We start from the raw sequence: 56498 nt of genomic DNA, 5'->3' as shown, positions 1-56498 counted from the left end.
GCCCGCGAGAAAAGAATAACCCCTGCAACCAGCAAGACCACCGTGACCACAAGGTTGGCGGCCCAGATGGACAAGCCGACACCGGGCGTGCCGAACATGACCTGGCGTATCGATTCAACCGGTGCAGTCATCGGGTTGAGATGAAAGAACCACTGGTATTTCTGGGGTATCTGGGTGAAGGGATAGACCACAGGCGTGGCATACATCCACAGCTGGATCACAAACCCGGTTACATAAGCCAAATCACGAAACCGGACGGTCATGGCAGACACAATGAGGCCCACGCCCATACCCAGCGCCGCTACATACAAGACAAGCAGCGGAACGGCTGCAAAGACTTGCCAGTGCAGTGAAACATTGGCGCCAGACAGCACGAAGCCAACCGTTACCACGGTCAATAACGCAAACTGGATTGCAAAAGTGACCAACCCACTCATCGCGACCGACAGCGGAACCACCAGGCGGGGGAAATAGACCTTGCCGAACAGGGACGCATTTTTCGAGAACACTTCGGCGTTGTTGGAAAGGCAGGTGGAGAAATAGGTCCACATCACAATACCGGACATGTAGAACAGGAATGGCGGAAGGCCATTGGTCGAGATGTTGGCGATTTTGCCGAACACGATGAAATAGGTCAGTGCGGTCACGACAGGCTGGATCAGGTACCAGAGCGGACCCAGTATGGTCTGCTTGTAAAACGTGATGAAGTCGCGCTTGAAAAACAGCCAAGCCAGGTCGCGATAGGCCCACACGCTGCGCAGGTCAACCGCTACCACTTTGCCGCGGGGACGGATGACGATGTCCCAACCGTCCTGGTCAACTTTAGACAGGTCAGGTGCCGGCGTCTGGAGATTCTGGGTCATGAGGGAATGGCCAGGTTGGGCGGCGCGCTGGCGAAGATTTCGCAGACCCGACGAATATCGGCAGCGGTGTGCCCGTTCGAAATCGGCAAGCTCAGTTCCGTCGCATGCTGCTCTTCGGAAACCGGGTAATGGCCCGACAAAATGCCGCGCATGGCCTGCTGGTGGTGCGGCGGAATTGGGTAATGCACTTCGGTTTTCACCCCCGCGTCGAGCAGGTACTGGCGCAGCGCGTCGCGCTGAGGGTGGCGAATGGCATAGATATGGAAAACATCAAACTCGTCGGCGTGCTGCGCGGGCTTCTGGACCCAGGCCGGGAGGTTGGCGGCATACACCCCAGCGAGTGCGCGTTTGTGCGCTGTCATGGCGTCAAGGTGCGGCAGCTTGACGCGCAGCAGAGCCGCCTGCAGCTCATCCAGCCGCGAGTTGATGCCCGCGTAACGATTGACGTATTTTTGTTTGGAACCATAGTTCCGAAGATGCCTGAGCCTGTCTGCCAGCGCATCGTCGTCGGTGGTTACAGCACCGGCGTCGCCCACGGCCCCAAGGTTCTTCGTCGGGTAGAAGCTGAAGCAGCCGGCGTCCCCGAAGGTTCCGGTCATCCTGCCCTGAAACTTCGCGCCATGCGACTGCGCGCAGTCTTCCACCAGCTTGAGACTATTCGCTTTGGCAAAGGCGGTGATCGCGTCCATGCGGCAGCTTTTGCCAAACATGTGCGTTACGCAGATTGCGCGCGTCGTGGCCGTCATCGCACCAGCAAGCCGTGCTGGGTCGATATTGAAGGTGGCCAGCTCAGGCTCGACCAGCACCGGCTTGTGGCCAGCACGCAAAATTGCCAGTATGGTCGCGATGTAGGTGTTGGACGCAACGAGGATGTCGCTGCCTTTGGGCAGGTCAAGCGCCTCTATTGACAGGATCAGCGCATCAAGGCCATTGGCCACACCGATGCAGTGTTTAGCGCCCACATACTGCGCAAATTCGCCTTCGAAGGCGCTGACTTCCTGGCCCAACACATACCAGCCCGAGCGGATCACACGGGTGGCTGCCGCTTCCAGGTCGGCCATGAACTGCTCATTGGAACGGGCCAGGCTCTCGTACTCGATCATGCGTAAGCCTCGTTGATGTAATCGTTTTTGTCGTAAAGATGCGATGCCAAAACCAGCAGTACGGCATTGCCGCCGAAAGTCATGCGGTGCCAGTCTTCGGGTTCAACCAGCAGGCATTGGCCCGGATGGCTCAGCACCACGTCGCGCACCTGCCTGCCGTCGTTCATGTAAACCGTCACCTCGCCGCTCACGGCGACCAGCGCCTGCCGCGTTTCGTGATGGCGGTGGCCACCGCGCGTCTGGCCCGCTGCGTTGTAAATCCAGTAGACGCGCCTGATATCGAAAGGCAGGATTTTCTCCAGGACGGTCAAGCCGCCGCGCTCGTCTTCGAAGCCCGGCAGCCGGAGTACGGTGAAGTCGCTCATGCCCGACCTATCCCGGTGTAGTCAAAGCCCGCATCACGCATGGCGCTCGGCTCATAGAGGTTGCGGCCGTCGAAGATCACGGCTTCTTTCAGCGCGTGCTTCATCGCGGCAAAGTCGGGGCTGCGGTAGGCCTTCCATTCTGTCGCGATGATGAGCGCGTCAGCGCCCTGCAGCGCGTCCATTGGCTGCTCGTGCCAGCTGATGCTGTCGAGCAACCCCGGCGCGGAAGCCAGGTCCAGTGCCAGGCTACGCCTGGCCTCGGCCATCGCCACGGGATCGGTCACCCGTACGCGTGCACCGCGCTGCAGCAACTCGCCGATGATGACGCGGCTGGGCGCCGCGCGCATGTCGTCAGTATTCGGCTTGAAGGCCAGGCCCCAAAGCGCGAAGGTCCGGCCCGAGAGCTGCTCGCCATAGCGCGCCACGAGCTTGTCGATCAGCACACGTTTTTGCGTGTTGTTCACGGCCTCGACTGCTTCCAGCACACGCATACGCTGGCCGTTCTGGGCAGCGGTGTTGACGAGGGCCTGCACGTCCTTTGGAAAGCAACTGCCGCCATAACCGGTACCGGCATACAAAAAGCTATAGCCGATGCGGGGGTCAGAGCCTATGCCCTGGCGCACGAGTTCGATATCCGCTCCGACCTTGTCGGCAAGGTTGGCAAGATCGTTCATGAAGCTGATGCGCGTGGCCAGCATGGCGTTGGCGGCGTATTTGGTGAGCTCAGCGCTGCGCACGTCCATCACGTGGGTGCGCTCGTGGTTGCGGTTGAAGGGGGCATAAAGCTGGCGCATGACTGCCAGCGCCTTTTGTCCCGCCGCATCCGGCGCCACGCCCAACACCACGCGGTCGGGGCGCATGAAGTCCTCGACGGCGGCACCTTCCTTGAGGAATTCGGGATTGCTCACCACCGAAAACTCGGTGCCTGATGTGCCTCGCGCCGCCAGTTCGCCGGTGATGGCTTCGGCCACCCGGTCCCCCGTGCCGACGGGCACGGTGGACTTGTCGACAACGACCTTGAAGCCGGTCATGTAGCGGCCAATGTTGTGTGCCGCGGCCAATACGTATTGCAGGTCGGCGCTGCCATCTTCGTCAGGCGGGGTGCCGACCGCGATGAACTGCACGGCGCCGTGCGCCACGCTGGCGGCCACATCAGTGGAAAAGGTCAGTCGCCCGGCATTGACGTTGCGCTCGATGATCTCCTGGAGGCCGGCCTCATGGATGGGAACGCCGCCGCCGTTGAGAATGTCGATCTTGCCTTGATCAACATCGAGACAGAAGACATGGTTGCCGAGTTCAGCCAGGCATGCGCCGGTGACGAGCCCCACATAACCGGTTCCGATGATGGTGATTTTCATACGCGAGCCTCTTCCTCTTCGCTGCGCTGGAAGTCAGCGTAGGCCAGTGCCAGCCCCTGTTCCAGGGTGACCGCAGCCTGCCAGCCCAAGCCGTTGATGCGGCTGGAATCCATCCATTTGCGTGGGGCGCCGTCGGGCTTGCTCGGGTCGAAAGAGATATCACCGACATAGCCGACGACCTTGGCGATGGCATATGCGAGTTCGGCAATCGTCACGTCGCTGCCAGCGCCGACGTTGATGTGCGCCTGCATGGGCTCAGTCTGTTGGGCATACACAGTGGGATCAAGGTCCATCACGTGCACGCTGGCAGCGGCCATGTCGTCGACATACAGAAATTCTCGTTTAGGCGTGCCAGTGCCCCATATGGCGACTCCGGGAGCAGCCTTGAGCCTGGCTTCATGGAAACGCCGGATCAGCGCAGGTATCACATGACTGTTTTCCGGATGATAGTTGTCGCCTGGACCGTATAGATTGGTCGGCATGACGCTGCGATAGTCACGTCCGTACTGGCGGCAATAACTTTCGCACAGCTTGATGCCGGCGATCTTCGCGATCGCATAAGGCTCGTTGGTTGGTTCTAGTTTGCCGGTCAGCAGGGCCCCTTCGGCCATCGGCTGCGGCGCGAGCCTGGGGTAGATGCAGCTCGAACCAAGGAAGAGCAGCTTCTGCACGCCTTGAGCGTGGGCGGCCTGGATCACGTTCGACTGAATCATGAGGTTGTCGTAGATGAATTCGGCCGGGTAGGTGTTGTTGGCATGAATGCCCCCCACCTTGGCGGCCGCGAGGTAAACCTGGTCGGGTTTTTCGGCGGCAAAAAAATCAGTCACGGCGCGTTGATCAACCAGGTCCAGCTCAGCGTGCCGGCGCGTAAGGATGCGCGAGGCATCATGACCACGCGCGAGCAGCGCACGCACTATTGCCCCACCGACCATGCCACGGTGACCTGCGACGTAAATTTTTGCCTGTTCAGTCATCTCGTATCAATTTTCCTTGCTGACTGGCACGGCGTAACCATGATGCTTGAGCAAGGCATGCTGACGTGCGTTCTCAAGGTCATGTGCAACCATCTCCCGCACCATCTCGTCTAGCGTGATTTCGGGTATCCAGCCAAGATCATTCTTCGCCTTGGTCGGGTCACCGAGCAGGGTCTCGACTTCTGCCGGCCGGAAATAATGCGGGTCGACCCGGACGATGACATCGCCAACCTTGATGGCCGGGGCCTTGTCACCATCTACAGCGCGCACGACGGCGCACTCTTCAATGCCCTTGCCCTCAAAGCTCAGTGTGATGCCGAGTTGGGCTGCTGATTTTTCAATGAACTGGCGCACGGTGTATTGCACCCCAGTGGCAATGACGTAATCCTTGGGCTGGTCTTGCTGAAGCATCATCCATTGCATGCGCACGTAATCCTTGGCATGCCCCCAGTCGCGCAGCGCGTCCATGTTGCCCATGAAGATGCAGCACTCAAGCCCCAAAGCGATATTGGCCAGGCCGCGTGTTATTTTGCGGGTCACAAAAGTTTCGCCACGGCGCGGGCTCTCGTGGTTGAACAAGATGCCGTTGCAGGCATACAGGCCATAGGCCTCGCGGTAGTTGACGGTGATCCAGTAGGCGTAAAGCTTGGCGACCCCATAGGGGCTGCGCGGGTAGAAGGGCGTGGTTTCTTTTTGCGGTGTTTCCTGCACCAGGCCATAGAGCTCTGAAGTCGATGCCTGGTAGAAGCGCGTCTTCTTTTCGAGACCAAGGATGCGAATCGCCTCAAGCAAGCGCAGCGGACCGATCGCATCGACGTCGGCCGTGTATTCGGGCGACTCGAAACTCACGGCCACATGGCTTTGTGCGCCGAGGTTGTAGACCTCGTCGGGCTGGACCTGCTGCAGGATGCGCGTCAGGTTGCTGCTGTCGGTGAGGTCGCCGTAGTGCAGCACGAAGTTGCGATGATCGATGTGCGGGTCCTGGTAGAGGTGATCGACGCGCTCCGTGTTGAACGAACTCGCACGGCGCTTGATGCCGTGCACGATATAGCCCTTTTGGAGCAGGAATTCGGCGAGGTAGGACCCGTCCTGACCGGTGATGCCGGTGATCAATGCGACTTTTTGGTTCATACTATTTTTTCGATTCTTCCGTAGGTATCTTCGAAGCGCACGATGTCGTCTTCGCCGAGGTAGGAGCCGCTTTGCACTTCGATGAGTTCGAGCGGCGTCTTGCCGGGATTGGTCAGTCGGTGTTTCTGCCCGACCGGAATATAGGTGCTCTGGTTTTCGGTCAGCAGCAACAGCTTGTCGCCGTTGACGACCTCGGCGGTGCCGCTGACGACGATCCAATGCTCGGCGCGATGGTGATGCATCTGCAGCGAAAGCGAGGCACCGGGCCGCACCGTGATGCGTTTGACCTGGTGCCGGTCGCCCGCATCAACACAGTCGTACCAGCCCCAGGGCCGTGCAACGCGGCGATGCTGTACAGCCTGCGCCGAATCGAGCGACTCGAGCCTGGCGACGACTTCCTTGACGGCTTCGGCGTCGGTGCTGCGCGCGACCAGCAACGCATCGGGCGTATCGATGATCAGCAGGTCTTCGGTACCGAGCGCCATGACCGGACGGCCGCCACTGGCATGAATATAGGTGTCGCGCGACCGCAGATGGTGCGCATGTCGGACGTCGCCACCGGCGCGGTTGCCGCTGGCCTCTAGCGGCGCCAGGCCGGCGACGGCATTCCAGCTGCCGACGTCACTCCACGCGCCGCCGAACGGGTACACCACCACGTTATCGGCGCGCTCCATCACCGCATAGTCGATCGACTGGCTGCGGCAGGCCTTGAAAGTCGCGGCGGCGGGTCGCAGGAACAGGCCGTCTTGCTGCGGCGCGGCCATTGCCTTGCGGCAGGTGTCGAGGATGTCAGGCGCATGGGCCTGCAGCGCGTCGATCAGCGCCTGCGCGCGCATCAGGAAAATGCCGGCGTTCCAGAGATACTGGCCGCTGCCGAGGAACTCGACGGCGCGCTCGAGCGGCGGCTTTTCGACAAAACGCGCAACGGCAAAACCGCCCGCGGCGGCCGGCGCACCCTTCTGGATATAGCCATAGGCGGTGCTTGGCAGGTTGGGCTGCACGCCGAAGGTCACGAGCTTGCCAGCCAGCGCGGCCGGCACTGCGCCGCGTACCATCGCGCAGAACGCTTCGATGTCGGGAATGTGATGATCTGCCGGACAAAACAGCAGCAGCGCATCGGCCGGAGCCGCCAGCGCGGCCAGGGCCATTGCAGCCGCGGTGTTTTTCGGTTCGGGCTCAAGGATCTGGCCAACCTGCAGATCTGCATGCTGCGCAACGTCGGCCACGAGGAAGCGATGTTCGTCGGAAGCGACGCAGGTGATCGCGTGCGGCAGCCCGCCGGTCAGCGGCGCCAGCCGCTCCAGGGTCAGCTGCAGCAGCGATTTGTCGCCAAACAAAGGGATGAATTGCTTCGGAAAGGCTTTTCGCGAGAGCGGCCAGAGGCGCGTCCCGCTACCCCCGCAAAGCACCACCGGGCGGATCTTAAGGGCGGCGTCGTTGGAATTGTTCATATTTCTTCGGCCTCTTGCCGCAAGGCAGCGATTTCCGCCTGCAGCACCTCGAATTCGACGAGCTTGCGCTGCAGAAAAGCCTTGGTCAACCGGCTCTTTTCCTCGAGGCCGGCCGGCGTCAGCACATAAGCGTAGGCCAGCTTGTTGTCACTGCGCTTGAAGTTGCTGGCCTTGACCAGCCCCTTGTCTACCAGCGCGCGCAGACAGTAGTTGACCTTGCCGAGGCTCACGCCGAAACGCTCGGCCAGGCTGCGCTGGCTCGCGGCCGGCTCGTCGGTGAGCTGGCACAACAGGTAGTACGGCAATTCCTGAGGCGTCATGGCGGTGCGGTCGGTCGGGGAAGGTACCCGTTCAATTGTTGAACGGGCAATTGTAAGCGATGCCCCAGACCGTCCCGGTGCGTCGTCTCAGAAGGTTTCGACCATCTGCAAAGGCAGCCCGGCGCGGTCTTTCGTTGACAGCACCGGCTGACCCGAGAGCGGCCAGCGGATCGCCAGCACCGGGTCGTCCCAGCGCAAACAGCGCTCCTGCAATGGTGCATAGTAATCTGTGGTCTTGTAAAGCACCTCGGCGCTGTCGCTGGTCACGAGGAAGCCGTGGGCAAAACCGGGCGGCAGCCACTTCTGCCGGCGGTTCTGCGCCGAGAGTTCGTCGCCGACCCATTGGCCGAAGGTCGGCGAGGCGCGGCGCAGATCGACCGCGACGTCGAAGATCGCGCCTCGCGTCACACGCACGAGTTTGCCCTGTGGCTGCCCGATCTGGTAATGCAGGCCGCGTAGCACGCCATGCTGCGAGCAGCTGTGGTTGTCCTGAACAAACCGCAGATTGAGCCCGGTCGCACGGTTGAATTCGCGTTCGTTGAAACTTTCGAAAAACCGCCCGCGTGTGTCCTCGAATACCTCCGGTTCGAACAGCAGCACCTCGGGAATCGCGCAGCGCAGCATCTTCATGGTTGCTTCAAGTCGGTTGCTGCTCGGTCAGCACGCGCAGCAGGTACTGGCCGTAACCGCTTTTAACGAGTGGTCGGGCCAGCGCTTCGAGCGCGCCGGCACTAATGAAGCCCTTACGCCAGGCGATCTCTTCAGGGCAGGCAATCTTCAGCCCCTGGCGCCGCTCCAGCGTCGCGATGAACTGCCCCGCCTCCAGCAAACTGTCGTGGGTACCGGTATCCAGCCAGGCATAGCCGCGGAACATGACCTTGACGTCCAGCGCCTGACGCTCAAGGTAGTTGCGGATCACGTCCGTGATCTCAAGCTCGCCGCGCGGGCCGGGTTTAACCTGTTTCGCGATCTCGACAACGTTGTTGTCGAAGAAATACAGACCCGTGACGGCGTAGCTGCTCTTCGGTTTGAGCGGCTTCTCTTCAATGCTGTCGGCCTTGCCGGTCGCGTCGAACGACACCACACCGTAGCGCTCGGGGTCGTGCACGTGGTAGGCGAACACGGTGGCGCCGGCCGCCTTGGCATCTGCGTCGGCCATGAGCTGCGCAAAATCGTGGCCGTAGAAGATGTTGTCGCCGAGCACCAGTGCACAAGGCGCGTCGCCAAGGAATTTTTCACCGATCAGAAAGGCCTGCGCCAGGCCGTCGGGACTTGGCTGAACCGCATATTCCAGGTTCATTCCCCACTGTGATCCGTCGCCCAGCAGCTGCTGAAAACGCGGCGTGTCTTGCGGCGTGCTGATGATCAGAACGTCGCGCATCCCTGCCAGCATCAGCGTGCTCAAAGGGTAATAAATCATCGGTTTGTCGTAGACCGGCAGCAACTGTTTGCTCATGGCCAAGGTCGCCGGATGCAAGCGGGTGCCGGAGCCGCCCGCGAGGATGATGCCTTTGCGCTGTGTCATGTGGTCCCTGTTCTGGTGAAATTGGCGGCGCGACATGGCGCCGTGGCGGCAAACGAGATGATTATCGCGTTGCCGGAGCAGCCCGCAGCAGGCGCTCGACAGTCGCAGCGACGCCAGTCTGCCATGACGGTAGGTTCAGGCCGAATGCAGCGACGGCTTTGGCGCAGTCCAGGCGGCTGTTGAGCGGCCGAACGGCGACCGATGACAGCGCATCAGTGGCCACTGGGACGACCTCATTCGCTACCAAATCAGTAGCATTACATTCTTTTCTGGCGTGCTCCAGCAGAAAGAGTGCATAGTCCAATCGACTGGTGTCCCCGCTCGCCGTGAGATGGTAAAGACCGGCCAGGCTTGGCTGGCCGGTCACCTGGCGCAGCGCCAGTGCGGTTACATCGGCAAGCAACGCGGCTTCGGTCGGCGCTCCGAACTGGTCATTGGCAACCACGATCCGTGGGTGCTGCCGCGCAGCGTGCAGTATTGCGCGGACAAAGTTCCCGCCGTCGCCGTGCAACCAGGCGGTGCGAAAAATCAGATGGTGTGCGCAAGCAGTCTGGATCGCGCGCTCGCCGTCAAGCTTGGTCTGACCATAAACATTCAAGGGGCCGGTCAGGTCGGATTCTGTCCAGGCCCGGCTACCGCGGCCATCAAACACATAGTCGGTTGAATAGTGAACGAGCCAGGCTCCAAGGGCTTGAGCCTCACGCGCCAAAAACCCCGGCGCCAGTGCATTGACGGCGTGCGCCGCCTCGGGCTCTGATTCGGCACGGTCGACCGCTGTGTAGGCAGCGGCATTGACAATAACGGCCGGGCGCAGCGCACGCACAGCGGCCGTGAGTGCCACCGTATTGACCAGATCGACCTCGCTGCGCGGTGGAGCCACCACACAGCCCAGCGGTGCGAGGCTGCGTTGCAATTCCCGGCCAAGCTGCCCGTTCGCTCCGAGCAGCAATATCTTCAAACGACGCTCTCTGCCGTCTGCCCATATTGCCGATCTGTCCACTCGCGGTAGGCACCACTTTGCACGCGACTCACCCAGTCGGGGTTGTCCAGATACCACTGCACTGTCTTGCGGATGCCGGTTTCGAAAGTCTCGGCGGGCTTCCAGCCGAGTTCACGCTCAAGCTTGTGCGCATCGATGGCGTAGCGCCTGTCGTGGCCCGGCCTGTCTTTGACGAAGGTGATCTGCGACGTATAGCTGCCACCCGCCTGGCGTGGACGCAATTCGTCGAGCAGCGCGCAGATGGTTTGGACAATCTCGATGTTTGGTTTCTCGTTCCAGCCACCCACGTTGTACACCTCGCCCGGGCCACCACCCTCCAGCACGCGGCGGATCGCACTACAGTGGTCTTTGACATAAAGCCAGTCGCGTATTTGCTGGCCGTCACCGTAGACCGGCAGTGCTTTTCCAGCCAGCGCATTGACGATCATCAGCGGGATCAATTTTTCCGGAAAGTGATACGGCCCATAGTTATTGGAACAATTTGTGGTCAGCACCGGCACGCCATACGTGTGGTGATAAGCGCGCACCAAGTGGTCGCTCGCAGCCTTGCTGGCCGAGTAGGGACTGTTGGGCTCGTAAGCGTTCGACTCTGTAAAGGCGGGCGTTTCACGGGACAGCGACCCATAGACTTCGTCCGTCGAAACGTGCAGGAAACGAAAACCTTGCTTCGGGCCAGATGCCAGGCCATTCCAGTACGCGCGCACCGCTTCGAGCAGCCTGAAAGTGCCGACGATATTGGTCTGGATGAACGCCTCCGGACCCAGGATGGATCTATCTACATGGGATTCGGCCGCGAAATTGATCACTGCGCGCGGTTGGTACCGGGCCAACAGTTCGGCCACCAGCCCACCGTCGGCGATGTCACCCTGAACAAAAACATGCCGGCTATCGGTTTTTAGCGCGGCCAGGTTTTCCATGTTCCCGGCATAAGTCAACTTGTCCAGATTCACGACGGGCTCGTCCTGACCCGCGAGCCAGTCAAGCACAAAATTAGCTCCGATAAAGCCTGCACCGCCAGTCACCAGAATCATGCAATCTCCTTGTTCAACGCCGAAAGGCTGCATCCGCTGAATGCACCCGCCTGTTTACAAAATTATCCCACGCGGCCAGACAAAAAGCCGCAGCGGCTAGGCCGCTGCGGCTTTGTAAAACCAGCTCCCCGGCCAGGCCGCAAGGTCAGAAATGAATCCCCCGCATCATCTGCTGCATCGCCACTGCCTCAGCCGACAGCTGCGGCTTGGCGGCCTTGTCGCCCGGTTTGGCGCCCTTGGCGGCGGATGAATCGGGGAACATGCGGAAGCTGGTGTTCATGGCGATCTGCGCCACGCGGGGCACCAGGGCGTGCAGAACCTGCCCGGTGATGCCCAGCCGGGTGGCGATGCGCACCGGTTTGAAGATACAGGCCTGAGCGATCATGTCGGCCGCCTCTTCAGGAGAGAGGGTCGGAATGTTGTTGTACAGGTTGGTCGGCGCGATCATGGGGGTGCGCACCAGCGGCATGTTGATGGTGGTAAAGCCAATGCCCACGTCGGCAAATTCGCTCGAAGCGCAGCGCGTCCAGGCATCCAGCGCGGCTTTAGACGCCACATAGGCCGAAAAGCGCGGCGCATTGGTCAGCACGCCGATGGAGCTGATGTTGACCACATGGCCCTTGCGCTTGGCGGCCATGCCGGGCAAGAGGCCCATGGTCACACGCAGGCAGCCGAAGTAGTTGAGCTGCATGGTGCGTTCATAGTCATGAAAGCGGTCATAGCTGGACTCGATGGCGCGGCGGATGGAGCGGCCGGCATTGTTGATCAAAAAGTCCACGCCGCCGTGATTTGCGATCACCACCTGCAGAAAACGGTCGCAATCGGCCATGTCGGCAATGTCGGCGGGGTAGGCCACGAAGCTGTAACCCTTGGCCTTGGCCTCCTTGCAGGCCTCGTCCAGCTTGTCCTGGTCGCGCCCGCAGATGATGGTGAGGGCGCCGGCCTCGGCAAACTTGTGCGCGGCGGCCAGGCCAATACCCGATGAGCCGCCGGTCACCAGCACGACCTTGCCCGCCACCGTGCCGCGCAGGGAGCGGTCGATATGCAGGTCGGGGTCCAGGTGGCGCTCCCAATAATCCCAAAGACGCCAGGCGTAGTCCTTGAGGTTGGGCACTTCAATGCCCGACCCTTTCAGCATGGCTGTCATCTCGCGGTTGTCAAAGCGCGTGGGGTAGTTGACGAAGGTCAGCATGTCTTCCGGCAGCCCCAGGTCGGCCAGCACCGCGTTGCGCACGCGGCGCACCGGCGCCAGCGCCATCAGGCTCTTCTTGATGCCTCGCGGAATGAAACCCAGCAATGCGGCATTCACGAACAGGTTCATCTTGGGCGCATGGGCAGCACGGCTGAAGATGTCCAGCACATCGCCCACGCGGTAACCCACCGGGTCAACCAGGTGAAAGCATTTTTTGGTGATGCCGTCCTTGTGGCTGATATGGTCGAGCGCGTCGACAACGAAGTCGACCGGCACGATGTTGACGCGCCCACCTTCCAGGCCCACCGCCGGCATCCAGGGCGGCAGCAGCTGACGCATGCGCTGGATCAGCTTGAAGAAATAGTAAGGGCCGTCGATCTTGTCCATCTCGCCGGTGGTGCTGTCGCCCACCACCATCGCCGGGCGAAACACCGTCCACGGCACCTTGCATTCCTTGCGCACGATTTTTTCACTCTCGTGCTTGGTCATGAAATACGGGTGTTCGTAGTTTTCGGCCTCCTCGAACATGTCTTCGCGGAACACGCCTTCATACAGCCCGGCGGAGGCGATGGAGCTCACGTGATGAAAGTGCCCGGCATCAATCGCCTTGGCAAATTCCACGGTATTGCGCGTGCCGTCGATATTGACCGCGACCTGGCTTTCCTCGTCGGCACTCAGGTCATACACGGCGGCCAGATGGTAAAAATGCCCAACCTGCCCTTTGAGCTTCTTGATGTCTTCGGCACTGACGCCGAGTTTTTTGCTAGTCAGGTCGCCGTGCACGGCCACCGCGCGTGCGGCGGGCACACCCCAGTAATCCCGCAGCGCGGCCACTTTGCCGGCGCTCTCCTTGCGGATCAGGAAATGAACGGTCGTTCCTTTTCGTTCCAGTAGTTTCTTGACCAGGCGCTTGCCAATGAAGCCTGTGGCCCCGGTAACGAAATAATGCATGTGTGTTTCCTCCGCTGAACTGCCAATCAAAAAGTGATTCTTGCTTAAAGGGCATCACTCTCTATTCAGCAGAAACCCGCGCTCAGCCTGCCCGCGCGCCTTTTTCCATAGAGCTACGTCCCTAACGTTCTAGAACGCAGCACCTAAACGCCGCCGCGGGGAGGGCTTATATTTTCCCCGTGCGTGCGGCATACTGCCCGCGCGAAGTCCCACAACCAACAAACAGTCTGGAGTACACCATGGTCAAGAAACTGCAAAAAATGAGCGCTGACAAGAAATCCGGCCCGCAACTGTCCGGTGCCGTCAAGGAATCGGCCCAGCAAATCTGGCTGGCCGGGCTCGGCGCTTTCTCCAAGGCACAGGAAGAAGGCGGCAAGGTATTTGAGACCCTGGTCAAGGAAGGCCTGTCCATCCAGCGCAAAACCCAGGCCGTGGCCGAAGGCAAAATCTCTGAAGCCACCAACAAAATGGCCAGCATGGCCACCGACATTCAGTCCAAGGCCGGCCACCAGTGGGACAAGCTGGAGAACATTTTTGAAGACCGCGTGGCCAAGGCCTTGAACAAACTTGGCGTGCCTTCCGCGAAAGACGTGGACGCGCTGATCGCCCGCATCGACGAGCTCAACCGCAATGTGCAAAAGATGAGCGGCGGCAAGGCACCTGCGGCCAAAACCGCTGCAGCAAAGCCCGCTGCCAAGAAGGCAGCCCGCCCTGCGGCCAAGCGCCCTGCGGCGCGCAAGTCGGCCTGAACACGGCGCACACACGAAAAGGGACGTATGGTCCCTTTTTTTACGCCCGAGCAACATGGCTGGCGCTTCGCGTTTGCTGCAAAGCAGCAAACCACCCTCCAGAAGCGCTAGCCCACTTTTCAGATCCATGAATCCTGCCAAGTCTTCCCACCGCCCGCGTAGCCCGCGCGCTACCCGCACAGCCCGCACAGCCAACATCACCCCCCGGCGTTCCGCCAAGCCGCGCATTGCGCTGGCACTGGCCGGCGGCGGACCGCTGGGGGCTATCTACGAAATCGGGGCCTTGTGCGCGCTGGACGAGTCCTTGCTCGGCATTTCATTCACCTGGCTGGACCACTACGTCGGCGTCTCCGCGGGCGGCTTTATCGCGGCGGGCCTGGCCAACGGCATGACGCCGCGCGAGCTTTGCGCAGCCTTCATTGAAAACGGCGACCAAGCGTCGGAGGTGTTTGACCCGGCCTGGCTGATGGTGCCAGCCTACGGAGAATTTTTGCGGCGCGGCATCATGCTGCCCGGCCTGGCAATGTCTGCCGCGTGGCAGGCCACGTTCGGGCGCAAGTCTTTCGTGCAGGCTCTGGAGGCCCTGGGCCCGGCGCTGCCCACGGGCCTTTTCTCCAACGACGAGATCGATACCCGGCTGTCCCGGCTTTTTTCTGCACCCGGGCGCACCAACGACTTTCGCCAGCTGCGCGCGCGCCTCACGCTGGTGGCCACCCACCTGGACAGCGGCGACGCCGCACCCTTCGGCAGTCCAGGCTGGGACCACATTCCGATTTCAAAGGCCGTGCAAGCCAGCTCGGCCTTGCCCGGCCTCTTCCCCCCGGTGGAGATCGACCAGCAGTACTACGTCGACGGCGCCCTGAAGAAAACGCTGCACGCGGGCGTGGCGATGGAAGAAGGCATCGACCTGATGTTTTGCCTGAACCCGCTGGTGCCCTTCAACTCCACGCGCGCGCCCGCGCTGTCGATGGACCAGCGCGTGATGCGGCGCGGCCTGCCGCGCGAGAAACAGGCCATTCCGCGCCTGGTGAACGGCGGCCTTCCCACCGTGATGAGCCAGACCTTCCGCTCGATGATTCACTCGCGGCTGGAGCTTGGCATGAAGCATTACGAGCACGCTTACCCCGACACCGACATCGTGCTGCTGGAGCCGGACCATCGGGACACCGAAATGTTTCTGGCCAACACTTTCAGTTACAGCCAGCGCCGCGAGTTGGCCGAGCACGCTTACCAGAACACGCGGCAAATGCTGCGCTCACGCAAGACCACGCTGTCGGCCAAACTGGCGCCCCATGGCGTGTCGCTGAACCTGGAGGCGCTGGAAGACCCCAAGCGCCACCTGGTCGCTGCGAAGCCCGCCGCCACACGCGTGGGCCGTGCCATTGCCGTGCTGGAAGACGTGATGGAAGACCTGAGCCATGCACTGCAGCCGCATCCCGCGCAACGGCGGGTCGCGGCGTAAGCCAAAGGTTCGCCGCCAACGCTCATTCGGATGGGCGACGAATTTTGATGGACTTCCCTAGTGTCGCGCGGGCAAGCGCTGGGTTAGAGTAACGACCACAACGAGGAAGACAAGCTTATGGCGAAAAAAGCGCCGCGCCGCACAGCCGAGCGAATTCTGGAGGTCACCCTGGACCTGTTCAACCGCTTTGGCGAGCCCAATGTGTCGACCACGCTGATCTCGGCCGAACTCAGCATCAGCCCCGGAAACCTCTACTACCACTACCCCGCCAAAGACGAGCTGATCAACTCGCTGTTTGATCGCTACGAAAAATCCCTGAGCGAGCTGCTCAACGCCAGTGACGGCGTACGCGACGTGGAAGACGCCTGGTTTTTCATGCACACGCTGTTCGAGCTGATCTGGCAATACCGTTTTTTGTACCGCGACCTGAACGACCTGCTGAGCAAAAACCGCCGGCTCGAAACCCATTTCCAGTGGGTGCTCAAAAACAAGGCCCGCGCCGTGAAAGCGCTGCTGGACGGCATGAGCCGCGCGGGCGCCATGACCATCGATTCGCGCGAAGTCGAAGCCACTGCCACCAGCATGGTGGTGGTGCTCACCTACTGGCTGAGCTTCGAGTACGTGCGCGACCCGCGCAATGCGCTGGAGCCGGCCAACGCACAGGCCGCCTTGCTGCGCGGCGCGCACCACGTCCTCAACTTGCTGATTCCTTATCTCGAACAAAGCCAGCGCGCGCATTTGCAGGCGCTGGTCGGCGCCTACAGCAACCCCGCCTGAGTTCCTGTCAAACGCCCCGGCCCATCACCACAACAATCACCAACAAATTTACAAGGAGACAACACACATGGCCAAATGGACTGCCTTTCCCCACGCCGGCGACTACGCATTTGATGCTGCCAGCCTGAAAAAGAGCTGGGCCCGGCTTCACACCGGCGACTGCGAACCCCTGCCCAAGGATGCGGCTGTGCTGCAGGCCTGGGTGCTGTTTCACAACGGTGACTTCCAGCAAGCCGCAGACGCGGGCACCAAGGCCGGCGGCGACGGCATTACCGTGGCCAACAAGGCCACCAGCATGTACGCCACCTACCTGGAAACCCGCGAAAAAACCAAGCTGGACATGTTCATGGAGGTGGCCGCGCGCGCCGAGGCCCAGCAAAAAGCCGACCCCAAAAACGCCAACGCCTGGTACTGGCAGGCCTATGCGCTGGGCCGCTACAGCCAGGGCATCAGCGTGGCCAAGGCGCTGGCGCAGGGCTTGGGCACCAAGGTCAAGACCGCCCTTGAGCAAGCCATCAAGCTGTCGCCCAAACATGCGGATGCGCACATTGCGCTGGCGGCCTTCCATGCCGAGGTGATCGACAAGGTCGGCTCGCTGATCGGCGGCATGACCTACGGCGCCAAAAAAGACATCGGCTTGGCCCTCTACAAGGATGCACTGAAGCTGCACCCCGGCTCTGCCATCGGCATGATTGAGTACGCCAACGGCCTGGTCATGCTGGAGGGCGACAAGCGGATGAAAGAGGCCACCAAACTGTACGAACAGGCGGCCGCCAGCAAACCGATGGATGCCACCGAACGGCTGGATGTGGAAATGGCCAAAGCGGAGCTTGAGGACTGAACCGGCACCCTTCACGCCCCCACCCGGCAGGGCCCGCGCGTCGCAAGGCGCACGGGCCCTGTCTCTTTGGTGCTATGTTTTTTATAGCTACTCGCGCACGCCAGCATTTGGCTGGAGGCCGAATTGATACAAAAAACAGGCCAAAAATGGCATTGAACAGGCGCTTTGAAGCTCGGTTTGGCGATTTCCGGTCTCGCGGGGCCGGTCTTTCAGCTGTTTTGAGCTATTTTTTTGTGCCAAAAATGGCTGAAAGGCACGTAGGTCGGGCGCCAGCAGCTATCAAAACAATAGCTAAAACAATGGCGCCAACGCTGCCACCCCTGCGTTATGCACCGGGCAGGCCATCAGGATCAACCCTTGACACTCGCCGCGTCCGCCCAAGGCTTGCCCCGGTACCACGCAAGCTGGGCCAGCCGCAGCATGGGCTTGTCACCCGAGGTATCGCCATAGGCGTACAGGGTGACGCCGTCCAGCGAGGTCGGCCCAAAGCGCTCCCGTGCCCAGGCCTGAAGCCGCAGCACCTTCTGCTCGCCGTGGCAGTTGGGCGTGCGCATGCGGCCGGTAAGGTGTCCGTCCTGCACTTCCATTTCGGTGCAAATCAGCGCGTCAAACCCCAGCTGCTGCGCCACCACCGGCAGGTAGATGTCGGGCGACGCGCTGACCATGACGCAGCAATGCCCGGCGCTCCGGTGCCAGGCCAGGCGCGCCATGGCGTCTTCGCGCAGCTGGCCGGGGAAATCACGGGCCAGCCAGCGGGCCGTCCAGTCCTGCATCTCGGCCAGGCTGCGGCCGGCTAGCGTGGCCTGCATCAGCTTGCCTTTGGCGACGTGGTTGGGCACCAGGCGAAGCGCGTAACCGGCCAGCCACGGTGAACAGCGCAGCAAGGCCCACAGGAATCGCGGCCAGCCCAGGCCACGTGCCAGGAACACCGTGAAAGTGTCGCGCCGGGTCAGCGTGCCGTCGAAGTCAAAGGCCGCGACGACGGGACCGGCCTCGGGGGCGCTCACCTCGCGCATCGCACCTGCCCGCAGTAGCGCACGCAGAAGGGGCAACCGGTCATGGGGAGCCACGAAGGGATGTTGAAGTAGCGTTTGAAAATCGTGCCCAGCACGCCTTCACGGTAGGCCTGGTATTTGAACCCCGCACCTTCGACCGCGTAAAAAGGCACGCCGTCTTGTTCGAAGCTGAGCACACGCACCGACTCAAAGTACGGCTGGAACTCCTCCAGCCGCGGTTTGTCGGCAACGATGACCCGCACCGTCTTGCCCTGGTAGAGCGAAAAGTCGACCAGCATGTCGTCCTGGCGCGCATGGAACTTGCCGACGCCGAACACCGGCATGTATTCGCGGCGCTCAAAACCGAAAATGGACGCGGGCGTGTAGGCCTCACCCATCAGCACCACACCGGGCGCGGTCACCTGCTGCAGCATCTCGGCGGTCTTGTAGCTGCGGATGATTTGCGGATACAGCTTGGTGGCGCGCCAGGTGTCCAGCGACGTCATGTACAGCCCGGCCACCACCAGCACGTGCAGGCCGGCAAACAAGGCCAGCCCCTTGGCGCAGGCCTTGAGCCTGTCAGCCGGCAAGGCAAACGCCAGGAAGGCAAAGCCAAAGGGATAAAACGACAGCACCCAGTGCAGGCCAATCACTTTCTTGGCCGACAGCAGCGCAAAAAACAGCAGCGGCACCACCACCAGGCAGGCCAGCAGGCGCTGGCTGCGTGCTGCAGCCACCAATGCCTTGCGGTAGCGCACAGCCATCCACACCGCCACAGGCGTGATCAGGTAGACCATCATGCCGATGTAGGTCAGCGGCTTGCGCCATTCGAACACCGCATCTTCATTGCGGTTGTAGACGTTGAACATGATGTTCGACCAGCCGTGCGACATGTTGTAGGCGATGTTGATGGCCGGGCCGGGCAAGGCGCACAGCACCAGCAGCGCAAAACCCGCGAGCCGTTCACGCCGGTACAGCACGAAATAGACGAGATAACTGAAGCCGAGCACCACCGAGAAATACTTCGAGAGAAAAGCGCAGCCCAGGAAAAGCCCCGACAGGGCGTAGAGGCCGTAAGCGGCACGGTCCAGCTGCACCCGGCGCTCGGCGCGCATCAGCGCTGCCACTGACAACACCGACCAGAAAATCAGCGGCGTGTCGGTGGTGATCAGAACATTGAGCCAGTTCAGCGGCGCCAGCCAGAAAAACAGCACGGCCCAGGCGGCGCGCACCTTGTCGGCCGGTTTGAGCGCCCACCACAGCGCCCCGCCCAGCGCCAGCGGCAGCAGCACAATGGGCAGGCGTATGGACCAGAGGCTGTCGCCCAGCGTGGCGCGCATCAGCGCGATCAGCCAGCCCACCATGGGCGGGTGGTCGGAGTAACCCCAGGCGGGGTACACGCCCCACCAGTAAAAGAAGGCCTCGTCGCCGGTGACCGGAAAGGTCACGGCGATCCAGAACCGCAGCAGCAGCGAGAGCAGGCCGGCGGCCAGCAGCCAGCGGCTCAACGTGACAGGGAAAGCGGCGGCATCGTGGTTCTGGGACATGAAAGCTCTGGGGAAACGGTCATCTGCATGCCAACGCAGGGGAGCTGCAATGCAGGGCAGGAATGGCGGCAGGGAAAGTGAGTGCGGGCTAGCGCAGACTGATTTCCTTGCGGATGGCCGCACTATAAAGCAAGGCCAGCACCCCAATGGCCACGGCCAGCCACAGGGTCAGCAGCCGCACCAGCACGGTGACGGCCAGCGCCGCCGCCGGTGTGGCGCCCTGCGCGACCAGCAGGCCGGTCAACACGGCTTCTGTGCCGCCCAGGCCGGCCGGCAACGCAGACAGGGCCCCGGCCACCATCGCGACCGCGTAAAAGCCGGTGGCCGTCAGCAGTTCAAGATGAACATTCATGGCACGGCAGACCAGCCAGACCGCCAGCCCCTGCGCCGCCCAGGCCACCAGCGTGAGGCCGAACCACAGCCAGGGACGCACCGCCAGGCAATGCCAGGCCTCACGCAGCCAGGCAAAACGCGCCAAAATTTTCGCGCGGTAGACGAAGAGCAGCCCACCCGCAACACTTAGCAGCACAGCACCGGCCGCCAGCAGGCCCACCAGCAAGGCGGGCGCCGACTGCACCGCGCCGTGCCGCAATAGCCATCCCAGGGCCGGCAGGCACAGCAGCAACAAGCACAGCAGGTCGGCCAGCCGTTCAGCGCCGAAGATGGCCAGACTTTGCACCGGGCCCAGCGGCCGACGCGCCAGCATCAGGCCGCGCGCCGCCTCGCCGACATTGCCGGGCGTGGGGGTAAAAGCGTAGCCCGCCAAGTAGAGCCTAAGCCCCTGAAGCCATCCGAAATGGCGGTTGTAGTGCGCCATCCAGAGGCGCCAGCGCAGCCCGCGCAGCAGGTAGTTCAAAAGGCACAGGCCGGCGGCCTGGACGCCTGTCCACGACCACAGCAAGGCCAACGAAGTTTTAGGACTGTCGCCCCAGACCAGCAGCGCGGCGGCATACACCGTGGCCACCACACCGAGCACCAGTAAAAGCCGCTTGAACGGCAAGGCGCCCTGCGCGGGTGGCGGTGCGCCCTCGGGAATCACAGGCGGCGGCTCAGGAAAATGGCCAGCCAGAGCACCCCGGCCGCCAGGATCCACGGGTCGCGCAGCATGTCGCGCGCCACGTCTTCACCACGGCCGCGATGCACCTGGTAGGTGTAGCGCAGCATGCCGAAGATCACCACTGGCACGGTATAGAGCAGGCGCTCGCCGTGCTGCAGTTGCGCTTCGGGGCTGGTGGCAAAAAGGCTGTAGGTGGTCAACGTGGCGGTCATGGTGACGGCCATGAAGGTGTCGAGCAAGGCCGCAGGGTAGTGCGCCAGCACGGCACGCTGGCTCGCTTCTTCATGAAAACTCTCGGCCTTGCGTTTTGAAAAACCCAGAAACAGGGCCACAAAAATTCCGGTCAGCAGCAGCCAGCGCGAAGGCGGGATGCCCACCGCCACCGTACCGGCCAGCAGGCGCAGCATGAAGCCCGAGGCAATGATGGACACGTCGACCACCGGCACCTGCTTGAGCCGCCACGAATAGGCCAGGTTGAGCACGGTGTACAGGCCCAGCAGCACCAGCAGCGTGCGGTTGCCCGCCGCCAGCAGCAAACCGGCCACCAGCAACAGGGCCGCCAGCACCAGTGCCACGGGGACGGCGACCGCACCGCTGGCCAGCGGGCGGTGACGCTTGGCCGGATGCAGGGCGTCGCTGGCGCGGTCATGCCAGTCGTTGATGATGTAGACCATGCTGGAGAGGCAGCAAAACGCGGCAAAGGCGTAAAAAACGCGCCAGTCCAACGCGGTGTCCTGCCAGTTCTGGCTGAACACGAGGCCGGCAAACACAAAGGCGTTTTTGAGCCACTGGTGCGGCCGCATGAGCCTTATCAAGGCAAATGGGGATGAGGACAAGGAAGACATCAGGGCATCAGGGTGGGCAAAAACGCCCCAAAGAAAAGCGACGTGGAAGCATAACTGACAGGGCCGGGCCCGCGTCGCCAGGAATACCGCCAAAATGAGGCCATGGCTTTTGCATCCTCCACTTCCCCCGCCCCCACTTTGACTTCGTATCCACCGGTTTCGGCGCACGCCCTTCAGCTGATCCAGGCCCTGGTGCGCATGAACACGGTCAGCCACAACTCAAACCTGGCGCTGATTCATTTCGTGCGCGACGAGCTCCAGAAGCTGGGCGTGGCCAGCCGCATCACCACCAATGCCGACAAGACCAAGGCCAACCTCTTTGCCACGCTGGGCGAAGGCAAGCCGGCCGGCCTCATTCTTTCGGGCCACACCGACACGGTGCCCTGGGACGGCCAGGACTGGACACGGGACCCGCTGTCGGCCACCGTCAGCGATGGCAGGCTGTATGGCCGCGGCAGCTGCGACATGAAAGGTTTTATCGGCCTGGCGCTGGCCCACGCCGGGGATTTTTTGAACAGCCAGGCGCCTTTTGCGGTGCACCTGGCGCTGAGCTACGACGAGGAAGTCGGCTGCCTGGGCGTGCGGGAGCTGATCGCCGACATGAAAGACGCGGGCATCGCACCGCTGGCCTGCATCATTGGCGAACCGACCAGCATGGTGCCGGCCACCGCGCACAAGGGCGTGTACCGCTACAAATGCTGTGTGCGCGGCAAGGAAGCGCACTCCTCGCTCACACCGCAATCGGTCAATGCCATCGAGATGGCGGCGCGTGTTGTTGGCAAGCTGCGCGACATGGGCGAAGGCTTCGAGGCGAACGAGCCGCGTTATGAAGGCTTCGACGTGCCTTTCAGCACCACCAGCGTGGGCCAGTTCCACGGCGGCATTGCCGACAACGTGGTGCCGCGCGACGCCGAGTTCCGCTACGAGTTCCGCAACCTGCCCACGGCAGATGCGATTTCCATGCAAAAAGAGCTTGTGGCCTATGCGGAACGTGCGCAACCAGCTATGAAAAAGATAGCGCCTGACGCCGGCTTCAGCTTTGAGACGATTTGTGAAGTACCGGCCTTTCTCGGCTCCGCGGGCGACGCGGTGACCCAACTGGCCCAGCGCCTGGCCGGTACGAAAGAGACCACGCTGGTCGCCTTCGGCACCGAAGCTGGCCTGTTCAAAAACGCCGGTATTCCCACGGTGGTGTGCGGGCCCGGCAGCATCACCCAGGCGCACCAGCCCGATGAGTTTGTGAGCCTGGAGCAGCTGGCGCGCTGCCAGGCGTTCATGAAAGGCCTGGCAAACACCAGCGAGCTTCGCTAGGGAGCGGACTTCACGCGAGGCCACCGCGGAACCGGCCTTGGCCTGTCCTGAGCCTGTCGAAGGGCCGGGCCGCCAGTGGCGCCCCCTTGAGGGGGAGGCGGCCGCAGGCCGCTTCGGGGGGGAGTCAAGTCCTGATGCGCCCGTCGCCGGTCAGCATGGACAGCTCCACGAAGTGGGACGCCACATGGTCGGTGGGCGAGAACGAGATGGAAAAACCGCCGAACGACTGAGTGCCGATGGCCTCCAGGCCGGAAATCAGCGAGTCGCGGCTCATTTTGGCGCCGCCGCGCTTGAGACCGTCAACCAGCACACGGGCTGCCACATAGCCTTCCATGCTGGAGAAATTGACCTTGGCATCCTTGCCGGCCGCCTTCACGGCGTCGACGAACTCGCGCACAATCGGCCGCGCCGCGTTGTAGGGCGAAGGCATGACTTGCGACACCACCACGCCGGCCCCCTCTTTGCCGAGCTCGTCGGCCAGCGCCTGCGTGCCGACAAACGACACGTTGTAGAACGTACCGCCGTAACCGGCCTTGCGGGCTTCACGAATGAACGCGGCACAGGCTTTGTACGCGCCAATCTGCACCACTGCGTCGGGGCCTGCGGCCACCAGCGTGGTGACGGCCTTGGCCACATCCACCGTATTGCGTTCAACCGTTGCCTGTGCCACGGGCTTCAGGTTTTGCGCGGACAGGGCCAGCATGACGCCGTCCAGACCGGCTTTGCCGTAGGCATCGTTCTGGTAGAACACGGCGATTTTTTTCAGGCCCAGGGCAGTCAGCTGCTTGACGATCAGGCCGGTTTCGTCGTTGTACGAAGCACGCACGTGAAAAGCATATTTGTTGAAAGGTTCGCGCAGGGCCATGGCACCGGTGAACGGCGCAATGAACGGAACCTTTTCCTTGATGGCCATCGGCAGGGCGACGACGCTGGTGGGGGTGCCGATGTAGCCAAACAGCGCAAACACGTCGTCGGCGATCAGCTTGCGGGTGTTTTCGGCGCAGCGGGTGGGCTCATAGCCGTCGTCCAGGTTGCGGATTTCAATCAGGCGCTTGTTAACGCCACCCTCTCCATTGACCTGGTCGAAGTACACCTTCGCGCCCTGGTAGAACTGGATGCCCAGTTGTGCAGCCGGACCGGTGAAAGGGGCAGACTGGCCCAGGATGATCTTGTCGTTCTGGGCGTGCGCCAGATTGAACCCGGCCAGCATGGACGCGCCGGCCGTGATGGAAAATTTTCTGCGGGTGAGTTTGAGTGTGGACGTCATGCCTTCATTTTCGCAACACACCTTACAAGTTGTTTACCTATTGCGTAACAGAAGGCAACCCCGTGACATCAATCACCGTTTCGGGGCGGGATTCGCACCACCTGCGTTGTTTTAGACCCCAAATTTAGAAAATTGCCAGCTTTTTTCGGTCTTTCGTCTCAAATCGGCGCCTATTCGCGCACCCGGCCGGTCGCATCAATCAAGCTCAACTCCACCAGTTTTGAGCCCACCCGGTCACCGTCAAAGTTCACCCGAAAACCTCCCAGGCTCAGCTCCTGAAGAGTGTCGATCGCCTTGCGCAGCTTCGCGCGGGTGGGGTCCTTGCCGGCCTTTCGCAGCGCTTCGGTGTAGGTCCAGGCGGCAATGTAGCCTTCAAGCATGTAGACATTGGACTTGCCCATCTTGGCGGCCGTCGCGTCGGCCTGCAGCTCACGTACCAGGACGCTCCTGGCGTTGTCGGATTTGGGTGTGACGCGCACCACGACCACGCCAGCGCCGGCCGCGCCCAGCTGATCGGCCAGCAGGCTTTCGCCGGTCGTCGAGAACCCGTAGATGGGTCCGCGAAAACCCTTGGCCCGCAAATCGCGAATCGCACTGGCGGCGCCGACCGCGTCGCTGATCACCAGCACCGACTCCGGCTTTTTGGCAAGCACCTGCTCGACACTGGTGGCAACACTGCCCGCAGACAGGGCCGACTTGGCCACCAGATTGGCACCCAGGCCACCCATGGTGCGCTCGGCGGAGTCCAGCGCTGCGAGCGATTCGGCGTCCTTGCCGTGCAGGATGGCGAGCTTGCGCATGCCCAGGGTTTCGGCGTGCCGCGTAATCACGGCGGCTTCTTCCGAGTAGCCGGGACGCACCGAATACACATTGGGGTACAGGGAGCCGCGCAATTCGTCGGCGCCGGCCATGGGCGCAAACAGCAGGATGTCGGTGTCCTTGAGCAGCGGATTGACGGCAGTGACCTGCGGCGAGCCGCAATAGCCGAACAGAGAGAACACCTTCTGGTCCAGCAGCTTTTGGGTGTTGGCCACCGTGGTGTCGGGGTTGCCGGTATCGTCCAGCGTGGTCAGCTCGATCTTGCGGCCGTTGACGCCGCCGGCGGCGTTGACGCGGTCAAAGTACAGGCGCGCGCCCTGCGCGAACGGCACGGCCAGCGTGCTGCCCGGCCCGGTCATGGCCAGGGACTGGCCCAGCGCGACCGCGGTCTTGCTGATGCCGTCCTCGGCCTGAGCCCCTGCCGTGAACAGACCGGCCAGGGCCGCTACCATGGTGGCTCTGGCGGCGGCGCGGAATGCGCGCATTCCGTTTATTGTTGTTGTCATGATATGTCTCCCGCCGGGATGCGACGATGACTGTCAATATAGAGTTGAGCCATGAGCAATACCATCCGCATCTCCCCTAAGACCGAGGCCAACCCTGACAGCAGGCTGAAGCCGGCGGCCGTGCAGGTGCGAGGCGCCTGCCCGCACGACTGCCCCGACACCTGCTCGCTGCTGACCACGGTGGAAGACGGCGTCGCCGTTCGCGTGCAGGGCAACCCCGACCACCCCCACACAGGCGGCGTGCTGTGCAACAAGGTGTCCCGCTACACCGAACGCACCTATCACCCCGAGCGCCTGCTGCGGCCGCTCAAACGCAGTGGCCCCAAAGGCAGCGGGCAGTTTGAGCCCGTCAGCTGGGAAGCGGCGCTGGCCGACATCGCGGCGCGCCTCCAGCCCATCGCGGCGCGCAACCCTGAGGCCATCGTGCCCTACAGCTATGCCGGCACCATGGGCCAGGTGCAAGGCGAGAGCATGGCCGGCCGGTTTTTCAACCGGCTGGGCGCTTCGCTGCTGGACCGCACCATCTGCGCTTCGGCGGGCAGCGAAGGCCTGACGCAGACGCTGGGCGGCAAGGTCGGCATGCGGGTGGAGTTTTTTGCCGAATCCAAACTCATCATCATCTGGGGCAGCAATTCCATCGGCAGCAACCTGCACTTCTGGCGCTATGCGCAACAGGCCAAGCGCGACGGTGCAAAACTCATCTGCATCGACCCGCGCAAAAGCGAAACCGCCGAAAAATGCCATGAGCACATCGCGCTGCTGCCGGGCACCGACGCCGCGCTGGCGCTGGCGCTGATGCACGAGCTGATCACCCACGACTGGCTCGACCACGACTACATCGCGCAGCACACGCTGGGCTGGCAAGGCCGCGAAGGCGGCCTGCACGAGCGCGCATTGCAATGGAGCCCCGAGCGCGCGGCCGCCGTGTGCGGCGTGCCGGCGGAACAAATCCGCTCGCTCGCCCGCGACTACGGCCAATGCATGGTGAACAAACAACCGGCCGCGATACGCCTGAACTACGGCATGCAGCGCGTGCACGGCGGCGGCAATGCGGCACGCGCTGTGGCCTGCCTGCCGGCGCTGACGGGCGCATGGCGCCACCGCGCCGGCGGCGTGCTGCTGAGCAGCTCGGGCCTCTTTCCGGTCGACAAGGCCGCGTTGCAACGACCCGACCTGCTTGAGGGCCGCCAGCCGCGCACCATCAACATGAGCACCATCGGCAATGCCTTGCTCGAGCCCGCATCACCGCAGTTCGGCCCGCAGATCGAGGCGCTCATTGTCTACAACAGCAACCCGGTGGCGGTGGCACCCGAGTCCGGCAAGGTGGTACAAGGCTTTGCGCGGGAAGACCTTTTCACCGTGGTGCTCGAGCACTTCCAGACCGACACAGCCGACTACGCCGACTACATCCTGCCGGCCACCACGCAGCTGGAACATTGGGACGTGCATGCTTCCTACGGCCACACCGACGCATTGCTGAACCGACCCGCCGTAGCGCCGCAGGGCCAGGCCAAGCCCAACACCCAGATTTTTCGCGAGCTGGCAGCCCACATGGGCTTTACCGACCCGTGCTTTGCCGACAGCGACGAGCTGCTGTGCCGCGCGGCTTATGGCGACAAGGTGGACTTCCACCAACTGCTCGATAAAGGCTTTGCCACTTTGCAGCTGCCTGATGCGCCGTTTGCAGAAGGCAACTTCCCCACGTCATCGGGCCGCTGCGAATTTTTCAGCGCGAGGCTGGCCGCCACGGGTGCCAGCGGCCTGCCCGACCACGTACCGAATCACGAAGCGGCCGGCACGTCGGACCAATTTCCGCTCGCCATGATTTCGCCGCCCGCGCGCAATTTTCTCAACTCGAGTTTTGTCAACGTGAAAAGCCTGCGCGACATCGAGACTGAACCCGTGCTGGAAATCCATGCCGACGATGCCGCCGCGCGCGGCATCACCACGGGCGCCATCGTCAAGGTCTTTAACCGGCGCGGTGAATACCGCGTCAAGGCCGAAGTCTCCACACGGGCACGCCCCGGCGTGGTCAACGGCCTGGGCATCTGGTGGCGCAAGCTGGGCCTGGACGGCACCAATGTGAACCAGCTGACCAGCCAGCACCTGACCGACATGGGCCGCGGCCCGGTGTTCTACGACTGCCTGGTGCAGGTGCAGCGCGAGGCACAGCCCGCCTGAGCACAGTGAGCCGAGTGCGCGCCATGACACCGGGCAAGCTGGGCGCCGCGCTGGTCGCGGCCGCGGTGCTGTGCCTGGCGGGTTGCGCCGACCTGGGTTATTACTGGCAGTCCATGAGCGGCCACATGCAAATGCTCAATGCTGCCCGGCCCGTGGACGAGTGGCTCGGCGACACGCAGACCTCGGCCTCGCTGAAAAGCCGTCTGGCGCTGGCGCAACGCATCCGCAGCTTCGCCGTGGCCGAGCTGAAACTGCCCGACAACGCCAGCTACCGGCGCTATGCCGATCTGCACCGCAGCGCGGTGGTGTGGAACGTGGTGGCTGCACCGCAGTTTTCACTCACGCTCAAGACCTGGTGCTTTCCCGTGACGGGCTGCGTCGGTTACCGCGGCTATTTCAGCGAGCCGCAAGCGCGCGCTGAAGCAGCCAGGCTCAAGGCCGAGGGCCTGGAAACCAGCGTTTACGGCGTGCCCGCCTATTCCACGCTGGGCTGGATGAACTGGGCCGGCGGCGACCCCCTGCTGAACACCTTCATCGGCTATCCCGAGGGAGAGCTGGCCCGGCTGGTTTTCCACGAACTCGCGCACCAGGTGGTGTATGCGCCGGGCGACACGATGTTCAACGAGTCCTTTGCCACCGCCGTCGAACGGCTGGGCAGCGAGCGCTGGCTGGCCACGCAGGCGGGCGATGACGCGCGCAAAGCCTACGCCGTGTTTGACGGACGGCGCCGGCAGTTCCGGGCGCTGGCGCTGGCCACGCGCCGCGAGCTGGCCGCCATTTATGATCAAAATGATGCTGCAGCCCAATCAGAACGGGCGCAAGGAGCTATGAAAACCATAGCGTACAAGCGCTTTCGTGATGCCTATGCCGGACTCAAGGCCTCGTGGGACGGGTTTGCCGGCTATGACCTGTGGGTGGCGAACGCCAACAATGCCTCCTTCGGCGCGCAGGCCGCCTATGACGAACTGGTACCGGGTTTTGAGGCGCTGTTTGAGCGCGAGGGCCGCGACTGGCAACGGTTTTATGATGAGGTCAAAAAGCTGGCGCGCCTGCCCAAGGACGAGCGCCGCAAGGCACTTGAAAAACACAACACGGAGACCCCGAATGGCTGACATCCAGATCCAGCGCGAACACACCCTCGGCTTGGCGGAGGCGCGCAAAGTCGCCTTCAAATGGGCCGAGCAGGCAGAAGAAAAATTCGACATGGAATGCACCTATGAAGAAGGCCAGACCGAAGACCTGGTCAGCTTCACCCGCTCGGGCGTCAGCGGCACGCTGACCGTCACCAAAGACCGCTTTGAGCTCAGCGCCAAACTCGGCTTCCTGCTCGGTGCATTCAAAGACAAGATCGAAGGCGAGATCGTGAAGAACCTGGACACCCTGATCGCAAAAAAGCCCGCAGCCAAAAAAGCCGCCGCCAAGAAGAAGACCGCCTGAGTCCAGGCCGGCGCCGTGAACTACAACCTCGCCCGGTTTGACCTGGTGTCTGTCCGCCTGGCGGTGGCCTGCGCCCAAACAGGCAGCCTGACGGCGGCAGCACGTGATTCGCACCTGGCGCTGGCCGCGGCCAGCCGGCGCATTCGCGAACTGGAAGACGCCTTGGGCGAGGCGCTGTTCGAGCGCCACCCGCGCGGCCTGTTGCCCACGGCGGCCGGACGCGTCTTCGTCAAACACGGGCTCACGCTGCTGCAAACCATGGAGCAGCTGGGCGGCGAGCTGGCAGACTTGCGGCGCGGCATTGCACGCCACATACGCCTGTGCGCAAGCAGCGCGGCCATCAGCCAGTTTTTGCCGCCGCTGCTGGCGCGCTATGGCGAGCTGCACCCGCAGGTGCATATCGACCTGGAAGAGCAGGTGTCGGAAGCTGTAGCGGCCACGCTGCGCGAAGGCCGGGCGGATGTGGCGGTATTTGTGGAAGGGCCCGACACCAAGGGGCTGGACACACGCCTTTTTCGTGAGGACGAATTGGTGCTGATCCTGCCGGCCGGCCACGCACTGGCGCGCAGCAAGACGCCGCTGGCGTTTGTCGATACGCTCGATGAAGAATGGATCAGCCTGACCGCCGGTGCCGCCATGCTGCAAAAACAGCAACAAGCCGCGCTGGCCGCCAACCGGCCGCTCAAGCTGCGCATGCAGGTGCGCAGCTTTGACGCCGTGTGCCACATGGTGGCCTCTGGCCTGGGTGTGGCCATCCTGCCCAAGGCCGCGACCCTGCCCATGGTTAAAAGCATGAAGCTCGGCTGGCGGCCGCTGGCAGACGCCTGGGCCAAACGCAGGCTGCTGACGGCCACCATGGCGGGCCAGTCCGATGCGGGCATTACCTCGCTGGTGGACTTCCTGAGCCCCAAAGATGCCCCGTCTTCGCAAAACGCGAAACCCAAGGCACCAAAGCGCAAATAGACGAAGCCGGCCGGCGGCGGCAAACTGCCGGCCATGCCCTCCCCTGAAAAATCCCTCGCGGCTTCCCCCAACGCTTCCAGTCAAGGCCCACTCGCCGGACTCAAAGTCCTGGAGCTCGGCCAGCTGATTGCCGGCCCTTTCGCCGCCAAGACGCTGGCTGACTTCGGCGCCGACATCATCAAGATCGAAACGCCGGGTGCGGGCGACCCGCTGCGCAAATGGCGCTTGCTGAAAGACGGCACCTCGGTGTGGTGGCAGGTGCAGTCGCGCAACAAGCGCTCCGTGGCGCTGGACTTGAAGAGCCCCGAAGCCCAGGCCATCGTGCGCCAGCTCGCGCTTGACGCCGACGTGCTGATCGAGAACTTCCGTCCCGGCGCCATGGAAGGCTGGGGCCTGGGGCCTGACGAATTGCTGGCGCTGAACCCGCGCCTCATCATGCTGCGCATCAGCGGCTACGGCCAGACCGGCCCCTACCGCGACAAGCCGGGCTTCGGCGTGGTGGCCGAAGCCATGAGCGGCCTGCGCCACCTGACGGCCGAGCCGGGGCGCGTGCCGGTACGCGTAGGCGTGAGCATCGGCGACACGCTGGCCGCGCTGCACGGCGTGATCGGCATCCTGCTGGCGATGCAGGAGCGGCAACGCTCAGGCAAAGGCCAGGTGATCGACGTGGCGCTGTATGAGGCGGTGTTCAACTGCATGGAAAGCCTGCTGCCCGAATACAGCGCGTTCGGTGCGGTGCGCGGCGCGGCCGGCAGCGCCCTGCCCGGCATCGCGCCCAGCAACGCCTACCTCTGCAAGGACGGCGGCTACGCGCTCGTCGCAGGCAATGGCGACAGCATCTTCAAACGCTTGATGGCGACCATAGGCCGCAATGACCTGGGCGGCGACCCGGCACTGGCCGACAACGCCGGCCGCGTGGCGCGTGTGGCCGAGATCGACGCAGCCATCGGCGAGTGGACCCTGGGCCTCACAGTGGATGAAGTACTGGCGGCGCTCGACAAGGTGTCGGTGCCCGCAGGCCGTATTTACACCGTGGCCGACATCGCCGCCGACCCTCACTACGAGGCGCGCGGCATGCTCGATGAGGTGCAGATGGACGACGGAAGCGTGCTGGCCGTGCCCGGCATCGTGCCCAAGCTTTCACGCACGCCGGGTGGGCACCGGCGCAATGCGCCGCAGGTCGGGCAAGACACCGATGCGGTGCTGCGTGAGATGGGTCTCTCGACCGAACAGATCCAGGCCTTGAAAGACAAAGGCATCGTGGCCGGAAAGGATGCCATATCGTGAACACCAAAAAACGGATTTTCTTCAATGAGGTCGCCACACGTGACGGCTTCCAAATCGAACCGGATTTCATCCCGACCGATGACAAGGTCGCGCTGGTCGACGCGCTCAGCGAATGCGGCTACGCCAAGATCGAAGTGACCTCGTTCACTTCGCCCAAGGCCATTCCCATGCTGCGCGACGCCGAGGAAGTGATGGGCCGCATACGTCGCATGCCCGGCGTCGAATACACGGTGCTGGTGCCCAACCTGCGCGGCGCCGAGCGCGCACTGGAGTCGCGCGCAGACGAGCTCAACCTGGTGATGTCGGTGTCGGAAACGCACAACCTGTCCAACCTGCGCATGCCGCGCGAAAAAAGCTTTGCCGCACTGTCCGACGTGATTCGTCACGTTGATGGCCGCACGCCCATCAATATTTCACTCTCGTGTTGCTTCGGCTGCCCGATGGAAGGCGAAGTGCCCGAAGAAGAAGTGCTGCGCTGGAGCGATCGTTTTGCCGCCTTCGGCGCAGACCGTGTGCGCGGCCTGACGATCTGCGACACCACCGGCATGGCCCACCCGGCGCAAGTCAGCCGCATGGTGGAGGTTCTGCAACAGCGCTTTGAAGGCTTGCAGCTGACACTGCACTTTCACAACACGCGTGGCATGGGCCTGGCCAATGTGCTGGCGGCTGTGCAGGGCGGCATCACCCGCTTTGACGGCTCGCTGGGCGGCCTGGGTGGCTGCCCTTACGCACCCGGCGCCAGCGGAAACATCAGCAGCGAAGATGCCGCGCACATGCTGGACGCCATGGGCTACGACACCGGCATGGACATTGAAAAGCTGCTGGCGGTGGCGCGGCAGATGCCCGGCATCGTCGGCCATGAAGTGCCCGGCCAGGTTGCCAAGGCCGGCCGCATCACCGACCTGCATGCACCACCGCCTTATGTGGCCGAGTTGCGAACGGCATCGGCGTGACCCATTCATAAATTCAAACCCGCCTGCAAAAAGCAACCCTAAAACTACGACTGGAGACAAAACCCATGACTTTCATTTCCCGCAGAACTCTGCTCACCGTGGCCGGACTCAGCACGGCTGCCTGGCTCAGTCCGGTGCGCGCACAGCTCGCCGGCAAACCGATCACGCTGGTGGTTCCTACGGCAGCCGGCGGTACCACCGACATTGCTGCGCGCATGCTGGCCGAGCCGCTCGGCCGGATTCTCCAAACCTCGGTGGTCGTGGACAACCGAGGTGGCGGCAACGGCAACATCGCCGGCCAGATGGTGGCGCGCGGCCCGGCCGACGGCACCAACCTGCTGGTGCAGTACTCGGGGTACCAGTGCATCACGCCGCTGATCCAGCCGGTGCCCGGCTTTGACCCGGCAACCAACCTCAAGCCCCTGGGTCATTTGATTGATGCACCACAACTGCTGGTGGTGCGCGGCAACTTCCCGGCCGACAACTTCGCGGACTTCATCAAGTACGTCAAGGCCAACCCCGGCAAGGTCAACTACGCGTCCAGCGGCAACGGCTCGCTGCAGCACGTGACCACCGAGCTGCTCAAGGACCTGACGAAGACCTTCATGGTGCACATTCCCTACCGCGGCACCGGCCCGGCGCTGAATGACCTGCTGGCCGGCACTGTGGACTTCACCATCACCACGCCGCCACCGCTCCTGCCGCACATCCGCGCGGGCAAGCTCAAGGCACTGATGGTGACCGGCCGCAATCGCCTGGCCGCGCAACCCAATGTGCCGACCGCCATCGAGGCCGGCGTGCCGCTGGTGGCGTCGTCGTGGTTCGCGGTCTATGGGCCGACGGGCTTGTCTGCCGACTTGCAAAGCCGCCTCTCGCTGGCGATCAAACAGGTGGTCGAGTCGGACAGTTTCAAAAAACGCGCCGAAGAGCAAGGCGCCAAAGCGGTTGTTATGAGCGGGGCCGAGCTGGCTACTCTGGGGGACAACGAACGCAAGATGTGGGGGCGGATTGTCAAGCTGGCGAATATCAAAGCAGATTGAGCAGAGCGGGAGCGGATAAAAATCTAGTCTGCTAGGCTAGGAAGTTGGAATTTTGCAGCGCTGCCGGCCGTGAATGACCGGCCAGCAATCGGATGAAAACGCAAAAGCAGAAATCAAAACCGTCGAAAAATTACCCCTTCACCACTTTCACCGGCCGTTTCCAATTAGGCAAACTGATCTGCTTGCCCCGCGCCACGCTGAGCGAACCGGGCGGCGTGCTTCGGGTGATGGTGGAGCCGCCGCCGACCGTGCCGCCTGCGCCGATGGTGACAGGCGCCACCAGCACACAATTGCTGCCGATGTGCACGTCAGCCTCGATCACCGTGTGGTGCTTGTTGGCGCCGTCGTAGTTGGCGGTGATGCTGCCCGCGCCGTAGTTGACCCGTTCACCCACGGTGGCATCGCCCAGGTAGGCCAGGTGGTTGGCCTTGGCGCCTTTGGCCAGCGTGGCGTTTTTGACTTCGACAAAGTTGCCGATGTGCACTTCGGCGCCCAGTTTTGCGCCGGGGCGCAGGCGTGCAAAAGGCCCGACCAGTGCGCCCTCGCCTACCTGCACGCCGAGCTTTTCCCCGTCGATGTGGGTAAAGGGATGGATGACTGCGCCGGCAGCGATCGTGCAGTTGGCGATGACGCAGTTGGCGCCTATGCGCACGCCATCGCCCAAGGCGACCTGGCCTTCAAACAGGCAGTTCACGTCGATCTCGACATCCCGGCCACAGCCGAGCGTGCCGCGCACGTCGAGCCGCGCCGGATCGGCAAGCCGTACGCCTTGCTCCATCAGGGCCACGGCCACGCGGCTTTGGTACGCGCGTTCCAGTTCGGCCAGTTGCACGGGGCTGTTCACACCGGCAACCTGGGCTGCATCGGTGATCTGGTGGGCCACTACGGCCACGCCGTCGGCCACCGCAAACTTCACGATGTCGGTGAGGTAATACTCGCCTTGCGCATTCTTGTTGTCCAGCCGGGCCAGCCAGGCGCGCAGCAGCCGCGTGGGAACCGCCATGATGCCGCTGTATATCTCGCGGATGTCGCGTTGGGCGGCTGTGGCGTCCTTGTGTTCAACAATGGCCCTGACCTGTGCCGAGCTTTCGGTGCCGGCACGCACAATGCGGCCATACCCTGCGGGGTCGTCCATGTTCAGGGTCAGCAATGCAAGGCGCTGGCTGTCGCATTGCGCCAGCAAGGCTTGCAGCGTGGCCACCTGGGTCAGCGGCACATCACCTGACAGCACCAGCGTGACGCCGTCGTCGGCCAGCAGAGGCAGCGCCTGCTGCACCGCGTGGCCGGTGCCCAGCTGCGGCTCTTGCCGGGCGAATTGCAGGCTGACAGGCTGTGCATCCACTCCGCCGTGTTGCGGCGTAAAACGGTGACAGGCGGCTTCCACCGCGTCGGCACCGTGGCCGGTAATGACGACTGCCTTGCGCGCTGACAAAAAAGCAGCGCATTCGATGACATGCTGCAACAAGGCCTTCCCGCCCAATCGGTGCAAAACCTTGGGTAAGCTGCTCTTCATCCGCGTGCCTTTGCCCGCGGCCATGATGACGACATCAACTGGGGTTGCCATGAAATTTCCTCTGGATTTTCGAAGGATGAGAAGTGAAAGGCGTTCCGCATCTGCCGGGGCAGGATGGGCGCGCAGCCTACGGATTATCGGGGTGCTGGCAGCCATGCTGCTGGGAGCCCTGCTGCCGGCTTGTACCGTGATGATGAAACTCGCCTACAACCAGGCGTCTGAGCTGGTCTATTGGCACCTGGACGGCCATTTTGACTTCACCGACATCCAAGGCGTGCAGGTCCGGGCCGAGCTTGGCAAGCTGCATGCCTGGCACCGGCAGACCCAGCTTCCTGGCTACATCGACACCTTGCAAAAACTGCAGCAACAAATGCCGCAGGACATGGACACGGCAAAGGCCTGTGCGGTATATGCCGATCTGCGCCGCAAACTGCAGGTGGTGGCTGAGCAGGCAGGGCCCATGACGGCAAGGCTGGCCGGCACGCTGCACGCAAGCCAGATGAAAAAGCTGCAGCAGCGCTTTGACAAAGGCAATGCCGACTACCGCGAAGACTTTCTGGAGTCCGCCAAAACCAGCCGGAAAAAACGCTACAAGGAGGCCGTGAACCGGGCTGAAATGCTTTACGGGCGTCTGGACGAAAAGCAGCTGGACATCATCGGCCGACGGATTGACATGTCCCATTTCGACGCGTCCGTGTCTTACCGCGAAAGACTGCGCCGCCAGCAAGATGCGCTGCAAACACTGCGCCCCTTGACCGGCGGCCAAAGCACGCCTGACAAGACACACACAGCCGTCAAAGGGCTGTTTGAGCGCACGCTGAGTTCACCCGACACGGCCTATCGCGACTACCTTGAAAGCCTGAGCCAGGACATCTGCCAGGGATTCGCCGAGCTGCACAACAGCACGACACCTGCGCAGCGCGGCAAAGCCGTCGAAGTGCTTCATCGCTATGAGCGGGATTTCAGGACCTTGAACGGCCAGAAGGCCTAGGCCTGACCTGCGAGCGCTGCGGGCGGCGGCATCCGACACATACATCAGTCGCGCGTGCTTTCCCGCTCTTGGCCCATCTGCCCCGCGCCTCGCTCAGTGTGCTCGGGTGACTGGCGCGGCTGGAACTCTCGGGACCCGCTGCTTTGCTGTTGCTGGCGGTCCACGAAACGGTGAGGCTGTTGCTGCAGCCGCGCGCGGCATGGCCGTGTCGGCAACGAAGGCGCGGGTACAGAAGGATGGGTGTTGCTCATGATGCGGTGTCCGGTGTTGCGGGTCCGCGGATTCCTGCTGAATTCGCTCGGATCCGCCAAGCATTCACCATAAGAGGCCACATCAATAGTCTTTGTCATCCGCCCGGGGCGCTTGCTGTCGGCTTTCGCCTACGACGAAGGCCTACAACAACGGCACCTGTGCCGGCGGCGTGTCGTAATAGTCGGCAATACGCTCCAACGCCCGGGTGTTGAGCAGCCGCAGCCGGCCATCTTCGATTTCGTGCAGCCCCAGCTGGCGCAGGCGCCTGAGGGTCTTGTTGGTGTGCACCAAAGACAAGCCCAGCGCATCGGCAATGTGTTGCTGGTTGATGGGAAAGTCGATCCAGCCGTTTTCCGCCATTCCGACGCGGTCCAGCCTTCGATACAGATGCATCAGCAGCATGGCTACACGCTCGGTTGCGTTGCGCCGCCCGGCCGTCAGCAGGTGGTCGTCGACGATTCCTTCCTCGCGCGCGGCAAGCCAGGTAATGTCGTACCCCAGGCTCGGGTGGTTGCGGTACAGCTCCCACAAGCCTTCGCGTGGAAACACGCACAGGCTGCAATCCGTGATGGCTTCAATCCCGTGCATGGATCCGTCGGCAAATTTTTGCTGCAAGCCGATAAAGTCGCCCGGCAACAGGAAGTTGAGAATCTGCCGGCGGCCATCGCTCATGGTTTTGTAACGGAAGGCCCAACCCGCGTACAAGGTGAAAAGCTTTCCATTGGGCTTTTGCTCATGCAGGAGGGTGGCCCCAGCGCTGGCGGTGGTGGTGCCAGACCGGAAAGCCTCAATGAAATCCAGCTCTTCGACCGCGATGGGCGAAAAAGCGCCGGTTTTGCGCAGTCCGCATGCTCTGCAGGCAGGCGGGCAGATCGCTGTAGTTGGTACTGAATTGTTCATCGAAGACGAATTTTACGTACATGAGCATATGTCTTTTGACATTGCGGTGCGATGTGCGGCCCATTACATTTGCCCGCGTATGCTCAAAAAAACGACAAAACTGTATGAAATTCTTTACGTCAGCACCCTCGCCCCGGAAGCCCCGATCAGTGTTGTCGCGGACATCGCCGGTAAAGCCCGCCAGGTCAATGCCGAGCTGGGAGTCACGGGACTTTTGATCTTTGACGGCATGCGGTTTTGCCAGCAACTGGAGGGCAACCAGAAGGAGGTGCTCAAACTGCTGGAGCGCATACGCCAGGACACACGCCACGTTCAGATGGAGGTGCTGCACCATGGCGAGCTGGCGGAAAGACGCTTCAGGCGATTCAGCCTGGGTTACGCCTCCGTCGGAGATGGCGATGCGCTTGGCCGTTTGGAGGAACTTGACACGCAGGTTGCGCTTGACGCTTTTCTTGCCTTGCTGCCCACACTGGATCTTGACGCCTGACGGACGCACCGTGACACGGCTCAGCGGGAGCAATTCAGCACCACAAACGCTATCAATTCAATAGCTACTGGCGCTCGTCCTTATTAGACAGCAGGCCCAATTGATACCAAAAAGCCTGACAGGCTGAAGCTGACGCAGCTTATATGTGCGTGGCCAGCCAGGTCACGGCAGTGTCTGCCAGCGCGTTGAGGGACGCGTTCCCGGCCAGGGTCAGCACGCCGGCTTCGGCCGAAGGATCCTGCAGCGCCTCGAACTGACTGGCCACAAGGCTGGGTGGATAGAAATGACCGGGACGTGAAGAGACCCGCCGCAGGGATTCGACCTGGCTGATGGCCAGGTGCACAAACTGCAGGCCCGGCGCGGCGCGGCGCAGGCTGTCGCGGTAAGCGGCCTTGAGCGCCGAGCAAGTGAGCACCACGCCGGCAGGGTGACGCGCCAGCTCCGCCCCGAGCTGGCGCAGCCAGTCGGCGCGGTCTTCGTCGGCCAGGGGAACGCCTTGCTGCATTTTCCGGATGTTGCCGGGCGGATGGAAATCATCTCCTTCAATCAGCGGCAGCCCCAGCTGGTCGGCCATCAAGCGCCCAACGGCCGACTTGCCGCAACCGGCCACACCCATGACCACCACGTGAACTGCCCGCCCCGCGCGTTGCATTTCGGCTGCGGGAAAAGAATGGGGCGGAAAATGGGGCGGAAGAACTGAAACCATGCCAAATTATCGTGGCCCACCGCGTTGTCGGGTGTCACACCCGCACCATCTTCAAAAATCCCACCCGATACCACAACGTTTTTGAGGCAAGAGACCGCTTCATCGGTTCATTTGGTATGGTGGCTGCATTGGCTTCTTCCTCCAATGATTTTGCGACCTACTGTTGCGAGCTTCTCGCAGGCGTCGGACCTTGCACCGCCAAACGCATGTTTGGCGGGTTTGGCATCAGCACATCGGGCTTGACCTTTGCGCTGGTGGCGGATCTGGGGGGTGGGGAAAGACTATGGCTTAAGGCGGATGCCGACAGCGTGGCGAAGTTTGAGCAGGAAGGCTGCGATCGCTTCAGCTACGAAGTCACCCGCAACGGCGTGCCCAAGGTGCAAAGCATGAACTACTACAGCGCACCGGAGGAAGCGATGGAGTCCCCGCAGCTGATGCTTCAGTGGGCACGGGTCTCTCTGGACTGCGCGCTGAAGGCCAAGTCAGGAAAACCGGAAAAGCGGGCTGCAACGGGCGCTTCAGCGCGGCGCAAGGCTGGCCCCACCTGAGACAAGCGTGACAAGGACGGGCGCTTGGCCAGCGCGGTGCCCAGGTTCTACCGCAGACAAAAAAATGCCCGCAACCTTGCGGCTGCGGGCGAACGGCTTTCCTAAGCAGAAATCAGTGTTTGAAATGAAGGCTTGTCAGACCAGGTTGGACATAGCCAGCACGTTGCAGTTTCGCCCTGCGCTGGCGTTGTTTTTGTAGCCATCAAAGTCATGGCCCGCCGCCGGTTGCCTGCGGGCGGCGACAAACCCCGCGGCCACGGGCGTCAGCACGGCTTCCAGCGCCGCAGCGGCGACCCGGATCAGTCCACGGCCAAGGCGCAGCACAGCGCCGGCTGCCAGGCCAAACGCGGCGCGCAGGTCCACCAGGGGCTGCAGCACACCGGTGCGCCAGCCTGCGGCGTCGGCCTCCTGCGGTACTTCAACACGAACGCTCGCCGGCTCCCAGCTGAAATAAGCCGATGCCGCGTGGCCGGTACTGAAGGACTCCATCACCAGCGACTCACCCGCCCTGAGCGTCAGGCTTTCGCCGCGCATCAGGAAGTGATCACCGGCCCGGGCGTGAATGTCCTGGCTGGCACCGTCAAACGTGGCCCACACGCGGCCATGCGCAATACGCAACACACCGGCCTGCGACGCGCGCAGCGTCAGCGCTCGGCCCACGCCCAGTTTCCAGAAGCCCGCCAAGCCGTCAACGTGGCCGTTGGTGGCATCGGAAGCTTGTTGCAGGAAGCGGTCGCCTGAGAGGTGAGAAGCTGCGTGGTCCATGGTGTTCTCCAAAAAGGGCACAAAGTGAGTGATGAGGGTTGAATCATCTCGCCGCAGGCTTGCACAGTCCAATGAAATCGCGGTAAGCTATTCATTCCATAATCGCATTAATCAATCAGGCCTGATTTGCCCTAATTCACCTTTTTTCACCCCCAAACCCTCATGCTGCATTCACAAACCCACCTGCGCTCCCGGCCCATTTCCGCTGGCCAGCTGCGCGCTTTTGAAGCCGTCGCACGCCACCTCAATTTCCGCGCCGCCTCGGAAGAGCTGGCGCTCACCCAGTCCGCGGTAAGCCGCCAGATCCAGGGCCTGGAGGAAGACGTCGGCGTGAGCCTTTTTCACCGCCATACCCGGGCCGTGGAGCTGACCAACGCCGGCGGCATCCTGCTGCGGGCGGTCACGCCCTCGCTAGAACGCATTGATGGGGCGGTGCGCCAAATACGCCAGACCGCCGGCCGAAAGAGCGTCTCGCTCACCACGTTTGCCTCGTTCGCGTCGATGTGGCTGATCCCACGGCTGGAAGGCTTCCAGCGCGACAACCCCGACATCGACATCCGGATTGATGCATCCGATGTCGCGGTGGATCTCGATATTTCAGACCTGGACATGGCCCTTCGCTATGCCCCGGCCAGCGCCATGCCGCCGGGCGCCATACGCCTTTTTGGCGAGCAGATCACGCCGGTCATCAGCCCCTGGCTGCTCAAAAGCGGGCCGCGCCTGAAAAAGCCCGACGACCTGGCGCAGTTCACGCTGATTGAAGCGGGTGACGCACATCACACCCACCTGGAATGGCTGACCTGGCGCCGCTGGCTGGAGCAGCACGCGAGTCCCAAGCTGGAGGCAAAGCGCTGGCTGTACTTCAACTACGCCTACCAGATGGTGCAGGCCACCCTGACGGGCCAGGGCGTGGTGCTGGCGCGCCTGCCGCTGATTGCCGAGAGCCTGGCCTCGGGCGACCTGGTGGAGCCCTTGCCGCAAATGCGCATGGAGTCACCGATGAGCTACTGGTTGATCATCGGGCCACGCAATGTGGCTCGTCCTGAAGTGTTGGCGTTTTGCGATTGGCTCAAACGCCAGGCCGCGCAGACGCGCGAGGCGATTGGGGATGTGCCCGACCCGGATACCCTGGATTCTCTTGACTGAGCGCACTTACGTTCGTGCGTAGCCTTTCCCCTTTCCCCTTTCCCCTTTCCCCTTTCCCCTTTCCCCTTTCGCCCCCGATCCTTTTCTCCGTTCGCCCTGAGGTATCGAAGGGTCGGCGCCCCAGCTTCGATACCTCAGCCCGAACGGGTAAAGCGATCCAGCGACAACAGAAGGGCATTCGAGGCGCACAGAAAATCCGTTCGCCCTCAGCCTGTCGAAGGGTTGGAGCGGCGTACGGCTTCGACAAGCTCAGCCCGAACGGAAACTCAGCTCAGGCTGCGCCGCGCTTCAGCAGCCGCCCGGCACGTGCCTGCCCCCTGGCATTGGCCGCATCGGCGGTGCCGGCCACATAGGCCAGCTCGCCGTTCACAAACACTTTCTCGATGCCTTCGGACACCGCGATCGGGTCTTGGTAGGTGGCCACGTCGCGCACGCGGGCCGGGTCCAGCACCACCACATCGGCATACCAGCCGACCTGCAGCTGGCCGCGCTGATGAAGGCGGAAGTTGCGGGCCGACAGGCCGGTCATCTTGTGGATCGCAGTCTCCAGCGAAAACAGCTGCTGCTCGCGCCAGTAGCGCGCCAGCACGCGCGGGAAGGCGCCCCACAGGCGCGGGTGCGGATGCTTGTCGTGCGGCAGCCCGTCGGAGCCGATCATGGAGAGCGGATGCGAGATGACGCGTTTGACGTCGTCCTCGTGCATCTGGAAGTAGCAGGCACCACCCGGCTGCAGGCGGCGGCAGGCGGCCTTCTGGTCCACGCCCCATTCCTCGGCAATGGAGGCCAGCGTGCGACCCATCATTTCAGGGTGGGGGGTGGACCAGCTCAAGAGAACATCGATCACGCCGTCGACCAGGTCTTCGCGCAGCACGGTCGAGCCAGCCACGTAGGGATAGACATCCATCGCAATATCCTGGCGCTTCGCCATCGCGTCGATCAGCGGCAGTGTCTCGCGCGTGCGGCCCCAGTTGGCCGGGCCGGCGCACTTGTGGTGCGAAATCACCAGCGGCACGCCTGCTTCGAAGGCGCAGTCGCCGGCCTCGTGCATGGCCTCGAGGATGTCGGCCATCTCCGAGCGCATGTGGGTGGCGTAGATGCCGCCGTACCGCGCGACGACACGCGCCAGCGAGGTCACCTCGGCCGCTGGCGCCGGCATGGCTTCGGCATAAAACAGGCCCGACGACAGGCCGATCGCACCCTGGGCCATGCATTGTTCCAGCAGGCCGCACATGGCGGCCACTTCATCAACGGTGGCCGGCCGGTTGAGGTCGCCCACGCAGGCATAGCGCAGCGTGGTGTGGCCGATCAGCGGCGCCACATTGACGGCCGGTTGCGCCTCAGCCACCGCCTGCGCATAGGCATCCACCGAAGGGTACTTGAACGAATTGCCCAGCAAGGTAAGGGCGCCTTGCGGTTCCTCCACCACGAAAGGCGCGACCGACAGGCCGCAATTGCCGGTGACCACTGTGGTGATGCCCTGTGACAGCTTGGGAAACATGCCGGGGGCATTCAGCACGATGGCATCGTCGTGGGTGTGCACGTCAATGAAGCCGGGCGCGATCACCAGGCCACTGCAGTCGCACACCTGGACATCAGCGAGCGCCAGACCATCCGGCAGGCGGTGGCGCAGGCCAGGGCCCACAGCCACGATCCGGTCGCCCAGCAGCAGCAAGTCACCCGGTTGACCGGCCGCGCCGGTGCCATTCACGAGCAAGCCGTTTTCCAGCAAAGTGGCGCGCGTCATCGCACTTTCCCGACCGTGAGCTTGGCGCCTTCGTCCCACTCCAGCCGTGGGTGGTGGTGCATGTCCACGCCGCGCGTCTCCAGCGTGCGCTGGATGTTGGCCAGCCGGTTCACCGCTTTGTCGCCCAGGCGCTGCGCCACCAGCACCGTCAGAATCTCGATCACCGTCAAATGCGCCAGGTAGGCCTCGGGGCCCACCGGCATCACCGGATCTGGCGCCACTTCCACGCCCAGCACGATGTCGGACAGCGCGGCCAGCTGCGAGCCGGGCTGCGTCAGCGCGATGATGGTGGCGCCCTGCGAGCGCGCCACATCCACCGCCTCCAGCAGCGAAGGCATGCCGCCCACGTAGGTGATGGCCATCACGACACCGCGCGGGCCGATGGTGGCAGCCGAGATCAGCTGCAGGTGCGGATCCAGGTAGCTGTTGGAGGCCAGGCCCATGCGGTACAGCCGCGCCTGCAAGTCCGACGCCATGAAGTTGGAGGTGACGCCGACGCCGTAGCAGTCCACCCGCGTAGCCCCAACGATGGCGTCGGCCGCCGACTGCACCGCCTCCACATCAAGCTGGGCCTGTACGCTGTTGATCACCGTGGCGGCGCCGCGCGTTACCTTGGCGATCACCTGGCGGGTGTCGTCGTCGATGCGCACGCGCCGGTTCAGCGGCGAGCCGCCCACGGCGAGTTCCTGTGCCAGGGCCAGCTTGAACTCGCGCAGTCCGGGATAGCCCAGGTCGCGGCAGGTGCGCATGATGGTGGGTACCGAGCTGTTGGCGCGCTGGGCCAGGGTTTCGAAGGTTTCGTCCAGCACGCGCTGCGGGTCTTCCAGGATCAGGGCGAGCACGGTGCGTCGCGCGGCCGGCGCGCGGTCCATGATTTCGGCAATTTTTTCGAGTACGCGAGGAGTCATTTAAAAGCAGGTGACGATGGCGTCACACACGTTGGTTTGTTCGTCCACCACCGGCATCCAGCGCCATTTGTCGAAGGTGGTGCAGGGGTGGGAGATGCCCAGCGCGACCAGGTCGCCCACACGCAGGGCCTGGTGTTCCGGCCCGCTGCCGCGCAGGTAAGCGTGTTGGTCGTTCAGGCCGGTGATCTTCCAGTCGGCCGGTGCCGGCGTCATGGCGGTCTCGCCTGCCTTGCACAGGCCCAGGGGCACGGGAAGCTCCAGGTCGTAGGAGATGTCGCGCTTGCCCACCGAGAGGATGGCAACGCCCGGCTCGGGACAGGACTGCACCGCCGCCCACACTTCCATCGCCGCGTGCAGGCCGTGGCCGCAGCCCATGCGCGCGGCCACGGCATTCATGAAGCGGTGGTACGTGCCGTGGTCGTGCGTTACGTAGCAGCCGGAACGCAGCAGGCCCAGCACAGGCCGCGACAGCTCCATCTTCAGGTGTTCGGCAACCAGATCAAAGATGGCGGAGCCACCGGCCGTGAGCAGGATTTCTGGCGTCTCGAACAGCTGCTGTTCATCGCAGGCCTTGGCGATGCCCTGCACGCGCTGCATCAGCGCATTTGCGTAGGCGGTGTCGGCGTCCGACTGGCCGGTAGCGCCCAGGCCTTCGTAGCATTCGATGCCCACCAGGCGCGTGCCCTTGCAGGCGCGCAGGCGCTGCGCCAGAGCGAGCGCCTGCCCGTGGCTGCGGCAGCCGGTGCGGCCGCCGTCCACGCCGATCTCCAGCAGCACGTCGAAAGGCTGGGCGTGCGGGTTCGCCGTGTACCAGGCTTCAATGAGCTCCGCCTGCGCCAGCGAATCCACGAGAAATGCCACGCTCAGCCCGGTATGGGAACGCTTGAGGTCGGCTATGCCCTGCAGGTCCACCGCCTGGAACACCTGGTTGGCGATCAGGCAGCGCTTCGCACCGGCCGTCACGCCCGCGCGCAGTTGCGTCACGGTGGCAAAGGTCAGACCCCAGGCGCCGGCATCGAGCTGGCGCCTGAACAACTGCGGTGACATGGTGGTCTTGCCGTGCGGCGCCAGGCTCACGCCGTGGCTGCCCACAAAATCCTGCATCCATTGCAGGTTGCCGGCCAGCGCGTCGCGGCGGATCACGGCCAGCGGCAAAGGCAGGTCGCCGCGCAACACGTTCCAGCCCTGGGTGCCGACGGCCGAGCGGCGCAGCGGCGGGCTGTGGTGCGGAAAGCCCTTCCAGGAAGCGTCGAGCAGGGGGTCGAGAATGTCTTGCAGTGTCATGGTGTCGTCAATGATTCGATGTCGTCGCGGATGCAGGCTTTCAGCCGGCCGCCGCCCATGTCGCGCGGCTCTGGCCGCGTCTGCGCACAGGCGTCGATGGCGTGCGGGCAGCGTGTGCGAAACACGCAGCCCGAAGGCGGATTGACCGGGCTGGGCATGTCGCCTTGCAAGGGCACATGCACCATCTTCAGCGTGGGGTCTGGTTTGGGCGAAGCGGCCAGCAGCGCCTGGGTATAGGGATGCAGCGGCCGTGCAAAGAGCTCGGCCGTCGGCGCCACCTCCATCACCCGGCCCAGGTACAGCACGACCACCCGGTCGCACAGGTATTCCACCACATCCAGGTCATGCGAGATGAACAGCATGGTCAGTTTCAGACTGTCGCGCAGGTCGCACAGCAGATTGACCACCTGCGACTGGATGGAGACGTCCAGCGCAGACAGTGGCTCGTCAGCCACGATGAATTCAGGCTCCACCGCCAGTGCGCGCGCCACGCCGATGCGCTGGCGCTGGCCGCCCGAAAATTCGTGCGGATAACGATTGGCGTGCTCGGCGCGCAGGCCCACGAGTTCCAGCAGCTCGGCAATGCGCCGGGCGCGGGCTTCCTTGCCTTTCGCCAGGCCGTGCACCTGCAGCGCTTCGCCCAGGATGTCGCGCACGCGCATCTTCGGGTTCAGGCTGGCATAGGGGTCCTGAAAGATCATCTGCAGCTTGCTGCGCAGCGCGCGCATGCGGCTGCCTGAAGCCGCGCCCAGGTCCTCGCCGCGGTAGCTCACCGTGCCACCGGTACTGTCGACCAGGCGCAGCAGCGCACGGCCGATGGTGCTCTTGCCCGAGCCCGATTCGCCCACCAGGCCCAACGTCTCGCCGGAATGGATGACGAAGGAGACGTCGTCCACAGCGCGCACGGGCCGCACGGAGGGGCCGAAGAATTTCTGCAGGTGGCGCACCTCAATCAAGGGTGCGGCGGCTGGCGTTTCTGTACTCATGCGGCCTCCGGCACCAGGATGCAGCGGGCGCTGCCGCCGGCCTCGTCGTTGCGCAACGCCGGCATGGCATCGCGGCAGGCGGCGATGGCCTTGTCGCAACGGGGTTCGAAGGCGCAACCCGGCGGCGGCGCCAGCGGGCTGGAGACCTGGCCGCGGATGGCGTAGAGCCGGCGTTTGCCATCCAGCGCCGGCGCCCGCCCACGCTGCTGCGCCGGCAGGCAGGCCAGGAGGCCCTGGGTGTAGGGGTGCTGCGGCCGCGCGAACAGATCGTGCACGGGAGCGGCCTCCACGATGCGGCCCGCGTACATCACGGCCACGTCGTCGGCATGGTGCGCCACCACACCGAGGTTGTGGGTAATGAACAGGATGCTCATGCCAGTCTCGGCCTGCAGCCTGCGCATCAGCGCGAGGATTTGCGCCTGGATGGTCACATCCAGCGCGGTGGTGGGCTCGTCGGCGATCAGCAGCGTCGGGTCGCAGGCCATGGCCAGCGCGATCATCACACGCTGACGCATGCCGCCGGAAAGCTGGTGCGGATACTCGTGCAGGCGTTGCGCGGCGGCCGGTATCTCCACCAGTTCCAGCATGCGCAGGGCCTGGGCCAACGCGGCGGCGTGGTCCAGCCCCTTGTGCAGCCGCAGCGATTCGGCGACCTGCTCACCGACGGTGAAGACCGGGTTCAGGCTGGTCATGGGTTCCTGAAAAATCATGGCCACCTCGTTGCCGCGGATGGCGCGCATGCGCGGCTCGGGCAGGGTGAGCAGGTCCAGCGTCTCACCGGCGCGGTTGACGAACAGGGCCTGGCCACTGACCTGCGTGGAGGCCGTGCGAGGCAACAGGCGCATCAGGGTCAGGCTGGTGACCGATTTGCCCGAACCCGATTCGCCGACCAGGGCCGTGGTCTTGCCGGCACGGATGTTGAAGCTCACGTCGGCGACGGAACGGATCAGGCCTTCGTCAGTGTCGAAGAAGGTGGAAAGGTGGCGCACTTCGAGACGGTTCACATTGATTTCCGCAGGCGCGGATCCAGCAGGTCGCGGATGCCGTCGCCCAGCAATTGCAGCGACAGCGCAGTCAGAATGATGGCCAGGCCCGGGAACAGCACGATCCACAGCGCCTGGTGAGCGTACTGCTGGCTGCCGGCCACCATGGTGCCCCAGGTCGGGATTTCGGGCGGCACGCCAACGCCCAGAAACGAGAGCGCCGCCTCGGCCAGGATGGCGTAGGCGAAGATGAAGGAAGCCTGCACCAGGATGGGCGACATCAGATTGGGCAGCACATGGCGCCAGAGGATGCGAACGGTGGACACACCCACAGCGCGCGCCGCCTCCACGAACAGCAGCTCACGCACCACCAGCGTCGAGGCGCGCACCACCCGCGCCACCCGCGGCGTGTAGACCAGCACCAGGGCCAACACCACGTTGAGCATCGAAGGGCCCAGGATGCCGACCAGCGCGATGGCAAGCAGGATGTCGGGGAAGGACATCATCGCGTCCACCACCCGGCTCACCGGTGCGTCAAGGCGGCGGAAGAACCCGGCGACGAGGCCGAACAGGGTGCCGGCAACCACCGACCCCAGCGCCGTCAGCAAGGCGATCGTCAACGAATAGCGGCCCCCGAAGGCGATGCGGGCGAACAAGTCGCGGCCCAGTTCGTCGGTGCCGAAAAAATGGGCGGAGGAAGGCTGCGACAGCCGCTGGCTCACGGCGGTTTCGTTCGGGTCCAGCCCGCTCAATGGGCCTGCGAACAGCGAAACCAGCACCACCACGACCAGCGCGATGGCAGCAGCCAGCACGATGCGGCGGCGAAACAGTTTTTGCAGAACAAGAGGAAATTGCATGTCAGAGCGGCCTTTTTCCAGCGACCACCGCGGACCCGGCTTTGCCGGGCCGCTGGTGGCGCCCCCTCGAGGGGGAGGTGCCGCAGGCGCTTCGGGGGTGGGTCATAGTTTCACGCGTGGGTCGACCACGGTGTAGAGCAGGTCGATGGCAAAGTTGATGACCACGTAGATCGCCGCCACCACCAGCAGCGCGCCCTGGATCACCGGGTAGTCGCGCCGGATCACCGCGCTCACGACCAGGTTGCCGACGCCCGGCAGTCCGAACACGGTTTCCGTCACGACCGCACCGCCTATCATCAGCGCCGCCGTCAGGCCCAGCACCGTGACGATGGGCACCAGCGCGTTGCGCAGCGCATGCTTGAGCACCACCACGTTTTCCGACAAGCCCTTGGCCCGTGCGGTGCGCACATAGTCCTCGCCCAGCACGTCCAGCATGGAGGCCCGGGTAAAGCGGATGATCAGCGCCGAATTGAGCACGCCCAGCACCGTGGCCGGCAGCACCAGGCAATGGATGCGGGCGGCCAGCGAGGCACCCGGCTCGCCATAACCCGAGACCGGAAACCAGCCCAGCGAGACCGCGAATATCTGCATCAGCACCAGACCGAACCAGAAGCTGGGCACGCTCGCGCCCAGCATGGCAAAGCCGGTGAAGGCCTGGTCGATGGCCCTGCCACGGAACACCGCCGAGACGATGCCGCAGGGCAGGCCGATCAGCGCGGCGATGGCGATCGCCATCAGCGACAGCAAGGCGGTGGGCTCGGCCCGCTCCCACAGCGCCTGGGTTACCGGCCGCTGCAGGAAGATCGATTCGCCCAGGTTGCCGTGGGCCAGCTCGCGAATCCAGAGGCCGAACTGCACCGGCAGGGGTTTGTCCAGGCCGTAGACCTTCTGCACCCGGGCGATGTCTTCGGCCGTGGCCTGGTCGCCCAGCAGCACCGCGATCGGGTCACCCGGCGCGGCGCGCGTGAGCACAAAGACAATGACTGCCACCAGGGCCATCACCACCAGCATGCCCATGATGCGTGATAACAAATAGCGGGTCATGACCTTGTTCTATCAAATAAGGGGGGAATCTCTCTATCCATTCAAAGGGCTCCCATCAACATCACACACGCTCCAAACGAGGCGCCCCAAAAGCCAGCCTGAGCCGCGGAACCGGCTTAGCCGGGCCGCAGGCGGGCGGCCCCCTCGGGGGGCAGCGTATTACACGAAGCCGAAGGCGAAGTGAAAAGCGTGGGGGCTCAACTCTTTAGGCTGGTGTTCCAGAAGAACGGATAGGTGTAGGGCGTGTAACCCTGCAGCGCCGGTGCGCGGGCCGACAGGCTGGCGAATTTACCGACCTGGATGTAGGGCACCTCGTCGTAGACCACCTGTTGTACCTTGCCCCACAGCGCACCCCGCTTGGCCGGGTTGGACTCCTGGTTCAGCGCGGTCAGCGCCTGGGCCTTGGCCGGTGAACTCCACCAGCCCGGCGCGCCGTCGCCCAGCTGCGGCGGCGAGAGCATGGGCTCGGGGAACAAACCGGAATGGGTGATGTAGATGTCCCACAGCTTGGGGTCGGCGCGGCGCTGCAGCAGCGTTGCCCACTCGACCACGTTCAGCTCGGCCTTGAAGCCAGCGCGCTTGAGCTGTTCGGCCATGATGAGCGCCATGTTGTAGTGAAAGTCGTACTGGCGGCTGGTCAGGATGCGCACCGGCTCGCCCTTGTAGCCGGCCTGTTCGGCCAGGCTCTTGGCCTTCTTCGCGTCGCGCTCGTTATAGGCGGCAGTGCCGGCGGTCGAATAGAAAGGCGTGCCCTTTGGGAAGTGGTTGCCTTCGGCGATGAAAAATCGCGTGTCGCCAAAACCCGCTGCCAGCATCTCGCCTTCGCCCAGCGCGGCCTGCACCGCCTTGCGCACCGCCTGATGTGCCAACGAGCCTTCTTTCGTGTTGAATACAAGGTAGGGGAAGCCGAAGGAAGGCGTCATGATAGGCACCACCTTGCCGCCGGCTTTTTCCAGGCGCGGCAGAGCTTCGATCGGCAGCAGGTCGGCATAGTGGAACTGGCCGGCCAGCGCGCCTTCTACCCGGGTGTTGGCATTGGGCACCGGCACAAAGCGCAGCTCCTCCACCGTGGCCACGCGCTTGCCGCCATAGCCGCTGGCAGCTTCGCTGCGCGACACGTAGCCGTCAAAGCGGGTGAGCAGCACGTACTGGTCGGGCTTGCGTTCCTTGAACTTGTAAGGTCCGGTGCCCACGTATTCGCGCAACGGCTGGGCCAGCGACTCCTTGGCCATGATGGCCGCCATGCCCGAGGCCATGGCCAGTTGCGAGAGCAGCGGCGCGTAGGCGCTCTTCAGGCTGATCTCCACGTTGAGCGGGCCTTTGGCTGAAAGATCCGCCACCTGTGCCGCCACCGACTTGCCACGCGGCGAGACCTCCATCCAGCGCTTGAGGCTGGCCACCACGTCGTCGGCGTTGAGCTCGCGGCCGCTGTGCAGCATCACGCCTTTGCGCAGTGCGATGCTGTAGAGCTTGCCGTCCGCCGAGATCTTGGGCATCGCCTCGGCCAGCATGGGCACCAGCGCCGCCTTGGCGTCGAAGGTGAACAGCGGCTCGTAGACATGCTGCATGATGATGCAGACCAGGTCGGCCGGGGTCGACTGAATGTCCAGCGTCGGCGGCTCAGCCACCATGGCCAGGTTCAAGGCCGACTTGCCCCCTTGAGCGGCGGCCGGACCGAAGCCCGCGCCGGCCGCGCCCAGGGCCAGCAGGGAAGAGAGGGCGGTACGGCGATGCATGCGGATTCCACGGATCATGGACAACTCCTGGTTGAAGTTAAATTTCAAAACTGAAGAATAATTGATCTATAAACAGTCATTTTCAGGATAAACCCGAATATTTCGACTGAATTCTGAAAATATATTTCATTTCTTGTTAAACCGAAACTTTAAAAGGAGTTTTTTTATGCCTTTGGAATATTTGGGAAACCCTCCGCTGGCGTCCGACCACCAGCCCCGCCCGTTTTCTCCGGCGGTGCGCGCCGGAGATTTTGTCTACGTGTCAGGCCAGGTGCCGGGCGACGAAAAAGGTGAAATCGTGCAGGGCGGCATTGAGGTGCAGACGCGCCAGGTGATGAAAAACATCCAGGCCGCGCTGGCGCTGGCCGGCTGCACGCTGGACGACGTCTGCAAGACAACCGTGTGGCTGCAGGACGCGCGGGATTTCGGCAGCTTCAACCGTGTCTACATGAGCTATTTCACGGGCGGAAAACCGGCTCGCTCCACGACCGAAGCGCGCCTGATGGTGGATGCGCGGGTTGAAATCGATGTGGTGGCGTACAAGCCCAAGGCTTGAGCCGCCTTCAGCCATTCACCCCGACCTGGCGCTGAACCGCAGGCCTGAACACGATGGCTTGCTGGTGGCAACCTCTTGGGGCCTCAACACGTCAAACCGGCCAGACCACACCCTTGTCATTGAGGATGGCATCCAGCGGAATGTCGTGCGGCTCAGGCTCCATGTCGGGCAACCAGCCGTGGGTGTAGCCCAGCCCCACCGTGAATGGTCGCGGTTGCAAGGTGGCGAGCGTACGGTCATAAAACCCGCCGCCATAGCCGAGCCGGTAGCCGCCAGGCCCGTAACCCACGCAGGGCACGAACAGCAGGGTCGGAACAATCACCTCGGTGTCTTTGGGCTTGGGGATGCCATAGGCGTCTTCCTCCATGGGGCAGCCGGGGTACCAGGCATGAAAGGTCAGGGTCTTGTGCAGCTTGTTGACCACCGGCAGGCCAATCTTGCGGGGAGACCGCCCCGCTATGCTTTCAGTAGCTAGTTGCGCTTGCTCCACTTGGTCTAGCGCCGGATTGGATGAAGAATTCTGGCTCAAAATGGCATCTTCCTGCCAGCGGTACAGCGCGGGCAGCGGGTCAAACTCTCCCTTGATGGGCCAGTAGGCGCCAATCACCTCGTGCGTGGAACCTACCAGCCAGATGCGCATCACACGCTGCAGCAGGTCGGCCCGCTCCAGGCGGTCAGGCATGTTCAGTCGCGCCTCAACCAGCGCCTTGCGAGTGCTTAATTTGTCCATAATGACCCGATGCTATACAAATTTCTTAACGGCCCGGTACGTGCGGCCGCCCTGCCTCCCATTTTTTCCGCAATTGCCTGCCTGACGCTGCTCGTCCCGGCAACTGCCCAAACCGCCATTCCCGCGAGTGCCAGTGCAGCCGACAACGTGATCGTGGAGATGAACAAGGCCTTCAAACGCGGTGACAAGGCCCGTATGGCGCAGTTGCTGCCCCAGGCCCGCGGACACGCACTGGAGCCCTGGGCGGCTTACTGGGAGCTCAAGGCCCGCCTCGGTGAGGCTTCCGCGCAAGAAGTACAGGATTTTTTCGGCCGTTACGCCGGCACCTACCAGGAAGACCGCCTGCGCAACGACTGGCTGCTGCTGCTGGGTCAACGCCGCGACTGGGCCGGCTTTGCCGCTGAATACCCCAACTACCGCATGAACGACGACAAGGAAGTTCGTTGCTATGCGTTGCTGGTCGAGAACCTCAGGAATCCGGTGGCTGATGCGCGCCTGGCCGACGAAGTGAAGAAAAACTGGTACGCACAGCGCGAGGCCGACGACGGCTGCAACGCCGCCGCCGAACGGCTGGTGAACACCAAAATCCTCACGCCGCAGGACGCCTGGGTCAAAGCCCGACTTGCCACCGAAGCCAACCGGCCGCGAGCGGCCACCGCTGCCGTGCAGATCGTGGCGCCGGACGCCGTGGGCATGGTCAACGACCTCAACGCCAGCCCCATCAAATTCCTGGCCGGCAAGCACCTGGCGATCAGCAAGGCACGCCGCGAAATCATCACGCTGGCGTTGATCAAGCTGGCGATTTCCGACACCGAAGGCGCGGCCTTCCAGCTGGAAAACAAGTGGGGCATGCAGCTCAATACCGAAGAGCGCAACTGGGTCTGGGGCGCCATCGGCCGGCAGGCCGCGACCCGCCTGGGCACCGTGCCCGCGGGCGATGCACTGCAGTACTTTGCCAAGGTCACCAAGGACTCCGACCTCACCGACGACATGCTGGCCTGGAAAGCGCGGTCGGCCCTGCGTGCCGGCACGCAGCCCAACTGGCCGCTGGTGCTGGCTGCGGTCAATGCCATGAGCGAGGAAACGCGCAAAGAACCTACCTGGAGCTACTGGAAAGCGCGTGCCCTGCTGGCCACCGCACCGCCTGACGCCGCACCCAAAACGCCCGTAGTGGTGGCCACCACGCCCGGCGTGACCCAGACCATCAGCACCGGCATCACCATCTCGCCACAGCGCGCCGAAGCGCTGGCCCTGATGCAGTCCTTTGCGTCCGTGCGCGGTTTTTACGAACAGCTCGCCCTGGAAGAGCTGGGCCAGAAGATCACCGTGCCGGCCAGGCCCGCAGCGCTGGCACCTGAAGAAAAAGAGGCCGCACGGCTGAACCCGGGCCTGAACCGTGCCGCCTACGCGATCGCGATCGGCCTTCGTCCCGAAGGCACGCGCGAGTGGAACTACACCACCAACCTGCACAAGCGCGGCGGGATGAGCGACCGCGAGCTGCTGGCCGCCGCGCAGTTCGCCTGTGACCGCCAGATCTGGGACCGCTGCATCAACACCAGCGAACGCACCAAGGGCGAAATCGACTTCGAGCAGCGCTTTCCGATGCCGTTTCGCGAAACAGTGACCAAACGCGGCCAGTCCATCAACCTGGATCCGGCCTACGTGTATGGGCTGATCCGCCAGGAAAGCCGCTTCATCATGGACGCCCGCTCCGGCGTGGGCGCATCTGGCCTGATGCAGGTCATGCCCGCCACGGCCCGGTGGACCGCCAAGAAAATCGGCCTCGAGGGGTTCACGCAAGACCAGCTCAACGACCGCGACACCAACATCGCCATCGGCACCGCCTACCTCAAGCTCGCGCTCGACGACCTGAACGGCTCCATGCCCATGGCCGCCGCCGCCTACAACGCCGGCCCCGGGCGCCCGCGCACCTGGCGCAACGGCCCCGTGCTGGACGCCGCCATCTGGGCCGAGAACGTGCCCTTCAGCGAAACGCGCGATTACGTAAAAAAAGTGCTGTCCAACACCACCAACTACGCGGCCATTTTGACGGGGCAACCGCAGTCGCTGAAAGCCCGGCTTGGCACTGTGGGGCCGCGGGATGCGGCGCAGCCGGAGCCGTACAAGGATTTGCCTTGAATTTATTTTTGACCGAGCGCGGCTGGCTATTGAATTGATAGCGACGGCTCCTGGTGTTCGGATTGGGTTCGTGTGGAAAGGCGGTTCTTGCTCCGGTCTGAGCGCTCTCGTCTAGGAGCTGCTGGCCGGGGGTTGCCCGGCCAGCAACCCTCAGAAAAAAAGCGCAAAAGTACAACAACCCAGGCCTCAACCAAACCCATCCCAACACCAGAAGATCAACCTCATCTCATCTAAGCAGGATAGACCGCCCCCAGCACCCGCAATCCCTGAGCACCCGTCACGCTCGGCACATTGCCAGGCCTGCGCAACACCATTTGTTGTGCCAGCCAGGCAAAGGCCGCGGCCTCGACCTGCAGCGGCGGCAAGCCGTGCGCGTCTGAGGTGCTGACGCGCACATGGGGCAAGCCCACCTGCAGGCGAGCCAGCAGGTGGGCATTGAAAGCGCCACCACCGCACACAATGAGTGACGCGCTCTCTTTTCCATAGCGCGTCACGCTATCCACACAAGCGCTGGCGGTGAATTCGGTCAAGGTATTCTGAACATCTTCGGGCTGCGCCGCTGCGAAGGGCTCGAGCTTGCTGGCCAGCCACTCGAGGCTGAACAGGTCGCGGCCGGTGCTTTTGGGAATGGGTTGCGAGAAGTAAGGTTCATCAAGCAGGCTGGCCAGCAGTTCAGGCAGCAGCTTGCCGCTGGCAGCCCACGCGCCGCCGGCGTCATAAGGCTGCCCGGTGTGCTGTTGACACCAGGCATCCATCAGCGCATTGCCTGGGCCACAGTCAAAGCCCAGCACCAGCGACGAAGCCTCATGCGGCAAAACGCTGAGGTTGGAAATCCCCCCCAGGTTGAGCACGCACACCGTGGCATCCTGGCTGCCAAACACCCCTTGGTGAAAAGCCGGCACCAACGGCGCGCCCTGGCCGCCGGCTGCCACATCGCGGCTGCGGAAATCAGCCACCACGTCAATGCCTGTGAGTTCTGCCAGCAACGCCGGGTTGTTGAGCTGGAGTGTGTAGCCTGCGCCAGCGGGCTCATCGGACGTTCTTTGAGGCTGGTGCCGTACCGTCTGGCCGTGCGCACCGATGGCGCGAACTTGCGGGGCGGCAATGCCTTGCGCCGCAGCCTGTCCAAGCAGCGCATCCACAACTCTGGCATACGCCGCCGCAATATGGTTGGCGGCAACGGCTGCACGGTGCAGCTCGTTGTGCGTGGGCGAATTCAGCGCCAGCAGCTCGGCACGGAAGACCCCGTCAAAGGATTCCGTCGCAGCGGCAAGGACGCGCAGTTTTTCGCCTGAAAAATCGACCAGCACACCATCGGCGCCGTCGAGCGAGGTGCCTGACATCAGGCCAATGTAGTAATCGGGCATAGCCTATTTTGCAGCAGTGGGCTCCATCCAGCAGGGGCCGCGGAACTGGCTTTGCCAGGCCGCAGGCGCAGCGGCCCCCTCGGGGGGCAGGGAGCTACACGCAGTGAGCGACCGTGGGGGCCCAGTTATTCAGCGCGGGTCTGGGTGATGGTCGCAGCTGCCAGCAACTGCGTCCGCACACCCACTGCGAGTTGCTTGAACACCAGCATGGCAGCCGCGGACACAGGAATGGTCTCGCTTTGCTTGGCGATCGTCATCGGATCCTGTTGGGTGCCGTTGACGCGGAACTCGAAATGCAGGTGCGGGCCGGTGGCCCAGCCGGTGCTGCCGACGAGGCCAATGGTCTGGCCCTGGCTGACGTTCTGGCCTTTTTGCACCATGAGTTTGCTCAGGTGGGCATACACGGTTTCATGCCCGTTGCGGTGCCTGACGAACACCACGTTGCCGTAGCCGTTTTGCACGCCTGAAAACTCCACCACGCCGTCGCCCACGGTACGTGCGGGGGTGCCGGTGGGTGACGCAAAGTCAGTGCCCAGATGGGCGCGCCATTTTTGCAGGATGGGGTGAAAGCGCATCGAAAAGCCGCTGCTGATGCGCGAGAACTCGACCGGCGAGCTCAGGTAGGCGCGGCGCAGACTCTGGCCGTCGAGTGTGTAGTAGCCGCCCTTGTTGGCAGCGCCCGTGGCGTCCACGCCCGGAGGCTGGAACCACATGGCCTGGAAGGCCTTGCCGGCGTTGACGAATTCGGCCGACAGCACACGTCCTGTGCGCAGCGTCTCGCCGTCGGCTTCGAGGCTTTCATACACCACATTGAAGCGGTCGCCCTTGCGCAGCGCGCGGCGGAAGTCGATGTCGCTGGAGAACATTTCGGCCATTTGTACTGCGACAGCGTCGGGGATACGGGCGTCGTCAGTCGCGGCGAACAGCGAAGTCTGGATGCTGCCGCTGGACAGGCGTGCGGTGGCTACATAGGGGGCGGTCTCGATGCGGGAGGTGAAACCCGAGGCGCCGCGCTCAACCACGAGGCGCTTGAACATGGTTTCGTCATCGGTCGGCCAGCGCATGCTGAGCTTGAGCAGCTGCTGGCTGTCGCTGGCTTCGGCGGTGACGTTTTTGCCTGCGCGTCCTGCAAGAAGGGTGCGCGCATTCGCGTCAGTGCGCAAAAAGGCGGCGGCAACGCTGTCGTCGATGTTCAGGCGTTTGAGCAGGGTGTCGGCGGTGTCGCTGCTGCGGGTGCTTTCCGTGCGAAACAGCTTGAAGCGGAAATCGCTCAGGGAGTCGGTCTGGACTTGGGTGGGCAGCGACTCCACCGCCTCCAGAATTTGGCGAACCGGCAGGTTGGCCGCATCGGGCGCCAGGGGCGCAACGCCGAACGCGGTGACGCCCGTACCCAGCAGCAATGCGGCAAGGGTGGCGGCGACTCGTTTGGGGTGGCGACGCAGGCTGTCGGCGATCGGAAGCAGAATCTGGGTGGGGTCTGGCAGGGGCAAAGCAAAAATCCCAACTAAAGTGCATCGGGCGCTTTGAAAGTGCCGGACTGCTGTATAAAACATGG

Annotated in this window: 53 protein-coding genes (1 of these 53 cut by a window edge); 18 read left to right on the top strand and 35 right to left on the bottom strand. The window is 63.3% G+C overall.

All coding sequences use genetic code 11. The annotated features are described in order from the left end of the window. From ABI546_RS12145 to ABI546_RS12085, 13 genes are all read right to left on the bottom strand, one after another. Window positions 1–863 carry the 5' portion of an ABC transporter permease gene (locus ABI546_RS12145; RefSeq protein ID WP_348046842.1) on the bottom strand. The gene continues 28 nt to the left of window position 1, outside the view, so 863 of the gene's 891 nt are visible here — the first part of the coding sequence; the start codon lies at window positions 861–863; its stop codon lies off the left edge, out of view. Continuing rightward, a complete protein-coding gene (locus ABI546_RS12140) occupies window positions 860–1966 on the bottom strand; it encodes a DegT/DnrJ/EryC1/StrS family aminotransferase (protein ID WP_348046841.1) in 1107 nt (368 codons plus the stop codon). Before ABI546_RS12140 ends, ABI546_RS12145 begins: the two co-directional genes overlap by 4 nt. Then, the gene (locus ABI546_RS12135; protein ID WP_348046840.1) at window positions 1963–2331 is read right to left on the bottom strand and encodes an FdtA/QdtA family cupin domain-containing protein; all 369 of its coding nucleotides are present in this window, start codon (window positions 2329–2331) and stop codon (window positions 1963–1965) included. The genes ABI546_RS12140 and ABI546_RS12135 overlap by 4 nt, the downstream gene beginning before the upstream one ends. Then, a complete protein-coding gene (locus ABI546_RS12130) occupies window positions 2328–3689 on the bottom strand; it encodes a UDP-glucose/GDP-mannose dehydrogenase family protein (RefSeq protein ID WP_348046839.1) in 1362 nt (453 codons plus the stop codon). The genes ABI546_RS12135 and ABI546_RS12130 overlap by 4 nt, the downstream gene beginning before the upstream one ends. Next, entirely contained in the window at window positions 3686–4663 is a 978-nt protein-coding gene (locus tag ABI546_RS12125; RefSeq protein WP_348046838.1) for a GDP-L-fucose synthase, read from the bottom strand. The genes ABI546_RS12130 and ABI546_RS12125 overlap by 4 nt, the downstream gene beginning before the upstream one ends. A gap of 6 nt (window positions 4664–4669) precedes the next feature. Further along, window positions 4670–5794, bottom strand: coding sequence for a GDP-mannose 4,6-dehydratase (gene gmd / locus ABI546_RS12120; protein ID WP_348046837.1), 1125 nt, complete (start codon window positions 5792–5794; stop codon window positions 4670–4672). Further along, window positions 5791–7245, bottom strand: coding sequence for a mannose-1-phosphate guanylyltransferase/mannose-6-phosphate isomerase (locus ABI546_RS12115; RefSeq protein WP_348046836.1), 1455 nt, complete (start codon window positions 7243–7245; stop codon window positions 5791–5793). Before ABI546_RS12115 ends, gmd begins: the two co-directional genes overlap by 4 nt. Further along, window positions 7242–7565: a MarR family EPS-associated transcriptional regulator gene (locus ABI546_RS12110; protein WP_348046835.1), complete on the bottom strand. Its 324-nt coding sequence runs from the start codon at window positions 7563–7565 to the stop codon at window positions 7242–7244. Before ABI546_RS12110 ends, ABI546_RS12115 begins: the two co-directional genes overlap by 4 nt. 87 nt (window positions 7566–7652) lie before the next feature. Beyond that, window positions 7653–8195 carry a dTDP-4-dehydrorhamnose 3,5-epimerase gene (gene rfbC / locus ABI546_RS12105; protein WP_348046834.1) on the bottom strand — a complete coding sequence of 181 codons (543 nt, stop codon included), beginning with the start codon at window positions 8193–8195 and terminating at the stop codon, window positions 7653–7655. A 7-nt stretch (window positions 8196–8202) separates the two neighbouring features. Next, window positions 8203–9090 carry a glucose-1-phosphate thymidylyltransferase RfbA gene (rfbA, locus tag ABI546_RS12100; protein WP_348046833.1) on the bottom strand — a complete coding sequence of 296 codons (888 nt, stop codon included), beginning with the start codon at window positions 9088–9090 and terminating at the stop codon, window positions 8203–8205. A 61-nt stretch (window positions 9091–9151) separates the two neighbouring features. After that, window positions 9152–10048, bottom strand: a complete 897-nt coding sequence (gene rfbD / locus ABI546_RS12095; protein WP_348046832.1) for a dTDP-4-dehydrorhamnose reductase — start codon at window positions 10046–10048, stop codon at window positions 9152–9154. Beyond that, the gene (rfbB, locus tag ABI546_RS12090; RefSeq protein WP_348046831.1) at window positions 10045–11121 is read right to left on the bottom strand and encodes a dTDP-glucose 4,6-dehydratase; all 1077 of its coding nucleotides are present in this window, start codon (window positions 11119–11121) and stop codon (window positions 10045–10047) included. The genes rfbD and rfbB overlap by 4 nt, the downstream gene beginning before the upstream one ends. A gap of 145 nt (window positions 11122–11266) precedes the next feature. Then, on the bottom strand, window positions 11267–13264 hold the full coding sequence (locus ABI546_RS12085; RefSeq protein WP_348046830.1) for an SDR family oxidoreductase: 1998 nt from the start codon (window positions 13262–13264) through the stop codon (window positions 11267–11269). A gap of 239 nt (window positions 13265–13503) precedes the next feature. Here ABI546_RS12085 and ABI546_RS12080 point away from each other — a divergent pair, with 239 nt between their 5' ends. The 4 genes from ABI546_RS12080 to ABI546_RS12065 all read left to right on the top strand — a co-directional run bounded on the left by ABI546_RS12080 (window position 13504) and on the right by ABI546_RS12065 (window position 17093). Then, window positions 13504–14013 (top strand): phasin family protein, encoded by a 510-nt coding sequence (locus ABI546_RS12080; protein WP_348046829.1) that lies wholly within the window; start codon window positions 13504–13506, stop codon window positions 14011–14013. A 127-nt stretch (window positions 14014–14140) separates the two neighbouring features. Then, on the top strand, window positions 14141–15475 hold the full coding sequence (locus ABI546_RS12075) for a patatin-like phospholipase family protein (RefSeq protein ID WP_348046828.1): 1335 nt from the start codon (window positions 14141–14143) through the stop codon (window positions 15473–15475). 117 nt (window positions 15476–15592) lie between these two features. Beyond that, on the top strand, window positions 15593–16252 hold the full coding sequence (locus tag ABI546_RS12070) for a TetR/AcrR family transcriptional regulator (protein WP_348046827.1): 660 nt from the start codon (window positions 15593–15595) through the stop codon (window positions 16250–16252). Between the two features lie 67 nt (window positions 16253–16319). Beyond that, the gene (locus ABI546_RS12065) at window positions 16320–17093 is read left to right on the top strand and encodes a hypothetical protein (RefSeq protein WP_348046826.1); all 774 of its coding nucleotides are present in this window, start codon (window positions 16320–16322) and stop codon (window positions 17091–17093) included. Window positions 17094–17443: 350 nt separating this feature from the next. Here the strand turns inward: ABI546_RS12065 and ABI546_RS12060 are convergent, their stop codons facing one another. The 4 genes from ABI546_RS12060 to ABI546_RS12045 form a co-directional block, all read right to left on the bottom strand. After that, window positions 17444–18109, bottom strand: a complete 666-nt coding sequence (locus ABI546_RS12060) for an HAD-IB family hydrolase (protein WP_348046825.1) — start codon at window positions 18107–18109, stop codon at window positions 17444–17446. Further along, window positions 18097–19635, bottom strand: coding sequence for a glycosyltransferase family 39 protein (locus ABI546_RS12055; protein WP_348046824.1), 1539 nt, complete (start codon window positions 19633–19635; stop codon window positions 18097–18099). Before ABI546_RS12055 ends, ABI546_RS12060 begins: the two co-directional genes overlap by 13 nt. 88 nt (window positions 19636–19723) lie before the next feature. Continuing rightward, entirely contained in the window at window positions 19724–20674 is a 951-nt protein-coding gene (locus tag ABI546_RS12050; RefSeq protein WP_348046823.1) for a lysylphosphatidylglycerol synthase transmembrane domain-containing protein, read from the bottom strand. Beyond that, window positions 20671–21537 carry a decaprenyl-phosphate phosphoribosyltransferase gene (locus ABI546_RS12045; RefSeq protein WP_348046822.1) on the bottom strand — a complete coding sequence of 289 codons (867 nt, stop codon included), beginning with the start codon at window positions 21535–21537 and terminating at the stop codon, window positions 20671–20673. The genes ABI546_RS12050 and ABI546_RS12045 overlap by 4 nt, the downstream gene beginning before the upstream one ends. A gap of 102 nt (window positions 21538–21639) precedes the next feature. On the opposite strand from ABI546_RS12045, the gene argE reads away from it, so the two are divergent. Next, a complete protein-coding gene (argE, locus tag ABI546_RS12040; RefSeq protein ID WP_348046821.1) occupies window positions 21640–22848 on the top strand; it encodes an acetylornithine deacetylase in 1209 nt (402 codons plus the stop codon). A 124-nt stretch (window positions 22849–22972) separates the two neighbouring features. Here the strand turns inward: argE and ABI546_RS12035 are convergent, their stop codons facing one another. Together ABI546_RS12035 and ABI546_RS12030 are read right to left on the bottom strand one after the other, a co-directional pair. Continuing rightward, window positions 22973–24115, bottom strand: coding sequence for an ABC transporter substrate-binding protein (locus ABI546_RS12035; protein ID WP_348046820.1), 1143 nt, complete (start codon window positions 24113–24115; stop codon window positions 22973–22975). A gap of 170 nt (window positions 24116–24285) precedes the next feature. Beyond that, window positions 24286–25440: an ABC transporter substrate-binding protein gene (locus ABI546_RS12030; RefSeq protein WP_348046819.1), complete on the bottom strand. Its 1155-nt coding sequence runs from the start codon at window positions 25438–25440 to the stop codon at window positions 24286–24288. A gap of 51 nt (window positions 25441–25491) precedes the next feature. Between ABI546_RS12030 and ABI546_RS12025 the strand changes: the two genes are divergently transcribed. The 7 genes from ABI546_RS12025 (at window position 25492) to ABI546_RS11995 (ending at window position 33301) form a co-directional block, all read left to right on the top strand. After that, a complete protein-coding gene (locus tag ABI546_RS12025; protein WP_348046818.1) occupies window positions 25492–27621 on the top strand; it encodes a molybdopterin oxidoreductase family protein in 2130 nt (709 codons plus the stop codon). A 23-nt stretch (window positions 27622–27644) separates the two neighbouring features. Next, a complete protein-coding gene (locus tag ABI546_RS12020; protein WP_348046864.1) occupies window positions 27645–28733 on the top strand; it encodes an aminopeptidase in 1089 nt (362 codons plus the stop codon). Beyond that, window positions 28726–29058, top strand: coding sequence for a polyhydroxyalkanoic acid system family protein (locus tag ABI546_RS12015; protein ID WP_348046817.1), 333 nt, complete (start codon window positions 28726–28728; stop codon window positions 29056–29058). The genes ABI546_RS12020 and ABI546_RS12015 overlap by 8 nt, the downstream gene beginning before the upstream one ends. 15 nt (window positions 29059–29073) lie before the next feature. Beyond that, the gene (locus ABI546_RS12010) at window positions 29074–30021 is read left to right on the top strand and encodes a LysR family transcriptional regulator (protein WP_348046816.1); all 948 of its coding nucleotides are present in this window, start codon (window positions 29074–29076) and stop codon (window positions 30019–30021) included. A 33-nt stretch (window positions 30022–30054) separates the two neighbouring features. After that, on the top strand, window positions 30055–31308 hold the full coding sequence (locus tag ABI546_RS12005) for a CaiB/BaiF CoA-transferase family protein (protein ID WP_348046815.1): 1254 nt from the start codon (window positions 30055–30057) through the stop codon (window positions 31306–31308). After that, complete coding sequence (locus ABI546_RS12000) at window positions 31305–32261, top strand: hydroxymethylglutaryl-CoA lyase (RefSeq protein WP_348046814.1); 957 nt, start codon at window positions 31305–31307, stop codon at window positions 32259–32261. Before ABI546_RS12005 ends, ABI546_RS12000 begins: the two co-directional genes overlap by 4 nt. A 65-nt stretch (window positions 32262–32326) precedes the next feature. Next, entirely contained in the window at window positions 32327–33301 is a 975-nt protein-coding gene (locus ABI546_RS11995) for a tripartite tricarboxylate transporter substrate binding protein (protein WP_348046813.1), read from the top strand. 130 nt (window positions 33302–33431) lie between these two features. Here ABI546_RS11995 and glmU read toward each other — a convergent pair whose 3' ends face one another. Next, window positions 33432–34865 (bottom strand): bifunctional UDP-N-acetylglucosamine diphosphorylase/glucosamine-1-phosphate N-acetyltransferase GlmU, encoded by a 1434-nt coding sequence (glmU, locus tag ABI546_RS11990; protein ID WP_348046812.1) that lies wholly within the window; start codon window positions 34863–34865, stop codon window positions 33432–33434. A 91-nt stretch (window positions 34866–34956) separates the two neighbouring features. Here glmU and ABI546_RS11985 point away from each other — a divergent pair, with 91 nt between their 5' ends. Beyond that, window positions 34957–35805: a DUF6279 family lipoprotein gene (locus tag ABI546_RS11985; RefSeq protein WP_348046811.1), complete on the top strand. Its 849-nt coding sequence runs from the start codon at window positions 34957–34959 to the stop codon at window positions 35803–35805. Between the two features lie 44 nt (window positions 35806–35849). Here the strand turns inward: ABI546_RS11985 and ABI546_RS11980 are convergent, their stop codons facing one another. Both ABI546_RS11980 and ABI546_RS11975 read right to left on the bottom strand, forming a co-directional pair. Next, window positions 35850–36056, bottom strand: a complete 207-nt coding sequence (locus ABI546_RS11980) for a hypothetical protein (RefSeq protein WP_348046810.1) — start codon at window positions 36054–36056, stop codon at window positions 35850–35852. Window positions 36057–36198: 142 nt separating this feature from the next. Continuing rightward, the gene (locus tag ABI546_RS11975) at window positions 36199–36957 is read right to left on the bottom strand and encodes a Crp/Fnr family transcriptional regulator (RefSeq protein ID WP_348046809.1); all 759 of its coding nucleotides are present in this window, start codon (window positions 36955–36957) and stop codon (window positions 36199–36201) included. Window positions 36958–37036: 79 nt separating this feature from the next. On the opposite strand from ABI546_RS11975, the gene ABI546_RS11970 reads away from it, so the two are divergent. Beyond that, window positions 37037–37444 (top strand): BLUF domain-containing protein, encoded by a 408-nt coding sequence (locus ABI546_RS11970; RefSeq protein ID WP_348046808.1) that lies wholly within the window; start codon window positions 37037–37039, stop codon window positions 37442–37444. Window positions 37445–37583: 139 nt separating this feature from the next. Here ABI546_RS11970 and ABI546_RS11965 read toward each other — a convergent pair whose 3' ends face one another. Continuing rightward, the gene (locus ABI546_RS11965) at window positions 37584–38096 is read right to left on the bottom strand and encodes a gluconokinase (protein WP_348046807.1); all 513 of its coding nucleotides are present in this window, start codon (window positions 38094–38096) and stop codon (window positions 37584–37586) included. 65 nt (window positions 38097–38161) lie between these two features. Between ABI546_RS11965 and ABI546_RS11960 the strand changes: the two genes are divergently transcribed. Beyond that, window positions 38162–38698, top strand: a complete 537-nt coding sequence (locus ABI546_RS11960) for a TfoX/Sxy family protein (protein WP_348046806.1) — start codon at window positions 38162–38164, stop codon at window positions 38696–38698. Between the two features lie 135 nt (window positions 38699–38833). Here ABI546_RS11960 and ABI546_RS11955 read toward each other — a convergent pair whose 3' ends face one another. Beyond that, window positions 38834–39463: a DUF2917 domain-containing protein gene (locus ABI546_RS11955; RefSeq protein WP_348046805.1), complete on the bottom strand. Its 630-nt coding sequence runs from the start codon at window positions 39461–39463 to the stop codon at window positions 38834–38836. Between the two features lie 162 nt (window positions 39464–39625). On the opposite strand from ABI546_RS11955, the gene ABI546_RS11950 reads away from it, so the two are divergent. Further along, on the top strand, window positions 39626–40609 hold the full coding sequence (locus tag ABI546_RS11950; RefSeq protein ID WP_348046804.1) for a LysR substrate-binding domain-containing protein: 984 nt from the start codon (window positions 39626–39628) through the stop codon (window positions 40607–40609). A gap of 271 nt (window positions 40610–40880) precedes the next feature. Here the strand turns inward: ABI546_RS11950 and ABI546_RS11945 are convergent, their stop codons facing one another. The 8 genes from ABI546_RS11945 to ABI546_RS11910 all read right to left on the bottom strand — a co-directional run bounded on the left by ABI546_RS11945 (window position 40881) and on the right by ABI546_RS11910 (window position 50169). Next, window positions 40881–42353, bottom strand: a complete 1473-nt coding sequence (locus ABI546_RS11945) for a D-aminoacylase (protein WP_348046803.1) — start codon at window positions 42351–42353, stop codon at window positions 40881–40883. Next, window positions 42350–43261: a MurR/RpiR family transcriptional regulator gene (locus ABI546_RS11940; RefSeq protein WP_348046802.1), complete on the bottom strand. Its 912-nt coding sequence runs from the start codon at window positions 43259–43261 to the stop codon at window positions 42350–42352. The genes ABI546_RS11945 and ABI546_RS11940 overlap by 4 nt, the downstream gene beginning before the upstream one ends. Further along, the gene (locus ABI546_RS11935) at window positions 43262–44545 is read right to left on the bottom strand and encodes an amino acid deaminase (RefSeq protein WP_348046801.1); all 1284 of its coding nucleotides are present in this window, start codon (window positions 44543–44545) and stop codon (window positions 43262–43264) included. It abuts the gene before it with no gap. Next, window positions 44542–45531 (bottom strand): oligopeptide/dipeptide ABC transporter ATP-binding protein, encoded by a 990-nt coding sequence (locus tag ABI546_RS11930; protein ID WP_348046800.1) that lies wholly within the window; start codon window positions 45529–45531, stop codon window positions 44542–44544. The genes ABI546_RS11935 and ABI546_RS11930 overlap by 4 nt, the downstream gene beginning before the upstream one ends. Further along, the gene (locus ABI546_RS11925) at window positions 45528–46535 is read right to left on the bottom strand and encodes an ABC transporter ATP-binding protein (protein WP_348046799.1); all 1008 of its coding nucleotides are present in this window, start codon (window positions 46533–46535) and stop codon (window positions 45528–45530) included. The genes ABI546_RS11930 and ABI546_RS11925 overlap by 4 nt, the downstream gene beginning before the upstream one ends. Next, window positions 46532–47371: an ABC transporter permease gene (locus ABI546_RS11920; RefSeq protein WP_348046798.1), complete on the bottom strand. Its 840-nt coding sequence runs from the start codon at window positions 47369–47371 to the stop codon at window positions 46532–46534. The genes ABI546_RS11925 and ABI546_RS11920 overlap by 4 nt, the downstream gene beginning before the upstream one ends. 102 nt (window positions 47372–47473) lie before the next feature. After that, a complete protein-coding gene (locus ABI546_RS11915; RefSeq protein WP_348046797.1) occupies window positions 47474–48415 on the bottom strand; it encodes an ABC transporter permease in 942 nt (313 codons plus the stop codon). Window positions 48416–48612: 197 nt separating this feature from the next. Then, window positions 48613–50169, bottom strand: coding sequence for an ABC transporter substrate-binding protein (locus tag ABI546_RS11910; protein WP_348046796.1), 1557 nt, complete (start codon window positions 50167–50169; stop codon window positions 48613–48615). Window positions 50170–50317: 148 nt separating this feature from the next. Here ABI546_RS11910 and ABI546_RS11905 point away from each other — a divergent pair, with 148 nt between their 5' ends. Beyond that, on the top strand, window positions 50318–50707 hold the full coding sequence (locus ABI546_RS11905) for a RidA family protein (protein WP_348046795.1): 390 nt from the start codon (window positions 50318–50320) through the stop codon (window positions 50705–50707). Window positions 50708–50798: 91 nt separating this feature from the next. Here the strand turns inward: ABI546_RS11905 and ABI546_RS11900 are convergent, their stop codons facing one another. Continuing rightward, entirely contained in the window at window positions 50799–51437 is a 639-nt protein-coding gene (locus ABI546_RS11900) for a 5-formyltetrahydrofolate cyclo-ligase (RefSeq protein ID WP_348046794.1), read from the bottom strand. Between the two features lie 9 nt (window positions 51438–51446). On the opposite strand from ABI546_RS11900, the gene ABI546_RS11895 reads away from it, so the two are divergent. Further along, complete coding sequence (locus ABI546_RS11895; protein ID WP_348046793.1) at window positions 51447–53576, top strand: transglycosylase SLT domain-containing protein; 2130 nt, start codon at window positions 51447–51449, stop codon at window positions 53574–53576. A gap of 230 nt (window positions 53577–53806) precedes the next feature. Here the strand turns inward: ABI546_RS11895 and ABI546_RS11890 are convergent, their stop codons facing one another. Beyond that, window positions 53807–54943 (bottom strand): anhydro-N-acetylmuramic acid kinase, encoded by a 1137-nt coding sequence (locus tag ABI546_RS11890; RefSeq protein ID WP_348046792.1) that lies wholly within the window; start codon window positions 54941–54943, stop codon window positions 53807–53809. Between the two features lie 125 nt (window positions 54944–55068). Then, window positions 55069–56433: a M23 family metallopeptidase gene (locus ABI546_RS11885; RefSeq protein WP_348046791.1), complete on the bottom strand. Its 1365-nt coding sequence runs from the start codon at window positions 56431–56433 to the stop codon at window positions 55069–55071. Window positions 56434–56498: the final 65 nt, after the last annotated feature.

Source organism: Polaromonas sp. (assembly GCF_039932935.1).
Classification (GTDB): Bacteria; Pseudomonadota; Gammaproteobacteria; order Burkholderiales; family Burkholderiaceae_C; genus Polaromonas.
Note: the sequence above shows the minus strand (reverse complement) of the source record. Positions and strands in the feature narration are given on the sequence as shown.

What these genes read in the sequence shown, in the direction of transcription:
- ABI546_RS11945 (WP_348046803.1), bottom strand. Translation starts at nt 42,353, where the DNA reads ATGACGCGCGCCACTTTGCTGGAAAACGGCTTGCTCGTGAATGGCACC.
- ABI546_RS11955 (WP_348046805.1), bottom strand. Translation starts at nt 39,463, where the DNA reads ATGGACCACGCAGCTTCTCACCTCTCAGGCGACCGCTTCCTGCAACAA.
- ABI546_RS12125 (WP_348046838.1), bottom strand. Translation starts at nt 4,663, where the DNA reads ATGACTGAACAGGCAAAAATTTACGTCGCAGGTCACCGTGGCATGGTC.
- ABI546_RS11995 (WP_348046813.1), top strand. Translation starts at nt 32,327, where the DNA reads ATGACTTTCATTTCCCGCAGAACTCTGCTCACCGTGGCCGGACTCAGC.
- ABI546_RS11935 (WP_348046801.1), bottom strand. Translation starts at nt 44,545, where the DNA reads ATGACACTGCAAGACATTCTCGACCCCCTGCTCGACGCTTCCTGGAAG.
- ABI546_RS12020 (WP_348046864.1), top strand. Translation starts at nt 27,645, where the DNA reads ATGACACCGGGCAAGCTGGGCGCCGCGCTGGTCGCGGCCGCGGTGCTG.
- ABI546_RS11970 (WP_348046808.1), top strand. Translation starts at nt 37,037, where the DNA reads ATGCTCAAAAAAACGACAAAACTGTATGAAATTCTTTACGTCAGCACC.
- ABI546_RS12130 (WP_348046839.1), bottom strand. Translation starts at nt 3,689, where the DNA reads ATGAAAATCACCATCATCGGAACCGGTTATGTGGGGCTCGTCACCGGC.
- ABI546_RS11920 (WP_348046798.1), bottom strand. Translation starts at nt 47,371, where the DNA reads ATGCAATTTCCTCTTGTTCTGCAAAAACTGTTTCGCCGCCGCATCGTG.
- ABI546_RS11965 (WP_348046807.1), bottom strand. Translation starts at nt 38,096, where the DNA reads ATGCAACGCGCGGGGCGGGCAGTTCACGTGGTGGTCATGGGTGTGGCC.
- ABI546_RS11900 (WP_348046794.1), bottom strand. Translation starts at nt 51,437, where the DNA reads ATGGACAAATTAAGCACTCGCAAGGCGCTGGTTGAGGCGCGACTGAAC.
- gmd (WP_348046837.1), bottom strand. Translation starts at nt 5,794, where the DNA reads ATGAACCAAAAAGTCGCATTGATCACCGGCATCACCGGTCAGGACGGG.
- ABI546_RS12035 (WP_348046820.1), bottom strand. Translation starts at nt 24,115, where the DNA reads ATGACGTCCACACTCAAACTCACCCGCAGAAAATTTTCCATCACGGCC.
- ABI546_RS12065 (WP_348046826.1), top strand. Translation starts at nt 16,320, where the DNA reads ATGGCCAAATGGACTGCCTTTCCCCACGCCGGCGACTACGCATTTGAT.
- ABI546_RS11905 (WP_348046795.1), top strand. Translation starts at nt 50,318, where the DNA reads ATGCCTTTGGAATATTTGGGAAACCCTCCGCTGGCGTCCGACCACCAG.
- ABI546_RS12115 (WP_348046836.1), bottom strand. Translation starts at nt 7,245, where the DNA reads ATGAACAATTCCAACGACGCCGCCCTTAAGATCCGCCCGGTGGTGCTT.
- ABI546_RS12135 (WP_348046840.1), bottom strand. Translation starts at nt 2,331, where the DNA reads ATGAGCGACTTCACCGTACTCCGGCTGCCGGGCTTCGAAGACGAGCGC.
- ABI546_RS12070 (WP_348046827.1), top strand. Translation starts at nt 15,593, where the DNA reads ATGGCGAAAAAAGCGCCGCGCCGCACAGCCGAGCGAATTCTGGAGGTC.
- ABI546_RS12075 (WP_348046828.1), top strand. Translation starts at nt 14,141, where the DNA reads ATGAATCCTGCCAAGTCTTCCCACCGCCCGCGTAGCCCGCGCGCTACC.
- ABI546_RS11910 (WP_348046796.1), bottom strand. Translation starts at nt 50,169, where the DNA reads ATGATCCGTGGAATCCGCATGCATCGCCGTACCGCCCTCTCTTCCCTG.
- ABI546_RS11975 (WP_348046809.1), bottom strand. Translation starts at nt 36,957, where the DNA reads ATGAACAATTCAGTACCAACTACAGCGATCTGCCCGCCTGCCTGCAGA.
- ABI546_RS12140 (WP_348046841.1), bottom strand. Translation starts at nt 1,966, where the DNA reads ATGATCGAGTACGAGAGCCTGGCCCGTTCCAATGAGCAGTTCATGGCC.
- ABI546_RS12085 (WP_348046830.1), bottom strand. Translation starts at nt 13,264, where the DNA reads ATGCATTATTTCGTTACCGGGGCCACAGGCTTCATTGGCAAGCGCCTG.
- rfbB (WP_348046831.1), bottom strand. Translation starts at nt 11,121, where the DNA reads ATGATTCTGGTGACTGGCGGTGCAGGCTTTATCGGAGCTAATTTTGTG.
- ABI546_RS11890 (WP_348046792.1), bottom strand. Translation starts at nt 54,943, where the DNA reads ATGCCCGATTACTACATTGGCCTGATGTCAGGCACCTCGCTCGACGGC.
- ABI546_RS12005 (WP_348046815.1), top strand. Translation starts at nt 30,055, where the DNA reads ATGCCCTCCCCTGAAAAATCCCTCGCGGCTTCCCCCAACGCTTCCAGT.
- ABI546_RS12110 (WP_348046835.1), bottom strand. Translation starts at nt 7,565, where the DNA reads ATGACGCCTCAGGAATTGCCGTACTACCTGTTGTGCCAGCTCACCGAC.
- argE (WP_348046821.1), top strand. Translation starts at nt 21,640, where the DNA reads ATGGCTTTTGCATCCTCCACTTCCCCCGCCCCCACTTTGACTTCGTAT.
- ABI546_RS11980 (WP_348046810.1), bottom strand. Translation starts at nt 36,056, where the DNA reads ATGAGCAACACCCATCCTTCTGTACCCGCGCCTTCGTTGCCGACACGG.
- ABI546_RS11895 (WP_348046793.1), top strand. Translation starts at nt 51,447, where the DNA reads ATGCTATACAAATTTCTTAACGGCCCGGTACGTGCGGCCGCCCTGCCT.
- rfbA (WP_348046833.1), bottom strand. Translation starts at nt 9,090, where the DNA reads ATGACACAGCGCAAAGGCATCATCCTCGCGGGCGGCTCCGGCACCCGC.
- ABI546_RS11940 (WP_348046802.1), bottom strand. Translation starts at nt 43,261, where the DNA reads ATGACTCCTCGCGTACTCGAAAAAATTGCCGAAATCATGGACCGCGCG.
- ABI546_RS12080 (WP_348046829.1), top strand. Translation starts at nt 13,504, where the DNA reads ATGGTCAAGAAACTGCAAAAAATGAGCGCTGACAAGAAATCCGGCCCG.
- ABI546_RS11950 (WP_348046804.1), top strand. Translation starts at nt 39,626, where the DNA reads ATGCTGCATTCACAAACCCACCTGCGCTCCCGGCCCATTTCCGCTGGC.
- ABI546_RS12055 (WP_348046824.1), bottom strand. Translation starts at nt 19,635, where the DNA reads ATGTCCCAGAACCACGATGCCGCCGCTTTCCCTGTCACGTTGAGCCGC.
- rfbC (WP_348046834.1), bottom strand. Translation starts at nt 8,195, where the DNA reads ATGAAGATGCTGCGCTGCGCGATTCCCGAGGTGCTGCTGTTCGAACCG.
- ABI546_RS11915 (WP_348046797.1), bottom strand. Translation starts at nt 48,415, where the DNA reads ATGACCCGCTATTTGTTATCACGCATCATGGGCATGCTGGTGGTGATG.
- ABI546_RS12030 (WP_348046819.1), bottom strand. Translation starts at nt 25,440, where the DNA reads ATGACAACAACAATAAACGGAATGCGCGCATTCCGCGCCGCCGCCAGA.
- ABI546_RS12025 (WP_348046818.1), top strand. Translation starts at nt 25,492, where the DNA reads ATGAGCAATACCATCCGCATCTCCCCTAAGACCGAGGCCAACCCTGAC.
- ABI546_RS12015 (WP_348046817.1), top strand. Translation starts at nt 28,726, where the DNA reads ATGGCTGACATCCAGATCCAGCGCGAACACACCCTCGGCTTGGCGGAG.
- ABI546_RS12060 (WP_348046825.1), bottom strand. Translation starts at nt 18,109, where the DNA reads ATGCGCGAGGTGAGCGCCCCCGAGGCCGGTCCCGTCGTCGCGGCCTTT.
- ABI546_RS12045 (WP_348046822.1), bottom strand. Translation starts at nt 21,537, where the DNA reads ATGTCTTCCTTGTCCTCATCCCCATTTGCCTTGATAAGGCTCATGCGG.
- ABI546_RS11930 (WP_348046800.1), bottom strand. Translation starts at nt 45,531, where the DNA reads ATGAGTACAGAAACGCCAGCCGCCGCACCCTTGATTGAGGTGCGCCAC.
- glmU (WP_348046812.1), bottom strand. Translation starts at nt 34,865, where the DNA reads ATGGCAACCCCAGTTGATGTCGTCATCATGGCCGCGGGCAAAGGCACG.